This window comes from Anianabacter salinae (assembly GCF_019061145.1).
GTDB lineage: Bacteria > Pseudomonadota > Alphaproteobacteria > Rhodobacterales > Rhodobacteraceae > Anianibacter > Anianibacter salinarum.
On sequence record NZ_JAHQZS010000004.1, the window covers coordinates 218728 to 271491 of the forward strand.

The 52764-nt window shown below is 66.7% G+C and carries 63 protein-coding genes (2 of these 63 cut by a window edge); 26 read left to right on the top strand and 37 right to left on the bottom strand.

The window, feature by feature from the left end:
* Positions 1–159: the final stretch of a CIA30 family protein gene (locus KTJ87_RS12615; RefSeq protein ID WP_267139478.1), read on the top strand. Its footprint begins 396 nt before the window's first position; only the last 159 of its 555 coding nucleotides appear in the window; its start codon lies off the left edge, out of view; it ends in the stop codon at positions 157–159.
* A gap of 49 nt (positions 160–208) precedes the next feature.
* Here KTJ87_RS12615 and KTJ87_RS12620 read toward each other — a convergent pair whose 3' ends face one another.
* From KTJ87_RS12620 to KTJ87_RS12630, 3 genes are read right to left on the bottom strand one after another with little or no spacing between them, the layout of a single operon-like run.
* The gene (locus KTJ87_RS12620; RefSeq protein ID WP_267139479.1) at positions 209–949 is read right to left on the bottom strand and encodes a lysophospholipid acyltransferase family protein; all 741 of its coding nucleotides are present in this window, start codon (positions 947–949) and stop codon (positions 209–211) included.
* Positions 949–1824, bottom strand: coding sequence for a cell division protein FtsX (locus KTJ87_RS12625; RefSeq protein ID WP_267139657.1), 876 nt, complete (start codon positions 1822–1824; stop codon positions 949–951). Before KTJ87_RS12625 ends, KTJ87_RS12620 begins: the two co-directional genes overlap by 1 nt.
* A 23-nt stretch (positions 1825–1847) precedes the next feature.
* On the bottom strand, positions 1848–2525 hold the full coding sequence (locus KTJ87_RS12630) for a cell division ATP-binding protein FtsE (protein WP_267139480.1): 678 nt from the start codon (positions 2523–2525) through the stop codon (positions 1848–1850).
* Between the two features lie 183 nt (positions 2526–2708).
* Between KTJ87_RS12630 and KTJ87_RS12635 the strand changes: the two genes are divergently transcribed.
* On the top strand, positions 2709–3668 hold the full coding sequence (locus KTJ87_RS12635; RefSeq protein ID WP_267139481.1) for a zinc-ribbon domain-containing protein: 960 nt from the start codon (positions 2709–2711) through the stop codon (positions 3666–3668).
* On the opposite strand, the gene KTJ87_RS12640 is transcribed toward KTJ87_RS12635, so the two are convergent.
* The 5 genes from KTJ87_RS12640 to argH all read right to left on the bottom strand — a co-directional run bounded on the left by KTJ87_RS12640 (position 3651) and on the right by argH (position 9498).
* A complete protein-coding gene (locus KTJ87_RS12640; protein ID WP_267139482.1) occupies positions 3651–6212 on the bottom strand; it encodes a TIGR02302 family protein in 2562 nt (853 codons plus the stop codon). The two genes, KTJ87_RS12635 and KTJ87_RS12640, sit on opposite strands and share 18 nt — an antisense overlap.
* 37 nt (positions 6213–6249) lie before the next feature.
* On the bottom strand, positions 6250–7515 hold the full coding sequence (gene lysA, locus KTJ87_RS12645) for a diaminopimelate decarboxylase (RefSeq protein WP_267139483.1): 1266 nt from the start codon (positions 7513–7515) through the stop codon (positions 6250–6252).
* Positions 7516–7638: 123 nt separating this feature from the next.
* Complete coding sequence (locus tag KTJ87_RS12650; RefSeq protein WP_267139484.1) at positions 7639–7950, bottom strand: DUF2834 domain-containing protein; 312 nt, start codon at positions 7948–7950, stop codon at positions 7639–7641.
* Between the two features lie 4 nt (positions 7951–7954).
* Positions 7955–8110: an argininosuccinate lyase gene (locus tag KTJ87_RS12655; RefSeq protein WP_267139485.1), complete on the bottom strand. Its 156-nt coding sequence runs from the start codon at positions 8108–8110 to the stop codon at positions 7955–7957.
* Complete coding sequence (gene argH, locus KTJ87_RS12660) at positions 8107–9498, bottom strand: argininosuccinate lyase (RefSeq protein WP_267139486.1); 1392 nt, start codon at positions 9496–9498, stop codon at positions 8107–8109. Before argH ends, KTJ87_RS12655 begins: the two co-directional genes overlap by 4 nt.
* 23 nt (positions 9499–9521) lie before the next feature.
* Between argH and KTJ87_RS12665 the strand changes: the two genes are divergently transcribed.
* The 3 genes from KTJ87_RS12665 (at position 9522) to KTJ87_RS12675 (ending at position 11534) form a co-directional block, all read left to right on the top strand.
* Positions 9522–10094, top strand: a complete 573-nt coding sequence (locus KTJ87_RS12665; protein ID WP_267139487.1) for a TlpA disulfide reductase family protein — start codon at positions 9522–9524, stop codon at positions 10092–10094.
* Between the two features lie 76 nt (positions 10095–10170).
* Positions 10171–10566 carry a hypothetical protein gene (locus KTJ87_RS12670; RefSeq protein WP_267139488.1) on the top strand — a complete coding sequence of 132 codons (396 nt, stop codon included), beginning with the start codon at positions 10171–10173 and terminating at the stop codon, positions 10564–10566.
* Positions 10563–11534, top strand: coding sequence for a sterol desaturase family protein (locus tag KTJ87_RS12675; RefSeq protein ID WP_267139489.1), 972 nt, complete (start codon positions 10563–10565; stop codon positions 11532–11534). Before KTJ87_RS12670 ends, KTJ87_RS12675 begins: the two co-directional genes overlap by 4 nt.
* Here the strand turns inward: KTJ87_RS12675 and KTJ87_RS12680 are convergent.
* On the bottom strand, positions 11501–12076 hold the full coding sequence (locus KTJ87_RS12680; RefSeq protein WP_267139490.1) for a DNA-3-methyladenine glycosylase I: 576 nt from the start codon (positions 12074–12076) through the stop codon (positions 11501–11503). The two genes, KTJ87_RS12675 and KTJ87_RS12680, sit on opposite strands and share 34 nt — an antisense overlap.
* An 80-nt stretch (positions 12077–12156) precedes the next feature.
* Here KTJ87_RS12680 and KTJ87_RS12685 point away from each other — a divergent pair, with 80 nt between their 5' ends.
* From KTJ87_RS12685 to phbB, 3 genes are all read left to right on the top strand, one after another.
* Positions 12157–12996: an EAL domain-containing protein gene (locus tag KTJ87_RS12685; protein ID WP_267139491.1), complete on the top strand. Its 840-nt coding sequence runs from the start codon at positions 12157–12159 to the stop codon at positions 12994–12996.
* A gap of 118 nt (positions 12997–13114) precedes the next feature.
* The gene (locus KTJ87_RS12690) at positions 13115–14290 is read left to right on the top strand and encodes an acetyl-CoA C-acetyltransferase (RefSeq protein ID WP_267139492.1); all 1176 of its coding nucleotides are present in this window, start codon (positions 13115–13117) and stop codon (positions 14288–14290) included.
* Between the two features lie 93 nt (positions 14291–14383).
* Positions 14384–15106 carry an acetoacetyl-CoA reductase gene (gene phbB, locus KTJ87_RS12695; RefSeq protein WP_267139493.1) on the top strand — a complete coding sequence of 241 codons (723 nt, stop codon included), beginning with the start codon at positions 14384–14386 and terminating at the stop codon, positions 15104–15106.
* A gap of 75 nt (positions 15107–15181) precedes the next feature.
* Here phbB and KTJ87_RS12700 read toward each other — a convergent pair whose 3' ends face one another.
* The 3 genes from KTJ87_RS12700 to KTJ87_RS12710 form a co-directional block, all read right to left on the bottom strand.
* Entirely contained in the window at positions 15182–15352 is a 171-nt protein-coding gene (locus tag KTJ87_RS12700; RefSeq protein WP_267139494.1) for a YdcH family protein, read from the bottom strand.
* A 98-nt stretch (positions 15353–15450) separates the two neighbouring features.
* Complete coding sequence (locus tag KTJ87_RS12705) at positions 15451–16203, bottom strand: tRNA1(Val) (adenine(37)-N6)-methyltransferase (protein WP_267139495.1); 753 nt, start codon at positions 16201–16203, stop codon at positions 15451–15453.
* Entirely contained in the window at positions 16200–16415 is a 216-nt protein-coding gene (locus KTJ87_RS12710) for a putative signal transducing protein (protein WP_267139496.1), read from the bottom strand. The genes KTJ87_RS12705 and KTJ87_RS12710 overlap by 4 nt, the downstream gene beginning before the upstream one ends.
* A 55-nt stretch (positions 16416–16470) precedes the next feature.
* Between KTJ87_RS12710 and KTJ87_RS12715 the strand changes: the two genes are divergently transcribed.
* Positions 16471–17472, top strand: a complete 1002-nt coding sequence (locus KTJ87_RS12715; RefSeq protein WP_267139497.1) for a polyprenyl synthetase family protein — start codon at positions 16471–16473, stop codon at positions 17470–17472.
* A 33-nt stretch (positions 17473–17505) separates the two neighbouring features.
* On the opposite strand, the gene KTJ87_RS12720 is transcribed toward KTJ87_RS12715, so the two are convergent.
* The 3 genes from KTJ87_RS12720 to KTJ87_RS12730 form a co-directional block, all read right to left on the bottom strand.
* A complete protein-coding gene (locus tag KTJ87_RS12720) occupies positions 17506–18357 on the bottom strand; it encodes a 4-(cytidine 5'-diphospho)-2-C-methyl-D-erythritol kinase (protein ID WP_267139498.1) in 852 nt (283 codons plus the stop codon).
* Positions 18347–20041, bottom strand: coding sequence for a tetratricopeptide repeat protein (locus tag KTJ87_RS12725; RefSeq protein WP_267139499.1), 1695 nt, complete (start codon positions 20039–20041; stop codon positions 18347–18349). Before KTJ87_RS12725 ends, KTJ87_RS12720 begins: the two co-directional genes overlap by 11 nt.
* A 101-nt stretch (positions 20042–20142) precedes the next feature.
* Positions 20143–21798: an electron transfer flavoprotein-ubiquinone oxidoreductase gene (locus tag KTJ87_RS12730; RefSeq protein ID WP_267139500.1), complete on the bottom strand. Its 1656-nt coding sequence runs from the start codon at positions 21796–21798 to the stop codon at positions 20143–20145.
* A gap of 244 nt (positions 21799–22042) precedes the next feature.
* Between KTJ87_RS12730 and greA the strand changes: the two genes are divergently transcribed.
* On the top strand, positions 22043–22513 hold the full coding sequence (greA, locus tag KTJ87_RS12735) for a transcription elongation factor GreA (RefSeq protein ID WP_267139501.1): 471 nt from the start codon (positions 22043–22045) through the stop codon (positions 22511–22513).
* Positions 22514–22546: 33 nt separating this feature from the next.
* Complete coding sequence (locus KTJ87_RS12740; protein ID WP_267139502.1) at positions 22547–23575, top strand: hypothetical protein; 1029 nt, start codon at positions 22547–22549, stop codon at positions 23573–23575.
* Between the two features lie 91 nt (positions 23576–23666).
* Here KTJ87_RS12740 and KTJ87_RS12745 read toward each other — a convergent pair whose 3' ends face one another.
* Positions 23667–24590: a molybdopterin guanine dinucleotide synthesis gene (locus KTJ87_RS12745; RefSeq protein ID WP_267139503.1), complete on the bottom strand. Its 924-nt coding sequence runs from the start codon at positions 24588–24590 to the stop codon at positions 23667–23669.
* A gap of 101 nt (positions 24591–24691) precedes the next feature.
* Here KTJ87_RS12745 and KTJ87_RS12750 point away from each other — a divergent pair, with 101 nt between their 5' ends.
* Both KTJ87_RS12750 and KTJ87_RS12755 read left to right on the top strand, forming a co-directional pair.
* Positions 24692–25399, top strand: coding sequence for an AzlC family ABC transporter permease (locus tag KTJ87_RS12750; protein ID WP_267139504.1), 708 nt, complete (start codon positions 24692–24694; stop codon positions 25397–25399).
* Positions 25396–25722: an AzlD domain-containing protein gene (locus KTJ87_RS12755; RefSeq protein ID WP_267139505.1), complete on the top strand. Its 327-nt coding sequence runs from the start codon at positions 25396–25398 to the stop codon at positions 25720–25722. Before KTJ87_RS12750 ends, KTJ87_RS12755 begins: the two co-directional genes overlap by 4 nt.
* Here KTJ87_RS12755 and KTJ87_RS12760 read toward each other — a convergent pair.
* The 5 genes from KTJ87_RS12760 to KTJ87_RS12780 all read right to left on the bottom strand — a co-directional run bounded on the left by KTJ87_RS12760 (position 25712) and on the right by KTJ87_RS12780 (position 29843).
* Entirely contained in the window at positions 25712–26344 is a 633-nt protein-coding gene (locus tag KTJ87_RS12760; RefSeq protein WP_267139506.1) for a hypothetical protein, read from the bottom strand. The genes KTJ87_RS12755 and KTJ87_RS12760 overlap by 11 nt on opposite strands.
* A gap of 56 nt (positions 26345–26400) precedes the next feature.
* Positions 26401–26541 carry an aa3-type cytochrome c oxidase subunit IV gene (locus KTJ87_RS12765; protein WP_267139507.1) on the bottom strand — a complete coding sequence of 47 codons (141 nt, stop codon included), beginning with the start codon at positions 26539–26541 and terminating at the stop codon, positions 26401–26403.
* A 97-nt stretch (positions 26542–26638) separates the two neighbouring features.
* Positions 26639–27115 (bottom strand): DUF6173 family protein, encoded by a 477-nt coding sequence (locus KTJ87_RS12770; RefSeq protein ID WP_267139508.1) that lies wholly within the window; start codon positions 27113–27115, stop codon positions 26639–26641.
* A complete protein-coding gene (locus KTJ87_RS12775) occupies positions 27091–28131 on the bottom strand; it encodes an MBL fold metallo-hydrolase (RefSeq protein ID WP_267139509.1) in 1041 nt (346 codons plus the stop codon). Before KTJ87_RS12775 ends, KTJ87_RS12770 begins: the two co-directional genes overlap by 25 nt.
* On the bottom strand, positions 28131–29843 hold the full coding sequence (locus KTJ87_RS12780; protein ID WP_267139510.1) for an acyl-CoA dehydrogenase: 1713 nt from the start codon (positions 29841–29843) through the stop codon (positions 28131–28133). The genes KTJ87_RS12775 and KTJ87_RS12780 overlap by 1 nt, the downstream gene beginning before the upstream one ends.
* Positions 29844–29980: 137 nt before the next feature.
* On the opposite strand from KTJ87_RS12780, the gene KTJ87_RS12785 reads away from it, so the two are divergent.
* Positions 29981–30904: an L-threonylcarbamoyladenylate synthase gene (locus KTJ87_RS12785; protein ID WP_267139658.1), complete on the top strand. Its 924-nt coding sequence runs from the start codon at positions 29981–29983 to the stop codon at positions 30902–30904.
* 80 nt (positions 30905–30984) lie between these two features.
* Here KTJ87_RS12785 and KTJ87_RS12790 read toward each other — a convergent pair whose 3' ends face one another.
* From KTJ87_RS12790 to acpS, 5 genes are all read right to left on the bottom strand, one after another.
* Entirely contained in the window at positions 30985–31320 is a 336-nt protein-coding gene (locus tag KTJ87_RS12790) for a DUF1491 family protein (protein ID WP_267139511.1), read from the bottom strand.
* Positions 31320–32228 (bottom strand): GTPase Era, encoded by a 909-nt coding sequence (gene era / locus KTJ87_RS12795; protein WP_267139512.1) that lies wholly within the window; start codon positions 32226–32228, stop codon positions 31320–31322. Before era ends, KTJ87_RS12790 begins: the two co-directional genes overlap by 1 nt.
* A 164-nt stretch (positions 32229–32392) precedes the next feature.
* Complete coding sequence (gene rnc / locus KTJ87_RS12800; protein ID WP_267139513.1) at positions 32393–33076, bottom strand: ribonuclease III; 684 nt, start codon at positions 33074–33076, stop codon at positions 32393–32395.
* On the bottom strand, positions 33073–33858 hold the full coding sequence (lepB, locus tag KTJ87_RS12805) for a signal peptidase I (RefSeq protein ID WP_267139514.1): 786 nt from the start codon (positions 33856–33858) through the stop codon (positions 33073–33075). Before lepB ends, rnc begins: the two co-directional genes overlap by 4 nt.
* A 135-nt stretch (positions 33859–33993) precedes the next feature.
* Positions 33994–34395: a holo-ACP synthase gene (gene acpS / locus KTJ87_RS12810; RefSeq protein ID WP_267139515.1), complete on the bottom strand. Its 402-nt coding sequence runs from the start codon at positions 34393–34395 to the stop codon at positions 33994–33996.
* A 301-nt stretch (positions 34396–34696) separates the two neighbouring features.
* Between acpS and KTJ87_RS12815 the strand changes: the two genes are divergently transcribed.
* A complete protein-coding gene (locus KTJ87_RS12815; protein WP_267139516.1) occupies positions 34697–35017 on the top strand; it encodes a hypothetical protein in 321 nt (106 codons plus the stop codon).
* A 49-nt stretch (positions 35018–35066) separates the two neighbouring features.
* On the opposite strand, the gene KTJ87_RS12820 is transcribed toward KTJ87_RS12815, so the two are convergent.
* From KTJ87_RS12820 to folK, 5 genes are all read right to left on the bottom strand, one after another.
* Positions 35067–35813: a pyridoxine 5'-phosphate synthase gene (locus KTJ87_RS12820; RefSeq protein WP_267139517.1), complete on the bottom strand. Its 747-nt coding sequence runs from the start codon at positions 35811–35813 to the stop codon at positions 35067–35069.
* Positions 35814–35847: 34 nt separating this feature from the next.
* Complete coding sequence (locus KTJ87_RS12825; protein ID WP_267139518.1) at positions 35848–36504, bottom strand: DUF2062 domain-containing protein; 657 nt, start codon at positions 36502–36504, stop codon at positions 35848–35850.
* A 21-nt stretch (positions 36505–36525) separates the two neighbouring features.
* The gene (locus KTJ87_RS12830) at positions 36526–38649 is read right to left on the bottom strand and encodes a RelA/SpoT family protein (protein ID WP_267139519.1); all 2124 of its coding nucleotides are present in this window, start codon (positions 38647–38649) and stop codon (positions 36526–36528) included.
* A 31-nt stretch (positions 38650–38680) separates the two neighbouring features.
* Complete coding sequence (gene rpoZ / locus KTJ87_RS12835; RefSeq protein ID WP_267139520.1) at positions 38681–39052, bottom strand: DNA-directed RNA polymerase subunit omega; 372 nt, start codon at positions 39050–39052, stop codon at positions 38681–38683.
* A gap of 93 nt (positions 39053–39145) precedes the next feature.
* Positions 39146–39691, bottom strand: a complete 546-nt coding sequence (gene folK, locus KTJ87_RS12840) for a 2-amino-4-hydroxy-6-hydroxymethyldihydropteridine diphosphokinase (protein WP_267139521.1) — start codon at positions 39689–39691, stop codon at positions 39146–39148.
* A gap of 173 nt (positions 39692–39864) precedes the next feature.
* On the opposite strand from folK, the gene KTJ87_RS12845 reads away from it, so the two are divergent.
* From KTJ87_RS12845 to rnhA, 8 genes are all read left to right on the top strand, one after another.
* Complete coding sequence (locus KTJ87_RS12845; protein ID WP_267139522.1) at positions 39865–40443, top strand: LabA-like NYN domain-containing protein; 579 nt, start codon at positions 39865–39867, stop codon at positions 40441–40443.
* 30 nt (positions 40444–40473) lie between these two features.
* Positions 40474–40914: a YqaA family protein gene (locus KTJ87_RS12850; RefSeq protein ID WP_267139523.1), complete on the top strand. Its 441-nt coding sequence runs from the start codon at positions 40474–40476 to the stop codon at positions 40912–40914.
* Positions 40915–40993: 79 nt separating this feature from the next.
* Positions 40994–41950 carry a 4-hydroxy-3-methylbut-2-enyl diphosphate reductase gene (gene ispH / locus KTJ87_RS12855; protein ID WP_267139659.1) on the top strand — a complete coding sequence of 319 codons (957 nt, stop codon included), beginning with the start codon at positions 40994–40996 and terminating at the stop codon, positions 41948–41950.
* A 382-nt stretch (positions 41951–42332) separates the two neighbouring features.
* Positions 42333–43304 carry a DNA cytosine methyltransferase gene (locus tag KTJ87_RS12860; protein WP_267139524.1) on the top strand — a complete coding sequence of 324 codons (972 nt, stop codon included), beginning with the start codon at positions 42333–42335 and terminating at the stop codon, positions 43302–43304.
* Positions 43304–44143 (top strand): NgoMIV family type II restriction endonuclease, encoded by an 840-nt coding sequence (locus tag KTJ87_RS12865; protein WP_267139525.1) that lies wholly within the window; start codon positions 43304–43306, stop codon positions 44141–44143. The genes KTJ87_RS12860 and KTJ87_RS12865 overlap by 1 nt, the downstream gene beginning before the upstream one ends.
* Before the next feature lie 40 nt (positions 44144–44183).
* Positions 44184–44642, top strand: coding sequence for a DUF3429 domain-containing protein (locus KTJ87_RS12870; RefSeq protein ID WP_267139526.1), 459 nt, complete (start codon positions 44184–44186; stop codon positions 44640–44642).
* On the top strand, positions 44639–45235 hold the full coding sequence (locus KTJ87_RS12875; RefSeq protein WP_267139527.1) for a class I SAM-dependent DNA methyltransferase: 597 nt from the start codon (positions 44639–44641) through the stop codon (positions 45233–45235). Before KTJ87_RS12870 ends, KTJ87_RS12875 begins: the two co-directional genes overlap by 4 nt.
* Positions 45228–45686: a ribonuclease HI gene (rnhA, locus tag KTJ87_RS12880; protein WP_267139528.1), complete on the top strand. Its 459-nt coding sequence runs from the start codon at positions 45228–45230 to the stop codon at positions 45684–45686. Before KTJ87_RS12875 ends, rnhA begins: the two co-directional genes overlap by 8 nt.
* 205 nt (positions 45687–45891) lie before the next feature.
* Here the strand turns inward: rnhA and KTJ87_RS12885 are convergent, their stop codons facing one another.
* Positions 45892–46926 carry an NAD(P)/FAD-dependent oxidoreductase gene (locus KTJ87_RS12885; RefSeq protein WP_267139529.1) on the bottom strand — a complete coding sequence of 345 codons (1035 nt, stop codon included), beginning with the start codon at positions 46924–46926 and terminating at the stop codon, positions 45892–45894.
* A gap of 47 nt (positions 46927–46973) precedes the next feature.
* On the opposite strand from KTJ87_RS12885, the gene mnmD reads away from it, so the two are divergent.
* Positions 46974–47648 carry a tRNA (5-methylaminomethyl-2-thiouridine)(34)-methyltransferase MnmD gene (mnmD, locus tag KTJ87_RS12890; protein ID WP_267139530.1) on the top strand — a complete coding sequence of 225 codons (675 nt, stop codon included), beginning with the start codon at positions 46974–46976 and terminating at the stop codon, positions 47646–47648.
* Positions 47645–48514 carry a DMT family transporter gene (locus KTJ87_RS12895; protein ID WP_267139531.1) on the top strand — a complete coding sequence of 290 codons (870 nt, stop codon included), beginning with the start codon at positions 47645–47647 and terminating at the stop codon, positions 48512–48514. The genes mnmD and KTJ87_RS12895 overlap by 4 nt, the downstream gene beginning before the upstream one ends.
* 78 nt (positions 48515–48592) lie before the next feature.
* On the opposite strand, the gene KTJ87_RS12900 is transcribed toward KTJ87_RS12895, so the two are convergent.
* From KTJ87_RS12900 to KTJ87_RS12910, 3 genes are read right to left on the bottom strand one after another with little or no spacing between them, the layout of a single operon-like run.
* Positions 48593–48778, bottom strand: a complete 186-nt coding sequence (locus KTJ87_RS12900; RefSeq protein ID WP_267139532.1) for a hypothetical protein — start codon at positions 48776–48778, stop codon at positions 48593–48595.
* Between the two features lie 47 nt (positions 48779–48825).
* A complete protein-coding gene (rsmD, locus tag KTJ87_RS12905) occupies positions 48826–49383 on the bottom strand; it encodes a 16S rRNA (guanine(966)-N(2))-methyltransferase RsmD (RefSeq protein WP_267139533.1) in 558 nt (185 codons plus the stop codon).
* Positions 49383–50591 (bottom strand): NAD(P)/FAD-dependent oxidoreductase, encoded by a 1209-nt coding sequence (locus KTJ87_RS12910; protein WP_267139534.1) that lies wholly within the window; start codon positions 50589–50591, stop codon positions 49383–49385. The genes rsmD and KTJ87_RS12910 overlap by 1 nt, the downstream gene beginning before the upstream one ends.
* Before the next feature lie 84 nt (positions 50592–50675).
* Here KTJ87_RS12910 and KTJ87_RS12915 point away from each other — a divergent pair, with 84 nt between their 5' ends.
* Complete coding sequence (locus tag KTJ87_RS12915) at positions 50676–51167, top strand: peroxiredoxin (RefSeq protein WP_267139535.1); 492 nt, start codon at positions 50676–50678, stop codon at positions 51165–51167.
* A 136-nt stretch (positions 51168–51303) separates the two neighbouring features.
* Here the strand turns inward: KTJ87_RS12915 and KTJ87_RS12920 are convergent, their stop codons facing one another.
* A complete protein-coding gene (locus KTJ87_RS12920) occupies positions 51304–51600 on the bottom strand; it encodes a 4a-hydroxytetrahydrobiopterin dehydratase (protein ID WP_267139536.1) in 297 nt (98 codons plus the stop codon).
* Positions 51597–52764, bottom strand: the 3' portion of a protein-coding gene (locus KTJ87_RS12925; protein WP_267139537.1) for a GNAT family N-acetyltransferase. It continues 17 nt past the right edge of the window; 1168 of the gene's 1185 nt are visible here — the last part of the coding sequence; its start codon lies beyond the right edge, outside the window — the gene reads right to left on this strand; its stop codon occupies positions 51597–51599. The genes KTJ87_RS12920 and KTJ87_RS12925 overlap by 4 nt, the downstream gene beginning before the upstream one ends.

Sequence of the window (52764 nt, forward strand, 5' to 3'; positions counted from 1 at the left end):
GACTGGGCCGAGATCGACTTGCCGCTGTCCTCGTTCGAGCCGTCGGGCCGCCTGCTGCGCAGCAGCCCGCAAGCCGAAAGCCTGCGCTCCATCGGGCTTGTCGCCTTTGGCCGCGACCACCGCGCCGATGTGTCCCTCGCGGCGCTTGGGGCGGTCTGACCCAAATCCTCGCCGAGGATTTGGCCACAGGCTTTCATGGAAAGCCTGCCTACCCCCCGAACCCAGCGTCTGCCATCAGGCGGTCCGATGCGGTCTCGATCACCTGTTCCAGCCGCACCATGAACTCGGACTGGTCCTGCCCCGGCGGGATCGGATCAAGGAACTCGACAACCGCCAGCCCCGGCTTGCGGAAGATCCCGGTGCGCGGCCAGAACACGCCGACATTGGTGGCGGCAGGCACGCAAGGATTGCCCAGATTGGCATACAGGATGCCCGTCCCCATCTTGTAGGGCCGCGCCGCACCGGGGGCGACGCGGGTGCCTTGCGGATAGATAATCAGCTGTCCTGCCTCGCCGCGTCCTTCGGCCACCTGCTCGACCATAGCGGCCACGGCGGCGCCGCGCTTGCCCCGGTCCACGGGCACGCAGCCGATCCGCTTGGCATACCAGCCGAGGATCGGCGCCCATTGCAATTCACGCTTCATGATGAATTTCGGGCGCGGCAAGGCGTGGACCAGCAGGATGATGTCGAAAAAGCTCTGGTGCTTGGAGGCGACGATCACCTCGCCCGACGGCACCGTGCCGCGCACTTCGGATCGCAGACCGACCATCCAGGCCGCCGTCCAGCGCACCCAGCCGCAATAGGTGTGCACCGCGCGGAACGCCCAATCGCGCGAGAAGATGGCGAAGGGCGTGAAGAACACCGCCAGCACGGCCATCATCGCGTACATCTGCACCACGAAGATCAGCGAGCGCAGCCAGCGCCAAGCCAGACTCACGGCAGGGGCCATCACATCAACTCCCTCAAGGCCCGGAAGGCCGCGGTGCGCGTCGCCCAGAACGCGGTCAGCGCCGCCAGCGGCGGAATGACCAGTGGCCAGAGCCAGCCCGCGCCCTGAAAGCCAAGCCCGGTCAGGAATCCGCCGCCCGTCTCCGCCCCCGGCAGAAGGGCAATGGCGATCATCGCAAGAACCGTCCCCGCCGCGGCACCGCTCAGCGCGCGCAAGGTGAACCGCCGGACAAAGGCGCGAGCGATATAAACGTCGCGCGCGCCCACCAGCCGCAGCACCCGGATTACCTGCGCATTGGCGTTCAGCGCGGCATTGGCGGCCAAGGTTATCATCGCGCCCGTCGCTGCCGCGATCAACGCCATCGACAGGATGCCCAGCAGACGCAGCCGCTCGGCCGCCCGCACCAGCGGCGCGCGCCACCTTGTGTGATCGTCCAGCACCGCGCCCGGCGCCTCGGCCTGCAATCGCAGCCGCAAGCCCTGCGCATCGTATCCGTCGCCAGTTTCGACCACCTCGATCAGTTGCGGGATCGGCAGCGTATCGACCGGCAGATCAGGGCCGAACCACGGCTCCAGCAGCGCGCGCTGCTCGGCGTCGCCCAGCGGCCGGGCCGAGGCGATGCCCGGCGTCGTCTCCAGCACCCGAAGGGCCGCCTGCGTCTGCGCCTCGACCTGTCCCATCGGCGCCGAGATGCGGACCGTCGCGGTGCGTGCCAGGGCATCGCTCCAGCGGTCGGCGAGCCGTCCGGTGGCCAGCGACAGCGCCAGCGCGAACACCGCAAGAAACGCCATCGCGGCAGCGGTGAACAGCGTCAGCCGCGCGGTGAACCCGGTGGGCGGCACCACGCGGTCGGCCTGCCGGTCGCCCGTCGCCATCGCCAGAAGATCGGCACCAAGGCTCACAGGTCGGCCCCCGCAAGCTGCACCTGCCGATTGCGGATGCGCAGGACGCGCGCCTGCGTCTGCTGCTTGGCCGCGCGGATCAGGTTGATGTCATGGGTGGCGATCAGGATCGTCTTGCCCATGCGGTGCAGCTCGACAAGCAGTTGCAGCAGGCGCAGCGACATCTCCCAATCGACGTTGCCGGTCGGCTCGTCCGCGACGATCACCTCGGGCGCCATGATGATCGCCCGGGCCAGCGCGGCGCGCTGGCGCTCGCCGCCCGACAGCTCGGGTGGCAGCGATCCGCGCTGTTTCGACAGACCGACCCAGGCCAGAAGCTCCTTGAGGTCCGCCGCCTCGGCCCCCGCGTCGCGCCCCGCCACGGTCAGCGGCAGCGCCACGTTCTCTTCCAGCGGCAGATGATCGAGGAACTGACAGTCCTGATGCACGACGCCGACCCGGCGCCGCAGCCACGCGATGTCGTCGCGGCTCATCCCGCGAACGTCGCGCCCGAACAGCTCGATCCGCCCGGACGAGGGGACCAATTCGCCGTAGCACAGCTTGAGGAACGTGGTCTTGCCCGCGCCGGACGGTCCGGTGAGGAAATGGAACGACCCCTGCGGCAGCGACAGGTCGATGCCCGTCAGCAACTCGCCCCCGCCATAGCTGTAGGCCACATCCTGAAATTCGATCACGCCGCCCCCTTGGCGGTGCCCTGCCCCGCACCGCCCGCCTGTTCTAGCCCCTAGCGGCAGAGCGGTGCAATCGGCAGTGCCGCCTCGTGGACCCAAGGGCTTTGAAAAGGCTCAAGCGACTGCTAGACCTACGTGTCAAGGGTTGGCACGTTCGCGGGATGCGGATCTGAGGCGGGGCGAGGGATGCGACTGATCTGTCCGAACTGCGGTGCGCAGTACGAAATCGACGAAAGCGTCATCCCCGATGGCGGCCGGGACGTGCAATGCGCGAACTGCGGCCACACCTGGTTCCAGCGCCCGCCGCATTTCGACAGGGCCCTGGCCGAAGAGCTGGGCCATGCCTTCCCCGAGAATGTCGACATCGGCGACACCCCTCCTGAACCGCAGCGCCCGCCCGCGCGCGAACGCCCCGCAACGCCGCGCCCCGCGCCCGGACCCGAAGCCGCCGCCATGTCCGCCGCTGCCACCGCCGCCCTGGGGGCCGCCGCGTCTGAACGACGCCGCCGCGAATTGAACCCCGAGGTCGCGGACATGCTGCGCGAGGAAGCCGCACGCGAGAAGGCCGCCCGCGAGGCGGAACGCGAAGGGCAGGACGGGCTGGAATCGCAACCCGATCTTGGCCTAGACAGCGGGCCTCGACAGACCGAAGCCCGCGTCGCCCCGACCCGCGCCCATGTGCGCACCGTCACCTCTGAACGGCCAGAGGCGCAGGACGCGGGCGCCGAGCAGCCAATGACCCCCGGCGCCCGGCGCGATGCAGCGCGCCGCGCCGAACAGCTTCCCGATATCGAGGAAATCAATTCCACGCTGCGCCCCTCTGCCCACGCGCGCGGCGGTCCAGCGGACAGCGCGGACACCGACGCTGGCACCGGCAAGACCTCGAACGGTGGCTTCCGCACCGGATTTCTGCTGGTGATCGTCGCTGCCGTCGCCGCGACGGCTGCCTACATCTTCGCGCCGCAGATCGCGGGCGAGGTGCCCGGCCTTGCCGAGCCGCTCGAGACCTACGTTGCCTGGGTGAACGACACACGGCCCAAGGTCGATGCCGGTTTGCAGGACGCGCTGGTACGGGCGCAGGACTTCACCGCCGACATGGTCGAACGCGTGCAGGCCATTCGCGGCGGATCAGAAGCGGTCGAGTAGCCTGCGCAGGTAATCCAGTTCGTCCTCGGGCCGCGTCTGGTCGCCCGACCGGCGCCGAATCTCGTCCAGCAACTCGCGCGCGCGGCGATAGACGTCCTCGCCCTGCAACAGCGATTCGTCCGTGCCGATCTGGCCGTTCGCGCCCAGATCGCGCCCCAGCGGATCGCGGCGCTGGTTCTGGTCGGCCTGCCCAAGCTGTTCGCCCTTCTGCCCCTGACCTTGCTGCTGTTGCTGCGCCATCGCCTCGCCAAGCTCTCGCATGCCTTCACGCAGCGCTTCCAGAGCCTGACTTTGCTGGTCCAGTGCCTCGGCGAAATCCTCGTTGCGCAGCGCCTCCTCGGCGCCGTCCATCGCGCGGCCTGCGCGGCCCAGCGCATCACGCGCCGCGTCGCCTTCGGGTGTGCCCGCGCCGGGCAGACCCTGCGACTGGCGGTTCAGTTCTTGCCGCAAGGCGCGCTGACGTTCCGCAAGGCTTTGCTCTCCGCCTTGCCCACCGGGGGTCTGGCCGCCCTGCTGGCCCTGTCCCTGCTGTTGGCCCTGCTGTCCTTGTTGCCCCTGCTGGCCCTCTTGTCCTTGCTGGCCCTGTTGCCCCTGCTGACCCGGCTGGTCGAACTGTTCCTGCAAATCGCCAAAGGTCTCGTCCGACAGGCCCTGCTGGTTGCGCAGCGTCTCGGCCAGTCCTTCCATCGCCTGCTGGCCCTCGCCCTGCTGGCCCTGCTGGCCTTGGGTGACCTGCATGTTCTCCATCATCTGCTGAAGCTGCTGCAACAGTTGCTCGGCCTCGGCCATGCGCCCCTGTTCCATCAGCTCCTGCAAGCGTTCCAGCATCTCGTTCAGCTGGTCGCCGGTGATCTCCTGCATGTTCTGCTGGTTCTGCGCCTGCTGCTCGCCGTCCTGCCCCTGCTGTTCGGCCAGCTGGCGCATGTAGTCGTTCATCGCCTCGCGCAATTCCTGCATCAACTCGGCGATCTCGTCCTCGTTCGCACCGTTGCGCATCGCCTCGGACAAACGGTCCTGCGCGCGCCGAAGCCGTTCAAGAGCGTCCGACAGGTCGCCCTCCTCGATCTCGACCGCGACATCCCACAGCGCCTGCGAGATCTCGTCGACCTTGTCATCCGAAAGGCCATAGTCGTTGCCGATCTCCAGCCGCCGGATCGCCACGCGCAGCCGCAGATAGACCGTCTGGCTGGTGAACACCTCCTCGGGCCGGAATGAAACCGCCCGCAGAACCTGCGCCACGCGCGGCCCGTTCTCGCGGTTCCACAGAAGCGCGCGGCGCTGGTCGATGATCGCCATCGCCAGCGTGTCGAAGAACCGCCGTCCCGGCAGCGTGATCGTCTCGGGCACAGACTGGCCCGACTGGCCCAGCGCATCGGCCACGTCCAGCGTCACTGTCACCGGCAGGCCCGCCCAGGGATGCTCTGCCATGTCCTCGATCAGCGTTTCGGTGAACTCAGTCCGGTCGCCCGAAATCGGCATCGGCAGATCGACCTCGATGGGATCGCGCGCCTCTGGTTCCAGCGCGAGGCCATAGCGGCGGTCGACAGCGGCAAGGTCCAGATCGAACCGCGCCTTGCCGCCGACCACGCCGTAATCGTCCGAAGCGGTAAAGGGCATCTGCATCTCGCCGGTCGGGCTGCGCTCGGCCTCGCCGTCAAGGCGCACCTGCGGCGCGGCATCAGGCGACACCGACACCGTCCAGTCGCGTCCGCCCGGCCCCTCGATGGCCAGGGTGCCGGGACCGGAGACCTCGAAACTCTGGCTCGGCTCGCTCGCCACCGCCAGATCGTTGCCCTGCCGTCCCGATACGGTTTCCGTCACCGTCAGATCGCCCACCTCGCCATAAAGGCGGATCGTCACGCGGCTCGCCTCTGGCACCTCGAAGGCGCCTGCCGGGATGTCGTTGAGATAGAAGGTCGGCTTGCCGGTGTAGGCGGGCGGCTCCACCCAGCCCTCCCAGCTTGGCCCCGACGCGATGGCGGCGCCGCCGCCGGGCGCCATGTCCGCCACGCTGCCGACCCGCAGGATCGACCCGAACAGAAGCGCCACCGCCAGCGCCAGCAGCGCGACATAGCGCAGGGCAAAGGGATCGCGCGCGGCGATCTTCAGGTCAGGCTCGACGGCGCGCGCCGCCCGCACCCGTTCGGACATCCGCGCCACATGCGCCTGCCAGACGGCGGCCGAAGCCGCATCGCCCGATCCGATCGCCTGCCGGTCCGACAGCGCCGCGATGGGCCGCCCCGGCAATGTCCGGTCCAGCCGGTCCAGCGCCTCGGCCCGGCGCGGCATCCGAAACCGCCGCACCCCCACCACAAGCGCCCAGACAGAGCCCAGCGCCGCCAGCACCGTGACCGCCCAAAGCGCCTCCAGCGGCATGATTTCGTGCAGACCCAGCATCAGCCCCGCCAGCGCGGCGATCAGGATCGACCACAGCGGCCAGAACGCGCGCGCCACACGTTCCGCGGCCATCCCCCAAAGGGTCAGGCGCACGGGCCATTTCAGGTGACGCTCGGCCTCGGCCGGAAACACGCGCTGATCGGTCATGGGCTCCCGTCAGTCTCGGCTCACGCGGGATAGCGGGTCAGAGCCATTCGGGAATGGTATCTCGTTCGATCATCTCGTCAAAGGTCGGCCGCTTTCGAATGACGGCGAAGTGATCGCCGTGAACCAGCACCTCGGGGATCAGCGGCCGGGTATTGTACTCGGACGCCATCACCGCGCCGTAGGCCCCCGCCGACCGGAACGCCACCAGATCGCCCGCCTTCACCGGCGGCATCGGGCGTTGGCGCGCAAAGGTATCACCGCTCTCGCAGACCGGTCCGACCACGTCGAACGGGTGCATCGCCGCCCCCGCCGCAGGCTCGATCACCGGCACGATATCGTGCCAGGCGTCGTACATCGCGGGCCGGATCAGATCGTTCATCGCACTGTCGAGGATAAGAAAATCCCGCCCCTCGCCGGATTTCACATAGGTCACCGCGCTGACCAGAAGCCCGGCGTTCCCCACGATCAGCCGCCCCGGCTCGATCTCGATCTCGACGTCCAGATCGCCCAGCACCCGCTTGACCATCTCGCAGTAATCCGTCGGAAGCGGCGGCGCGCTGTTGGACCGCTCGTAGGGGATGCCAAGCCCGCCCCCAAGGTCCAGCCGGTCGATGGAATGGCCATCGGCACGAAGTTGCCGGGTCAGCTCGGCGACCAGAATATAGGCATCCTCGAACGGCTGAAGATCGGTCAGCTGGCTGCCGATATGCACGTCGAGTCCCACCGCATGCACCCCGGGCAGCGCGGCGATCTCGGCATAGACCTCGCGGGCGCGCGCGATCGGGATGCCGAACTTGTTCTCTTTCTTGCCAGTGGCGATCTTGGCATGAGTCTTTGCGTCAACATCGGGGTTCACCCGCACCGTCACCGGCGCCACCGCGCCCATCGACACCGCCACCTCGGACAGCGCCCGCAGCTCCGGCTCGCTCTCGACGTTGAACTGCCGGATGCCGCCTTCCAGCGCCATCCGCATCTCGTCCTTCGTCTTGCCGACGCCCGAGAACACGATCCGCTCCCCCGGCACCCCCGCCGCCTTCGCGCGCTGGTATTCGCCGCCCGACACCACGTCCATCCCCGCGCCAAGCGCCGCCAGCGTCTTCAGGATCGCCTGGTTGGAATTGGCCTTCATCGCGTAGCACACCAGGTGCGGCAATGGCGCCAGCCCCTCGTCGAACAGCCGGAAATGCCGCGTCAGCGTCGCCGTCGAGTAGACATAGAACGGCGTGCCCACCGCCGCCGCAATCTCGGCGACGGCGACATCCTCGGCATACAGCGCGCCGTCCCGATACAGAAAATGATCCATCGCACCCTTCCACCGGCCTGCCGCCCCGCGACCGCCTTACTCATCTTTGGTCTTCAAATACCTCCGGGGGGTCTGGGGGGCAGAGCCCCCCAGACCCCCCGGCGCAGCCGGGGCGAAACCGGATCAGTCGATCCCGCGCGTCCGCAGGTACAGGTACAGCGGCAACCCGCAGCTTACCCCGATGCAGAACGTCGCGGGGATCGCCAGCAGCGCGAGCCAGTTCTTGCGCGCCCAGGTCTCGGCAATCACCCATACCGTCAGCGCGATGGCGGCAATCGTCAGGTCCCAGGTCAGCCCGGTGGTCGAGGCGTTGACATACCAGGCGTCGATCAGCCCCGACAACCCGGTGCCGGTCTCGTTCATGTAGGTCACGAACCAGTACATCGGATGCACCGCCCCCCAGACCGCAAGCGCCAGGTAGATCAACCGCAGCATCGGCTCAGAACGTCCCCACGATGCCGGTCTTCGCGGTGCCGGTCACGGTGACGCCGGGTTCGGCCTTGACCGGTTCCCTGGCAGGCGGCGGCACCGGCGCGCCGTCGACGCCGCAAGCGGCGAGGCCCAGCAGCGCAAGGGTCAGCAAGATCCGTTTCATCCCATCACCTCTTTCCAGCGGGCGACCTGCGCGCGCACCTGGTCGGGCGCCGTCCCGCCATAGCTGGTGCGGCTGGCGACCGAGTTCTGCACCCCAAGAACGCCGAACACGTCTTCGGTCACAGCATCATGCACCGACTGCATCTCGGCAAGGGTCAACTCGGGCAGATCGCAGCCCTTGGCCTCGGCCATGGCCACCAGCGTCCCGGTCACATGGTGTGCCTCGCGGAACGGCAGCCCGGCCTCGCGCACCAGCCAGTCGGCAAGGTCGGTCGCGGTGGAAAACCCGGATGCGGCGGCGGCCTCGAGCGCGGGGCGGTTGGCGGTCATATCCGACACCATCCCTGTCATCGCCGCCAGCGACAGCAGAAGCGTATCGGCGGCGTCGAACACCTGCTCCTTGTCCTCCTGCATGTCCTTGGAATAGGCGAGCGGCAGGCCCTTCATCACCGTGAACAGCGCCACCTGCGCGCCAAGGATGCGCCCGATCTTGGCACGGATCAGTTCCGCCGCGTCGGGGTTCTTTTTCTGCGGCATGATCGACGATCCAGTCGAGAACCGGTCCGACAGCACGACAAACCGGAACTGCGCCGAGGCCCAGATCACCAGCTCTTCGGCAAAGCGCGACAGGTGCACCGCGCAGATCGACGCCGCCGACAGAAACTCCAGCGCAAAGTCGCGGTCGCTGACGGCATCCAGCGAATTGGCGGCGGGCCGGTCAAAGCCCAGCGCCTCCGCCGTCATGTGCCGGTCGATGGGAAACGACGTGCCCGCCAGCGCCGCAGCCCCCAGCGGGCTTTCGTTCATCCGCGCCCGCGCATCGCGGAACCGTGACAGGTCGCGCCCGAACATCTCGACATAGGCCATCATGTGGTGGCCCCAGGTCACCGGCTGCGCGGTCTGCAGATGGGTGAAGCCCGGCATCACCCAGCCCGCCCCCGCCTCGGCCTGGTCCAGCAGCGCGCCGATCAGCGCGCGCAGCCCCTCCATCGCCGCGTCGATCTGGCCCCGCGTCCACAGCTTGAAATCCGTCGCCACCTGATCGTTGCGCGACCGCGCGGTGTGCAGCCGCCCCGCCGGTTCGCCGATGATCTCTTTCAGCCGCGATTCAACGTTCATGTGGATGTCTTCCAGCGCCGCCGAGAACGGGAAGTCTCCTGTTTCGATCTCTGACAACACCGTGAGCAATCCTTCCCGGATCGCCTCGGCATCGCTATCACTCAGGATGCCAGTGGCCGCCAACATCGCCGCATGGGCCCGCGAGCCTTCGATGTCTTCGGCAAAGAGGCGCTTGTCGAACGAGATCGAGGCGTTGATCGCCTCCATGATCGCGTCGGGACCTGCGGCGAAACGGCCGCCCCACATGGCGTTGGAACCGGACTTTGTCATTGTCGAAAACCCTCGGAGGGAAGATGCGCTGGATCACGATTGCCGCCCTTTACACGGCCCTCGCCATGGGCGCAAACGCCGCCCTTGCCGCAGACACCGCCGCGCTTGAGGCGATGCGCGAAGGGACGATCAAGAAGCTGCAGTTCCATTCCGCCCCCGCCGAGGCCTCAAGCGCCACCTTCACCGCCGAGAACGGCGGCACCGGCAGCCTTGCCGATTACGAAGGCAAGGTGATCCTGCTGAACTTCTGGGCCACCTGGTGCGCGCCCTGCCGCAAGGAGATGCCGTCGCTCGCCAACCTTCAGGCCGAGCTTGGCGGCGACGATTTCGAGGTTGTGACCATCGCCACCGGGCGCAATTCGCCCACCGGCATCCGCCGCTTCTTTGAAGAAGAGGGCGTGACCGGCCTGCCGCAGCACCGCGACGAGAAACAGGCGCTGGCCCGAGACATGGGCGTTCTGGGCCTGCCGGTGACGGTGATCCTCAACGCCGAGGGGCAGGAAATCGCCCGCCTGATCGGCGACGCCGAGTGGGACAGCGACAGCGCCAAGGCGATCCTGCGCGCGATGATCGACGACGGCGCGCCGCAAGGCTGACGCCCCCTCATGACGCAACGCAACGCTTGACCCGCGCGCCTTTGCGCCGCCCATCATGGGCGCCGGGAGGAATGCAATGCCGCTTGCCGTCATGTTGCCGCTTGTGGTCGTGGGGATCGCCGGGATCGTCGGCCTTCTTCACCTGCTCGGCTATACCGGCGGCTTTCGCATGGCGACCGGCGACGACGCCCGCGCCGCGTGGCTGCGGCAATTCCCCGAAGATACCGTGACCGGCGCGGTTCCCTGTTCCACCGGCAGCGCCGCGCTGGTGGACACGGGCCGCGGCCCCGGACTTGTCTGGGCCTTCGGCGCCGACAGCGTCTGCCGGATGCTGGACGGCGGCCGCGCCAGGATCACCCGCCACGGCCTGCGCATCCGGTTCCCCGACTTCAACGCCCCCAGCGTCACCCTTGCCATGCCGCCGGACGAGGCCGCCGCCTGGGCCGCCCGCATCAACGAGAAGAGACCATGACCGACCAGATCACCTTTCCAGACGTCGTCTCGCTTGCCGTGCCGCTGTTCATCGCCGCGATCCTGGCCGAGCTGTTCTGGATCCACTTCAAGGGCCGGGGCGGCCGCTACGAGACGCGCGACGCGATGACCTCGCTTATCATGGGCGCGGGCAATGTCGCCTCCGGCATCCTTCTGGGCTTTATCGCCTACGGCTTCTTCATGGTGCTGTGGCAGGTCACGCCGCTGGACCTCGGCACGGCGTGGTGGGTCATCGCGCTGTGCTTCGTGCTGGACGATCTGCGCTATTACTGGGTGCACCTTTTCGGCCACCGCATCCGCTGGGTCTGGGCGAGCCACGTCAACCACCACTCGTCCCAGCACTACAACCTGACCACCGCGCTGCGGCAGACCTGGACCGGCACCTTCACCTTCATGATGGTGGTCCGCGCGCCGCTGATCCTGCTGGGGTTCCATCCGGCGATGGTGCTATTCGTTGGCGGGCTGAACCTGATCTACCAGTTCTGGATCCACACCGAGGCGATCGGCAAGCTGCCGCGCTGGGTCGAGGCGGTGATGAACACACCCTCGCACCACCGCGTCCACCACGGGCGCAATCCGCGCTACCTCGATTCCAATTACGCGGGTGTCTTCATCGTCTGGGACAGGCTGTTCGGCACCTTCGTCCCCGAGCAGGAGGACGAGAAGGTCGATTACGGCCTTGTCCACAACATCGGCACCTTCAACCCGCTGCGGGTGGCGTTCCACGAATGGGCCGCGATCTGGCGCGACGTGACACGGCCCGGCCTGACCGTTGGCCAGCGCATCCGCTATGCCGTGATGCCGCCGGGGTGGAGCCATGATGGCAGCCGCTCGATGTCGGACGGGATCAAGGCGCGGCACCTCGCCCGCCACCCCGAGGCAGCAGGCACGCCGGGCTTCGAGACCGCCGCGCCTCAGCCCTCGCCGAGCGCGCGCACTTCGGCGTGACGCGGACAGGTCACGACATGGTCGTTGACGATACCGCAGGCCTGCATCCAGGCATAGACGATGGTTGGCCCGACAAAGCGAAACCCGCGCGCTTTCAGATCCTTTGAAATCTGTTTCGACAAGTCCGTCTCGCCGGGGATGTCGGACATCGCCGCGCGCATCGGTTGCAGCGGGCGCCCGCCCGTCCTGTCCCACAGGTAAGGCGCAAAGCCCGGCCCTGCCTCGATCTCAAGGTAGGCGCGGGCGTTGCCGATGGTCGCCTCGATCTTGCCCCTGTGCCGCACGATGCCCGGATCAGCCAGGCAGCGCAGGATCTCGGGCTCGCCCCAGCTTGCGATCCGTTCGGGATCGAACCCCTCGAACGCGGCGCGGAAATTGTCGCGCTTGCGCAGGATGGTGATCCAGGACAGGCCCGCCTGAAAGCCGTCCAGCACCAGCTTTTCCCACAGCGCCCGGCTGTCATACTCCGGCACGCCCCATTCGGTGTCGTGATAGGCGACATACAAGGGATCGTCCCCGCACCATGTGCACCGCTCGTTCATGTCGTTCCCTCATGCCGCTCTTAACCCGACCTTAAACGCCCGCGCGCAGGATGGCGACGGTGCGTGACGGGAGACAGGCGATGAAGCGGCCACGGCGCTGGAACGACACGGAGGTGCCCGACGGGCTGGCCAGCCCGCTCGACGCGGCGATCCGGTCACGCGACGCGGCGACGATGCAGATGGTGCGCCGCGCCATCGACAGCCGCGATGTGCTGCTGGCCTTCCAGCCGGTGATGCAGGCGGCCCGCCCCGATCGCCCTGCCTTCTACGAGGGGCTTCTGCGCGTGCTCGATCCCACCGGCCGCGTGATCCCGGCGCGCGACTTCATCGGCGCGGTCGAGGAAACGGAAACCGGGCGGCAGCTTGATTGCCTCGCGCTCGACATCGGCCTGCGCACCCTGGCCGAACAGCCGTGGCTGCGGCTGGCGGTCAACATGTCGGCACGGTCCATCGGCTATCCGCCCTGGATGCGCACGCTGAACCACGGTCTGTCCGCCGATCCCACCGTAGGTGAACGCCTGATTCTCGAGATCACCGAAAGCTCGGCCATGCTGATGCCCGACATCGTTCAGGTGTTCATGGCGGACCTGCAAACGCGCGGCATCGCCTTTGCGCTGGATGACTTCGGCGCGGGCTACACCTCGTTCCGCTACCTGCGCGATTTCTACTTCGACATCATCAAGATCGACGGACAGTTCATCGGCGGGATCGCCACCACGCCCGACAACCAGGTCCTGACCCGCGCGCTGATCTCGATCGCGCAGCATTTCGACATGTTCACCGTGGCCGAGGCGGTGGAACGCCCCGAGGATGCCGATTTCCTGATCGCCGCCGGGATCGACTGCCTTCAGGGCTATCTCTATGCCGCGCCGACGGTGCATCCGCACTGGGCGAAGACGCGGGCGCTTGGCACCGGGTAACCGCTGTTTGCCAGTCCCCGCCACCCCCGGTATACCCCGGAACACCGGGCAGCGGGGGCTTGCCATGTTGGGCCATCCCGTGAACGTTGCCCCGGCAGGATTCTTACGGGAGAGACCCATGACCAATGTCGTCATCGCCTCCGCCGCGCGTACGCCGGTCGGCAGCTTCAACGGCGCTTTCGCCAACACCCCCGCCCATGATCTGGGCGCCACGGTTCTGCAGGAACTCGTCGCGCGCGCGGGCATCGACGCGTCAGAGGTAAGCGAGACGATCCTCGGGCAGGTGCTGACCGCCGGTCAGGGCCAGAACCCCGCGCGCCAGGCGCACATCAACGCTGGTCTGCCGATCGAATCGGCGGCATGGTCGATCAACCAGGTCTGCGGCTCGGGCCTGCGTGCCGTGGCGCTTGCCGCCCAGCACATCCAGCTTGGCGATGCCGACATCGTCGCGGCGGGCGGGCAGGAAAACATGTCGCTTTCGCCCCACGTCGCGCACCTGCGCGCCGGTCACAAGATGGGCGACATGAAGTTCATCGATTCGATGATCCGCGACGGGCTTTGGGATGCCTTCAACGGCTACCACATGGGCCAGACCGCCGAGAACGTCGCCGAAAAGTGGCAGATCAGCCGCGACCAGCAGGACGAATTCGCCGTCGCCAGCCAGAACAAGGCCGAGGCGGCGCAGAAGGCAGGCAAGTTCAAGGACGAGATCGTTCCCTTCACCGTCAAGACCCGCAAGGGCGACATCGTGGTCGGCGATGACGAATACATCCGCCACGGCGCCACGATGGAAGCGATGCAGAAACTGCGCCCCGCCTTCACCAAGGACGGCAGCGTCACCGCCGCCAATGCCAGCGGCCTGAACGACGGCGCGGCGGGCGTCCTGCTGATGTCCGCCGAGAACGCGGAAAAGCGCGGGATCAATCCGTTGGCGCGGATCGTGTCCTACGCCACCACCGGCCTCGATCCGTCGATCATGGGCGCGGGCCCGATCTATGCCAGCCGCAAGGCGCTGGAAAAGGCGGGCTGGAAGCCCGAGGACCTGGACCTTGTTGAGGCGAACGAAGCCTTTGCCGCGCAGGCCTGCGCCGTGAACAAGGACATGGGCTGGAACCCGTCCATCGTGAACGTCAACGGCGGCGCCATCGCCATCGGTCACCCCATCGGTGCATCCGGCGCGCGCATCCTCAACACCCTGCTGTTCGAGATGCAGCGCCGCGACGCCAAGCGCGGTCTCGCCACGCTGTGCATCGGTGGCGGCATGGGCGTTGCCATGTGCGTTGAGCGCCCCTGATCCGAAAGAAGATTGCAAGGGCGCGCAATATTATTGCGCGCCCTTGCCTTCTGGGATAACACAATTGCCGAAAGCCATACTAAGGAGGAGAGCATGGCCCGAGTTGCACTTGTTACGGGGGGAACGCGCGGCATAGGCGCGGCGATCTCGAAGGCGCTGAAAGAAGCAGGTTTCGAGGTTGCGGCGAACTACGCCGGAAACGACGACGCCGCCCGCAAATTCACCGACGAGACCGGCATCAAGACCTACAAGTGGTCGGTCGCCGATTACGACGCCTGCAAGGCGGGCGCCGCGCAGGTCGAGGCCGATCTTGGCCCCATCGACATCGTGGTCGCCAACGCGGGCATCACCCGCGACGCGCCGTTCCACAAGATGACGCCGCAGCAGTGGCACGAGGTTGTCGACACCAACCTTACCGGCGTGTTCAACACAGTTCACCCGCTCTGGCCCGGCATGCGCGAACGCAAGTTCGGCCGCGTCGTGGTGATCTCGTCGATCAACGGCCAGAAGGGCCAGTTCGCGCAAGTGAACTATGCCGCGACCAAGGCGGGCGATCTGGGCATCGTGAAATCGCTGGCGCAGGAAGGCGCGCGCGCAGGCATCACCGCCAACGCGATCTGCCCCGGCTACATCGCGACCGAGATGGTGATGGCTGTGCCGGAAAAGGTGCGCGAGTCGATCATCGCGCAGATCCCGGCGGGACGGCTGGGCGAGCCAGAGGAAATCGCGCGCTGCGTGGTGTTCCTGGCGTCGGACGACTCGGGCTTCATCAACGGCTCGACGATCTCGGCCAACGGGGCGCAGTTCTTCGTCTGACCCTGCCCGGCGCGAAACGAAAAAGGGCCGCCCCTGTCGGGCGGCCCGAATTCTGTCAGGATGATGCGGCGCGGATCACGCGTTGGCGCTCAGGCGCTCGATCTCTTCCTTGAGGCGAAGTTTCTGCTTTTTCAACTGGCTGATATGAAGTGCGTCGGTGGCCGGACTGCGTTGCGCAGATTCCACCTCAACCGACAAGGCGTCGTGCTTGCGGCGAAGCTGCTGCAGGTGCGCGGTCAAACTCATGGTCCGTCCTCCTTCATGGCTATGAATGACCACAGTGCAGCACGAATTCGCTCGTCTGTCACCTGCGGGTTACAAAGGATTCGCGCAATCGGCTGGTTTCAGCACCAATCCACCGGCAACGCCGCGCCGTCGCGCTGGACCGCCTCGATTTCGGGCCGGAATGGATCGTTCGCGCTGTCCCCACCCCGATCGTGCAGGATCAACGGCGGGAGCATGCGGAACGCAGCGCGCGATCCCTTGCGGGCGTGCAGGATCACCCGCTCGGGCGCGCGGTCCGGATGCGCCTGAAGCGGCAACAGACGCACCGCGCCCAGCCTCGTGTCGAAGGCCGCCAGCAGTTCAGGAAGCCGCTCGACCCGCTGGATGACCGTCAGGGTTCCGCCAGCCACAAGGCGGCGCACGGCGGCATCCACCCAGACCGCCAGCGGCATCTCGCCCCCAAAGGCCACGGCGCGGCCCGCGTCGCGCGCCTCAGTCCCGCGGGAGGGCTGGAAATAGGGCGGGTTCATCAGGACGTGGTCAAAGCCCTGTTGCCGCAGGCCGGGGGGCAGCGCGGCGATGTCGGCCAGGGCCACCTCGGCGGGAATGTCGTTGCGCACCGCGTTGGCCCGGGCCAGCGCGGCATACTCCGGCTGCACCTCGACCCCGGTCAGCGCCAGCCCCGAAACCCGCGCGCCAAGGCAGAACATCGCCGCCCCCACGCCGCAGCCAAGGTCCAGCACCCGCGCGCCCGTGCCCGCAGGCACAGCCGCCGCCAGCATCACCGCATCGCTGCCCGCCCGGTATCCGCTGCGCGGCTGCTCCAGCACAACCTTGCCGCCGAGAAACCGGTCGAGCGTGGTTACCGTCACTGGCCGGTCGGGATCTCGTTGTCCCGCAGCACGGCGCTCGCGCGGAAATGGTCGCTGTCGCGCACCATCATCCGGCGCGGCAATATGCCAATGGAGCCTTCAAGGACGCTCATGTGGACGTCCATCTGGAAGCACTCTATACCCTCGCCCTCAAGGAGCGCCGTGGCGTAGGCGATCAGCGTCGGATCGTTGGTGCGCATAAGCTCTTTCATGGGGCTGATCTAGGATCAGTTCTGCCGCAATGTCGAGACGTTGACTGGAAAACGCATGAGCCTCGATCACGCCGAGACCAAACCGCATGAACGCCTAGCCTCTGCCCTGTCGGGCGACATGGTGGCGGTCAACGCGCTGATCCAGAAGCGTATGGCATCGCGCCACGCGCCGCGCATCCCCGAGGTGTCGGCGCACCTGATCGACGCGGGCGGCAAACGGCTGCGGCCTTTGCTGACGCTCGCTGCCGCGCGGCTCTGCGGCTACGCGGGCGATCACCACATCCGGCTGGCCGCGACGGTCGAGTTCATCCACACCGCGACGCTGCTGCACGACGATGTGGTCGATGAAAGCGGCAAGCGGCGCGGACGGCCCACGGCGAACCTTCTGTGGGACAACAAATCAAGCGTGCTGGTGGGCGACTACCTGTTCGCGCGGTCGTTCCAACTGATGGTGGAAACCGGCTCGCTGCGGGTGCTCGACATCCTGGCCAACGCCGCCGCCACCATCGCCGAGGGCGAAGTGCTGCAACTGACCGCCGCGCAGGATCTTGCGACCACCGAAGACATCTATCTGCAGATCGTGCGCGGCAAGACGGCGGCGCTGTTCTCGGCGGCAACGCAGGTCGGCGGCGTGATCGCGGACGCGGGGGCAGAGGCGGAACAGGCGCTGTTCGACTACGGCGACGCGCTTGGGATCAGCTTTCAGATCGTCGACGATCTTCTGGACTACGACGGAGACAGCGGCGCGACCGGCAAGAACGTCGGCGACGATTTCCGCGAGCGCAAGCTGACGCTGCCGGTCATAAAGGCGGTGGCCGCCGCCGATGACGAGGAACGCGCGTTCTGGCGCCGCGTGATCGCCAAGGGCGATCAGCAGGACGGCGATCTGGAGCATGCGATGGCGCTCATGGCGCGGCACGGAACGCTGGCAGCCACGCGCGACGACGCCATCGCATGGTCGGACACCGCCAAGGCCGCGATCCTGCGCCTGCCGGAGGGCGATCTGCGGGGCATGCTGCATGATCTGGCCGATTACGTCGTGGCGCGGATCAGCTAGGCGGGCGGCGCGCTGCGTCAGGACTGCGTATTTTTACAAAGAAGAAGCCGGGGCGCGGGCAATGGGGCTGGCGGCGGTGGTCCACCAGTCGGGGCACCCGCGCTGCAACGTGGCGGCGGCAGCCTCGGCCTCGGCGCGCGCGGCATAGAGGCCGAAGCACGTCGCGCCAGAGCCAGACATGCGCGACAGAAGGCACCCCTCGGTTGCCGCGATCCGCGCAAGCGCGGTGCCGACTTCGGGGGCGATGTGCTTGGCCGGAGGTTCGAGATCGTTGCGCTGCGCGGCAAGCCAGGCCGCCAGCGCCGCCGCATCCGGCCAGGCAGGCAGCGCGCGCGGCATCGGCGCGTTGTCCTTGCGGCCCAGCGCGGCAAAGACGGCAGGGGTCGGCACCTCGACGCCCGGATTGACCAGCACAAGGTGAAACGGCGGCAAGTGAGGAACAGCGGTCAGCGTCTCGCCGATGCCTTCCATCCGCACCGGACGCGCGGTCAGGCAGACCGGCACGTCGGCGCCAAGCGACAGGATGTCCTTCGGCTCTGGCAGGGCACGTCCGGTAGCGCGGGCCACCGCCAACAGCGTTGCAGCGGCATCCGATGATCCTCCGCCGATGCCGGAAGCGGCAGGCAGATGCTTGTCGAGCGTGATCGCAAGGCCGGACGCCCCCATCAGGGCGGCGGCGCGCATTACGAGGTTGCCACCGTCCACCGGCACACCCGCCGCGCGCGGGCCGGTCACGGTGAACCCCTCGCCGGGTGTCACGCGCACGGTATCGCCGACATCGGCAAAGACCACGAGGCTGTCGAGCAGGTGATACCCGTCGGCGCGCTGGCCGGTCACATGAAGCGTCAGGTTGATCTTGGCGGGCGCGAAGACCTCAGCCGTCATTCGCCACCGCGATCGGCGCCTCGCCCTCGGCCGCGCGCACCTGGTCAAGGCCGACCTCGAGCTTGCGGCGGATGCGCTCGGCGTCTGTTTCCTCGGGGTCGAAGGAAAGGGCGCGGCGCCACTGGAACCGGGCTTCCAGCTTGCGGCCGACCGCCCAGTAGGCGTCGCCGAGGTGGTCGTTGATGACAGGGTCCACCGCCACCAGTTCGACCGCGCGCTCCAGCTGCGTCACCGCGCCCGGGTAATCGCCTGTCTTGAACAGGGCCCAGCCAAGGCTGTCGACGATGTACCCGGAATTGGGCTGCGCGGCGACCGCGCGCTCGATCAGGTCAAGCGCCTCGTCCATGTTCTCGTTCATCTCGACGTAGGAATAGCCGAGGTAGTTCAGCACCTGCGGCTGTTCGGGGTTCAGCGACAGCGCCTTGCGGAAATCGGATTCGGCGCCGGGCCAGTCCTCGGTCTGTTCGCGAGACACGCCGCGCGCGAAGTAGGTCAGCCATTGCTCTGGACGCTCGCTGTCGAAGGTGGCGATGGCCTTGTCGTAGGCGGACGCGGCAGGCGCATACCGTTCCAGCCGCCGCAGCGCGTCGCCCAGCGCGACGTGGGCGACCGTCGACGACGCGAAATCGCGCGACAGCTGTTCCAGCACCTCGACCGCCGCGTCGGTGTTGCCGGAGGCATACAGCGCCTCGGCGCGGCCGATCTCGGCATCGAGATAGGACGGATGGTCGCGCGGCACCTCGGCATAGGCCGCAGCCGCAAGGTCATGAAGCTGGAGGCGGTCCAGCAAGGATGCCGTCAGCAAGAGCGCATCGATATGGCCGGGGCGCAGCGCCTGCGCGATGCGCGCATACATCAGCACATAGTTGGCGTCCGCGTCCGCAGCCAGCGCGCCGCCGACCATGAAGAACACCTCGGCGGCGCCGTCGCGCGCGCTTTCGATCATGTCGAAGTCCAGCCGCTCGCCCGCCGCAAGCTGCATCCGAAGGGCGGCGATCTGGTCGTCGCCGCCGTCCGGGAAGGCCGCGTCGATCATCGCGATGGCATCGTCGTTGCGTTCAAGCTGCGAGAGCACCTGCGCATGGGTGACGATGCCGCGCCGCGACAGGCCGATGTTGCCCGAAATCTCGCCGGACAGGATCGCGTCGGCGGACTCGTAGTCGCCGACCAGCGCATAGGCGAGCGCCTTGTGGTAGAAGCCGAACGCCTCGACGCCTTCGGTGGCGGCGGCGGCATCGAACTGCTCCAGCGCGGTGCTGAACTCGCCAAGACCGACCGTCGCCCAGGCCGTCAGCAGCCCGTCGACAAGCGGGCCGACCCGGTCGCCGGTGTCCAGATCGTCAAGCGCGGTCGCGTAATCCTCGCGCCGGAAGTCATCGCCCAGAAGCGCCATCCAGGCGATCTGGCTGTCGACGCCCATCTCGGCCATGCGCAGCGAAATCTCGACCGCACGCCCCAGATCGCCCGCGCCCAGGAATGAACGCACCGCGTTCTCCATCAGGGCGGGGTTGGCGGGATCGGCCCGCAGCGCCTGCGAGAAATACTCCGCAGAGGCGGTGAAATCGTTGGCGATGATCGCCTGCCGTCCCGCCAGATAGGACCCGGCAAGGCCCTGCGCGGACAAAGGCGCGGCCAGCGTCGCGGCGGCAAGGACAAGGGCGGTCAGGACAGACGGGCGTTTCACGGTGGCGGTGCCTCGCAGAAGAAGATTTGACGAAGACTAGCACTTGCCCCGCGATCCGCAACGAAAGGGCCGCCAAACGGCGGCCCGATCACGGCGGTTTGTTACATGTTGGGGTAATTCGGCCCGTCGCCGCCCTGCGGGACTGTCCAGACGATGTTCTGGGAGGGGTCCTTGATGTCGCAGGTCTTGCAGTGCACGCAGTTCTGGAAGTTGATGACAAAGCGCGGCTCCTTGCCGTCTTCTTCGACGAACTCGTAAACGCCTGCCGGGCAATAGCGCTGCGACAGCCCCGCATATTTCGGCAAGTTCACCGCGACCGGCACCTTGGCATCCTTCAGCTTGAGGTGCGCGGGCTGGTGTTCCTCGTGGTTGGTCATGGAGAAACTGACGTTGGTCAGCCGGTCGAAACTGATCTTGCCGTCCGGCTTGGGATAGTCGATCGGCTTGTGTTTCGACGCCGGTTCCGTCGCCTCGGCATCGGACTTGCCGTGCCTCAGCGTGCCGAAGGGCGACAGCCCGCCGGTGATCGTCTGGATCCACATGTCCAGCCCGCCAAGCCCGAGCGCGCCGTAAAGGCCGTAGCGTCCCGACAACGGCGCGACGTTGCGCACCTTCTTGAGGTCCTTGCCCACGGGGCCATTGCGCAACTCGGTGTCGTAGTCGTCCAGCGTGTCGCCCGCACGGCCAGCCTGCAACGCGGCATGGGCCGCCTCGGCTGCCGCGATGCCGGAATGCATGGCGTTGTGGTTGCCCTTGATGCGCGGCAGGTTCACGAGGCCGACCGAACAGCCCAGGATTGCGCCGCCCGGAAACGCCGCCTTGGGCATCGACTGCGGCCCGCCCTTGGTCACAGCCCGTGCGCCATAGGCAACGCGCTTGCCACCTTCCAGCAGGTCGCGGATCATCGGGTGATGCTTGAGCCGCTGGAATTCCATGTAGGGGAAAAGGTAGGGGTTCTTGTAGTTCAGATCGACGATCATACCGACATAGACCTGGTTGTTGTCGAGGTGATAGATGAACGATCCGCCGGTGTTCTTGGACCCAAGCGGCCAGCCCATCGTGTGCACGACCTTGCCGGGCTTGTGCTTTTCGGGATCGACCTCCCAGATTTCCTTCATGCCGAGGCCGAATTTCTGCGGATCGGAGTCCTTGGCCAGATCGAACTTGGCGATGACCTCTTTCGACAGCGACCCGCGCACGCCTTCGGACAGGAAGACATACTTGCCGTGCAGCTCCATCCCCGGCTCATAGCCGTCGCCGGGGGTGCCGTCGGGGGTCTTGCCGAACTCGCCCGCGACCACGCCCTTTACCGCGCCGTCCTCGCCATAGACGATTTCCGAACAGGACATGCCCGGGAAGATCTCGACGCCCATCTCCTCGGCCTGTTCGGCCATCCAGCGGCAGACGTTGCCCATCGAGACGATATAGTTGCCGTGGTTGTTCATCAAAGGCGGCATCGGCCAGTTGGGGATGCGCACCTGCCCGGATTCGCCCAGCATGTAGAAATGATCCTCGGTCACCTTGACGGTGACGGGCGCGCCCTTGTCCTTCCAGTCGGGGATCAGCCGGTTCAGGCCGGACGGGTCGAGAACCGCGCCCGACAGGATGTGCGCGCCGACCTCGGAGCCCTTTTCAAGGACCACCACGTTCAGGTCGGCGTCAAGCTGCTTGAGCCGGATCGCGGCGCTCAGGCCCGCAGGCCCCGCCCCAACGATCACCACATCGTATTCCATCGACTCGCGCGTCATCTCGGCCATTCCATTCCCTTTCCGCCGCGCCCGCGCCGGGGCTGCGTATCTCTTGCGAATTCTGTCGCTGAACGACTACTTAGGGCGTCACCGGGCGTCAATCACGACAGAACGTAACAACAGGGCCTCAACTCCTGCGCTGCGGCGGACGTTCCCCTTGCAATCGCTTGGCCCAGCAGGTCATCTGAGCGGATTGAACCCTACCCGAGACTGGCGGCCCTGCGCCGCCCGTGTCATTTGTGCGAGAACGGTCATGGACAAGATCCTCCTGACGAAAGACGGCCACGACGCCCTGAACAAGGAACTCAAGCGCCTGAAATCCATCGAGCGGCCCGAGATCATTCGCGCCATCGCCGAGGCGCGCGAGCATGGCGATCTGTCCGAGAACGCCGAGTATCATTCCGCGCGCGAGAAGCAGAGCTTCATCGAGGGCCGCATCAAGGAGCTTGAGGGCATCCTGTCGCTCGCCGAGGTGGTCAACACCGCCAAGCTATCCGGCACGATCAAGTTCGGCGCCACGGTTCGGATCGTCGACGAGGACACCGACGAGGAACGCACCTACCAGATCGTCGGAGAGCCCGAGGCGGACATCGAGGGCGGCAAGCTGAACATCAAGTCACCGCTCGCCCGCGCGCTGATCGGCAAGGACGAGGGCGACAGTGTCGAGGTCCGCACCCCCGGCGGCGAGAAAAGTTATGAGATCCTGAGCGTCGCGTATAACTAGGCGCTGATGGACACGGCGGAGGCCACCCCCGGAATGGCCCGGCAAGACACCGACACACCGACCCGCTTCGCGATCTACAGCCGCGAAAAGCCCCCCGCCGATTTCGAGCGGGTGGAACGGATGTCGCTGATCGTGTCGATCCTGTGGATCATTGCCGTGGGCGCGGCGCTGCTGTTCGTGGGCGGGCGCGCGGGGTCGGACGCGGGCTTTCGCTTTGTGCTGACGATCCTGATCGTGTTCATGCCGGTGGCGATGCTGTGGGTCGGCGTGATGGCCGCCCGGTCCAGCCTTGCCATCCGCGAGGAATCGCGGCGGCTTGAGGTGGCGATCGACGCGCTGCGTGCGCTTGTCATCGACAGCCAGCGCGCGGCACAGGGGGCGGCGAAATCCTCGGTCGAGAAGAAGCTCGAGGAAATCGCGCAGTCGCAGCGCCAGACCGAAAGCGCGATCGCGACCTTCACCTCGATTCGCAGCCCCGGCACGACCGACGAGGACAGCACCAAGCCCGCGATCCCCAAGACCGAGACGACGCCCGAAGGCGAACAGCAGGGCCTTCTGGCGCTGACCGACCCGATCGAGCCCAGCGGCCCGCCGGTGAACGTGTCCGACTTCATCCTTGCGCTGAACTTCCCCGAGAACGCGGACGACAAGGAAGGCTTCCAGGCGCTGCGCCGCGCCTTGCGCGACCGGTCCACCGCACAGCTTGTGCAGGCCGCGCAGGACCTTCTGACGCTGCTGAGCCAGGAAGGCATCTACATGGACGACCTGTCGCCCGACCGCGCCCGCCCCGAGGTATGGCGCCGTTTCGCCCGGGGCGAACGGGGCCGCGCCGTCGCGGCGCTCGGCGGCGTGCGCGACCGGTCCTGCCTGGCGCTGACCGCCGGACGGATGCGGGGCGATCTGGTGTTCCGCGACAGCGCGCACCACTTCCTGCGCAAGTTCGACGCGGTGTTCTCGGAATTCGAGAAGACCGCCAGCGACGAGGACATCTCGCGCCTCGCGGGCACCCGCACCGCGCGGGCGTTCATGCTGATGGGCCGGGTTACGGGGACGTTCGACTAGCGAGTTGCGGCGGGGCCGGCTGGACGTCTGGCGGGACAAGTCCCGCCCTACAGCTCTTGGGTGTCATGCGGACGGCGGGACAAGTCCCGCCCTACGGTGTCCGTCCCTGTAGGGCGGGATTTATCCCGCCGCCACCGAACACCACCTGCCCCGCTGCCACCTGCAGCGCCTCCTCGATCCCGACGCCAAGGATCCACCCCTCTTCCGCCAGATGCGGCCCCGTCGCCGCCTCAAGTCCGCACGCCAGCACCTCCGGCCCGATGCCGTGCAGCGCCCCGGCAAGGCACTCTACCTGCACCGCGTCCTTGATCGGCGGGTCATGGTCCGCCACCCGCGCCCGAACGGCTGCGTCCAGCAGCGACGGATAGACCTCGGCCAGCACGATGGGCGCATTGTCCCACGGCTCGAAAGGCCAGACAGCGACCTGCGGGCCAAGTCGTTGCCGCAAAGCTTGCAGCCGCGCAATGCCGAGGATCGCCTGCGATCCGACAGAACCGGTGGTGAACAGTTTCCAGCACGGCTGCGCGCTGCGCACGCGGTCCTCGACCAACCGCCGCTCGGGGAACATGACGTCGCTGCGCGGTTTAGTCATCGTCAGTCCGGGCTGCACCGCGCGCGGTGGGCAGCCCCAGAACGGACCCTGCCCCGGCGTGTCCCGGTTCAGCCGTGCGGCCACGTCGAAACGGGTGTTGGCGTTGTCGGGCGCATCCCGCACCATCTCTGCCAGCCGCGCCCAAAGCGCGAGCGCCCCCGCCTCTCCGCAGGCCGCTTCCGCAAAGCCTGCCGGATAGCCCATCGGGAAATCCCAGCCGATCAGCAGCCGCTGCCCGGCGACAAGCGCCGCGTCGCAGCGCGCAAGGACCAGCGCCATCGCATCGTGCCGCGTCCGGCAATAGCGCGGCGGCATCGTGTCGGCCCCCGCCTCGGCCATCCAGATCGCGTCTTTCGACGGGCGGCGCGGCGAGGGCTTGGCGCTGGCGGACCAGTCGACGATCAGGATGCGGTCAAAGCCCATGCCGCCAGTCTAGTTGCACCGCGTGACGCCGCCCATCACCAAAAGCCATTTGAACGCCCCCGCGCGGCGCGATACTGGCAGAAGGGAAGAAAGGCTGACCCATGTCCGAAACACCCGCTCGCTCCAGCTATGTTCGCGGCCTGCTCGACAGTGCGCCCTTCATCCTTGTCGTCGCGCCCTTCGCGATGCTGTTCGGCGTGGTGGCGACCGGCGCAGGGCTGGACCTGATCGCGGCGATGTCGATGAGCGTCATCGTCATCGCGGGCGCCGCGCAGTTCACCGCGCTGCAGCTTCTTGCCGACAATTCGGGTGCCTTGGCGGCGCTGGCGGCATCGCTGGCGGTCAACTTGCGCTCTGCAATGTATTCGGCTTCGCTCGTGCCTTATATCGGTCGCGCGCCGTTATGGCAGCGGGCGCTGATCTCTTACGCGCTGTTCGACCAGAACTACGCCCTTGCGCTGCAGAAATACGAGACCGACGCGACCATGACCGTCGCACAGCGCGTCGCCTACTATGCCGGGGTGACGACGCCCGTCATTTCCTGCTGGTATGCCTTTACCCTGGTCGGCATCCTTGCCGGAAACCAGATCCCCGAGGGCTTGCCGCTCGATTTCGCGGTGCCGATCACGTTTCTCGCGCTGGTGGCACCGATGGTAAAGACCTGGGCCCATGCGGCAGCGGCGGGCACGTCCGTGGTGCTGGCGCTGGCGCTGCACGGGATGCCGTCGGGCACCGGTATCCTGGTCGGCGGCGTGGTGGCGATGGCGGCGGGCGCGGCGGTGGAAACCTGGCGGGAGGGACGGAAATGATCGACACCGGCGACTTGTGGATCGTGATTCTTGGCCTTGGCCTTGGCACCTACCTGATCCGGTTCTCGTTCCTGGGGATCATCGGCGACCGAGAGCTTCCGCCGCTGGTGCTGCGCCTGCTGCGCTATACCCCGGTCGCGGTGATCCCCGGCCTGATCGCGCCGATGCTGATCTGGCCCGAGACGACGGGCGGCACCGTCGACACCCCGCGCCTTGCGGCGGCGGCGGTCACCGTGATCGTCGGCTTTGCCACGCGCAACTTCGTCGCCGCGATGGTTGCTGGCGCGGCGACGCTGTTCGCGCTGCTGGCGCTTATCGGGTAGCCAGTTCCACCGACATCTGCGGCGCGCGGGTAATCATCTCGACCTGAAGGTCGGTGCGGTCGTCCGGCGAATCGTCCCGGTAGATCCTGGTCACGACACCGGGGCGCGCGGCGAATGCGGCGGCGACAGTGCGCGGAAAGAAGGTGCTTGGCACCCAGTCGAAACCGGGCGTGCCCGACAGGATCGACGTGATCGAGTTCGCGCAATACGCCTTGGGCACGGCGCCGTAGTTCTTGGCCGCAACCAGGATGCGCTCGGCCGTTTCGGGCGAAACGGTCAGGGTCTGGGTCTGCACGCGGTAGGTCTCGCGGGCGTGGTAGTCGATGTAGATCTCTTCCATCCGCGGGGTCAGCCCGTAGTGAAGATCGTTCACCTCGGGCGTCCAGGGATGCTTGAAGGTGCCCGCCGGATCGAACACGGCCCGTTCCGAGGCGTTGATGAACAAGCCCGAGTGCGCGCCGGAATTGTCTCGGTTCGAGATCACCGTGACCAGCGTGATCGAAGATGGCGCGGTGCCGGGCGTGCGATACTTCTGCACCTCTTCCGCCGGGGCTGCGACCGGTTCCGCCCCGCAGGCTGCCAGTGCGGCGAGCAATCCAAAGGCAATCATGAAACGCCGCATGGCCATTCTCCTATCGTAGAAGCGAAAAGGACGACCGCGCGGGCCGTCCTTTCGGGTCAGGTGTTGAAGATGGCCAGGAAGACCAGAATCGCGATGGACGCGATCGCCACCCGCATCGACCAGGTGACAAAACCTTCGAAGGTCTTTTCCTGAACCGAGATGTCCATCTCGCCATGCTTGTGCTTGTTCTCAGCCATGTCGTGCATTCCTTGTCGTCAAACCGCCGTTTGGCCGTTCGATTAGCCTATTCGGCGCGACCTGTCACGCCAGAGGATTGGCACAATTCATCGCAGGTCAGTCCTGTTCCAGATCGGCCACGAGCCGGAAGCCGATCCTGCGGGGTTCCTGCTGCGGGGACGGGCGCGGCAGGGCCCGCAGGCGCACGTTCAACTGGCTGACATGCTGGATCAGCTGGGTGCGGATGCCTGTCTCGTCCGATCCATAGAAGGTCACGATGTCGGGATCGAAGTAACCGATGCCCTCGATCCGCAGCGCGCCGGTGGAATCGGCGGCGAACCCCATCGCCACCTCATGCTCGGCGTCCAGCTGATCCTCGAAGTTCTTGATGTAGAGGATCAGGCGTTCATAGGCCCATTCGGCGGGGCTCTTGTCCTTCAGCGGCTTGCGCGTCACCGCGCGCGGCAAGGGCTGCGTCTCGGGCGACGTCACGCCGGGGTCGGTGTGGATCGCCCAGGCGGCGGGGATGGCGTCGCGCTCGTGCGCTTCGGCGGTGGTCGAGATCTCGGTCAGGGCCGCGCCTCGTAGAGCCATGCGCCATCGTCCCGGCGGGTCCGGGTGACGCGGCCCGCAAGGAACAGGTGGTTCACATGCGCCACCGCCTCGACCAGCGCGAGACCGAACTCGCCGGTCCCGATCTTGCGCTTGAACAACTCGGGAAAGCAGTCGACTGCCGTGCGCGGAGTTGTCAGGAACCGTTCCAACCGGGCAAGCGCGCCGTGGTGGTTGTCGATCAATTGCCGCATCCGGATCGGCAGCCCGGTATAGGGCAGCTTGTGGCCGGGCAGGACAAGCTGGCGGTCGGTGGCAAAGGCGGACAGGCGTTCGCAGGCCTCGAGCCACTCGCCCACCGGGTCAGCCCCCGGTTCGGTCGCGTAAACACCAAGGTTGGGCGAAATCGTCGCCAGAAGCTGATCGCCGCCCAGGACGATCTCTCCATCGGTCGACCACAGCGTCGCATGTTCCGGCGCATGGCCGTTGCCGATCCGCACGTCCCAGTCACGCGCGCCGACGCGCAGGCGGTCGCCTTCCGCGATCCGCGTGAACCCCAGCGGCAGCGGCGCGACAGCATCGGCGAAGTTGAACGGCTTTTCCGCCAAGCGTTCTTGCAGCATCGCGGGCGGCATCCCCGCGCCGCGCCAGAACGCCTCGGTCTCGGGCTTCACCTCGGTGTGGACATCCAGCGTCAGCATCCGCGCGAACAGCCACGCGGTGCGGGTCGTCATCAGGTCCGCGCCTTGTTCGGTCTGAAACCATCCGGCCAGACCGATATGGTCGGGATGGTGGTGCGTCACCAGCACCCGGCGCACGGGCTTGCCCGACAGCGGGCCGTCCAGCAACGCCTGCCAGATCTCGCGGCTTTTCGCGCTGGCAAAGCCGGTGTCCACCAGTGTCCAGCCATCGCCGTCATCCAGCGCATAGCAGTTGACGTGATCGAGCTTCATCGGCAGCGGCATCCTGATCCACAGGATGCCGTCCGCCACTTCGCGGGCCTCGCCGGGGGCCGGGGGCGTGTCCCACGGCGTGCGTATGGCCGCGCTGCCGTCCATCAGGCGGCCAGATCCTCGACCGACAGGGCATAGAGCCCCTGCGCCCCGGCCCGCGCATGGGCGCAGGCGGCGCCATGTTCGGGCAGCAGCCGTTCGATGAAGAACCGCGCCAGCGCGCTGCGTTTGCCGGTGCCGCCCTCGGCCAGCGCCGATTGCAGGTGGAAATGCCCGCCCAGCACCCGCGCAAAGGCCCGCAGATAGGGCACCGCCCCCGCGAAACGCTCGTTCATGTCGGGCTGCGACACCAGCCATTCGGTGGTCTCGCGCAGGGTCTCGGTCGCACCCCACACCGCTTGCGCCATCTCGGGCAGGGTGTCGCGCCCGGCCTCGGCGGCCTTCTGGATTTCGTCGATCAGGCGATACGCCGCGTCGCCGCCGTCCATCATCTTGCGCGCCACAAGGTCCATCGACTGGATTCCGTTGGTGCCCTCGTAGATCGTCGTGACCCGCACGTCGCGCAGGAATTGCGCAGCGCCGGTTTCCTCGACAAAGCCCATGCCGCCGTGCACCTGCACCCCCATCGACGCCATCTCGACGCCCACATCGGTGCCGTAAGCCTTGGAGATCGGGGTGAGCAGCGCCGCGCGCGCCTTCCATTCGGCGTCGCCCGTTGCGGTGCCCATGTCGATGGCGACCGCGTTGGCCAGAGCGATGGCGCGCGCCGCCGCCACTTCGGCCTTCATCGTCATCAGCATTCGGCGCACATCGGCATGATCGGCGATGCTGCCGTTGCCTTCGACCGGGGTCTTGCCCTGCTTGCGGTCCAGCGCATAGGCCAGCGCGTGCTGATAGGCGCCATCAGCCACGCCGATGCCCTGCACGCCGACGCCCAGCCGCGCGTTGTTCATCATCGTGAACATCGCCGCCATGCCGCCGTTCTCCTTGCCGACCAGCCAGCCGGTCGCGCCGGAGTATTCCATCACCGCCGTCGGAGAGCCGTGCAGGCCCAGCTTGTGCTCAAGGCTGACCACGCGCAACTCGTTCGCCACGCCCGGCTTGCCGTCCTCGGGGATGAACTTCGGCACCATGAACAGCGAGATACCCTTGGTCCCCGGCGCCGCATCCGGCAGCCGCGCCAGCACAAGATGGCATACGTTGTCCGCCATGTCGTGATCGCCCCAGGAGATGTAGATCTTCTGCCCGGTGATCGCGTACGATCCGTCGCCGTTCGGCTCGGCGCGCGTGCGCAGGGCGCCGACGTCCGACCCGGCCTGCGGTTCGGTCAGGTTCATCGTGCCGGTCCATTCGCCGGAAATCAGCTTGGGCAGGTAGATGTCCTTGAGGGTGTCCGAGGCATGGTGTTCCAGCGCCTCGATCTGCCCCTGGGTCAGCAGCGGGTTCAGTTGCAGCGACAGGCAGGCCGCCGACATCATCTCGTTCACCGCCGTGGTGATTGTCATCGGCAGGCCCATTCCGCCATACTCGGGCGAGGCGGAGGTGGACACCCAGCCGCCATCCGCGATCTGCTTGTAGGCCTCGGCGAACCCCTTGGACGAGCGCACAACGCCGTTCTCAAGCCGCGCCGGATCGGTGTCGCCGTTGCGGTTCAGCGGCGCCATGACTTCCTCGCACAAGCGTCCCGCCTCGGTCAGGATGGCGTCGGTGACATCCTGGCTGGCGTCGGCGAACCGGTCGGTTTCCCGGACCTGCGACAGCCCGACGACATGCTCGAACAGGAACTGGAACTCGGAAACGGGGGCGCGGTAGGGCATGGGGTCCTCCTCAGATGCGGCTTGAGAGCCTGCCGCAAGAGGGATAGACACCCCCCTTGCATCTGTCGAGGGTATGAACTGTGAGCGACGAGGCAACCGGGACGCAGCGTCACGGGGGCGACACGACCGAGCGGCTGATGGCCGCAGACGGCGTGGGCCGCGCCGCCGCCCTGCTGCGCGACGGTGCGCTGGTCGCGTTTCCGACGGAAACCGTCTACGGGCTGGGCGCGGATGCCACCGACGATGTCGCCGTCGCGCGCATCTTCGAGGCCAAGGGACGGCCGAGGTTCAACCCGCTGATTGTGCATGTGCCGTCGCTGGATGCCGCGCAGAGGATCGGGGATTTTGACGCGGATGCCCTGCGGCTGGCGCTGGCGTTCTGGCCCGGGCCGCTGACGCTGGTGGTGCCGCTGCGACCCGATGCCGGGATCTCCCCGCTGGTGACGGCGGGGCTGGACACCATTGCGCTGCGAGTGCCCGATGCGGCGCTTGCCCGCCGCCTGCTGGAGGCCACAGGCCGCCCAGTCGCCGCGCCTTCGGCCAATCCATCCGGCAAGGTCAGCCCGACACGGGCCGAGCATGTGCTGGCCGGGCTCGGCGGGCGGATCGAGGCGGTGCTGGATGGCGGGCCGTGCGGCGTCGGCGTCGAGTCGACGATCATTGGAACGGTGGGCGGCGTCACGCTGCTGCGTCCCGGCGGCCTGACGGTCGAGGCGGTGGAGGGCTGCCTTGGCCATGCCCTGAAGACGCGAGCCGAAAGCGACGCGATCACCGCGCCCGGGCAACTTTCCTCGCACTACGCGCCCGACGCCGCGCTGCGGCTCAACGCCGATACGCCCGAGCCGGGGGAGCGATACGTCGGGTTCGGCCCGGACCATCCATCTGACATCACCCTGTCGGCCTCGGGCGACCTGGTGGAAGCCGCCGCGCGCCTGTTCCATCTGTTGCGCGGTCTGGATGCGGGGGACAGCGCGCCGATTGCCATCGCGCCGATCCCGGAAACCGGGCTGGGCCGCGCGATCAACGACCGCCTGCGCCGCGCCGCCGCGCCGCGGGGATAGACCAAGGTCTGTCCCAAACCTTGCAGGAAATTCCTCATCGAGGAATTTGGACACTCTCTCGGACGAGAGAGTGCGCCCGCTCAGCCGCCGTCCAGCCCCGGCTGATCCAGCAGCGTGCGCCCCGCGCGGTCCTCAACCTCGATCACCCACAGGTCCGGGTCGAACCCGCGCTGGCGGGCAAGGGCAGCATCCACCTCGGCCTCTGGCCCCTCGGCCAGCACCACCCAGCGGCGTTCGTCCGTCATCATGTCGTAGGTCCGCTGATGCGCCACCGCGCGCCCGTCGAGCGTGTTCAGCTTGACGATCACCGCGCCCGCCGTCGCATCGCCCCGCGCCACAACGAAGGCCGGAATGTCGGCCAGCCGCAGCCGCGCGAGATAGGCCTGCACCCAGAAGTCCGCCGTAAGGCGGACCATCACTCCGATCCGTCAGAGAAATCGAGGCCGATCTCGGAATAGCGTTCCGCCTCGTCCTGCCAGCCGGGCCGCACCTTGACCTGCAGGAACAGGTGCACCTTGCGGCCAAGGAACTCCTCGATCTCGGTGCGGGCGGCGACGCTGACGCCCTTGATCGTCTCGCCCTTGTTGCCCAGCACGATGCCCTTGTGGCCGTCGCGCATGACATAGATCACCTGGTCGATCCGCGCAGAGCCGTCCTTGCGATCCTCCCAGGCCTCGGTCTCGACGGTCATCTGGTAGGGCAGTTCCTCGTGCAGGCGCAGGGTCAGCTTTTCGCGCGTCATCTCGGCGGCGATCATTCGCATCGGCAGGTCGGCGATCTGGTCCTCGGGGTACAGCCACGGCCCCTCGGGCACAGCAGAGGCCAGCCATTTGCGCAGATCATCCACGCCGTAGCCCTTTTCGGCCGAGATCATGAAGGTCTCTTCAAAGGCGAAGCGGTCGTTGAGCCGCTGCGACAGCGCCAGCAGCGCCTCGGCCTTCACGCGGTCGATCTTGTTGATCGCCAGCACGACGCGGGCGCCCTGCGCACGCTCTTCCATCGACGCGAGGATCGCCTCGGTGCCCTCGGTCAGGCCCCGGTGCGCCTCGATCAGCAGAACGACGATGTCGGCATCCGCCGCCCCGCCCCAAGCCGCGGCGACCATCGAGCGGTCGAGCCTGCGGCGCGGGCGGAAAATGCCGGGGGTATCTACGAAAACCAGTTGCGCCTGCCCCTCCATCGCCACGCCCCGAATGCGGGCGCGGGTGGTCTGGACCTTGTGCGTCACGATCGACACCTTCGCCCCGACCATGCGGTTCAGAAGCGTGGACTTGCCCGCATTGGGCTCTCCGATAAGGGCGACAAAGCCCGCGCGTGTGGTCATGGATCGGCCTGCGATTGGTGTGGGTGGTTCGGTGATAGGCAGTTTGCGGGCGCTTGACCATGGGCAAACCGGGGGAGGTCATTCCGGGCGGCGGGATAAATCCCGCCCTACGGCGGTGGTGGCAGGGCGGGATTTATCCCGCCCCCCGGTATCGGCCGCAGGTGTCAGGACGTCTCCATCCGGTCCAGCAGCGCCCGCGCGGCCAGCTGTTCCGCCTGCCGCTTCGACGCAGCGCTGGCGGTCTCGTGCTCGCCCGAGGCAAGCCGCACCTCAATGGTGAAGACCGGCGCGTGGTCGGGGCCGGAGCGGCCCGTTTCGGTGTAGCTGGGCGGCGGCAGCTTGCGAGCCTGCGCCCATTCCTGAAGGCTGGTCTTGGGGTCGCGCGCGTCCTGTTCGACGGCGGCGATCCGGTCGCCCCACAGCCGCTGGATCAGCGCGCGCGCAGGCTCGAACCCGCCATCGAGGTAGACGGCGGCGATCACCGCCTCCATCGCGTCGCCAAGCAGCGCCTCCTTGCGGCGCCCGCCGGTCATCATCTCGGAGCGGCCGAGTTTCAGCACCTCGCCCAGCCCGATCTCGCGGGCAACGGCGGCGCAGGTCTCCTTGCGCACCAGCGCGTTGAACCGGGGCGCAAGCTGGCCCTCGCTGGCGGCGGGGTCCGCCGACAGCAGCGCCTCGCACATCACGAGGCCCAGCACCCGGTCGCCCAGGAATTCAAGCCGCTGGTTGTCGGGGCGCGTGGGCGAGGACATCGAGGCGTGCGTGACCGCCCGCACGAGAACCTCCGGGTCGGCGAAGTCGTGCCCGATGCGGTCCGAAAACCGTTTCAGCTCGATCGACAGCTTCAATCGATCGCCTTGAACAGCCGGTCCGGGCGCCATGTCCAGACGAAGAACATCGACCGGCCCGCCGAGGAAAAGATCACCCGGTCGGCGCGGCCGATCAGGTTCTCGAACGGCACGAAACCGACGCCCAGCGCCGATTGCGCCACGCGGCTGTCGGTCGAGTTGTCGCGGTTGTCGCCCATCATGAAATAATGGCCCTCGGGCACGGTGTAGACCGGCGTGTTGTCCAGCCGCGACATCCGCACGTCCAGCACATCGTGGCTAAGCCCGTTGGGCAGCGTCTCGGTTGCGCGGTCCTTGATGCAGTCGGCGCCAAGGCCGACGCCAAGGTTCTTGCACTGCGGCAGCGATCCGGCGGGGCCCTGTTTCTCGTAGGTCTCGATGAATTCGCCGGCGGGCACCTGCGGGGCGGGTTCGCCGTTGATCTGCACGACGCCGTCGATCAGTTGCACCTTGTCGCCCGGCAGCCCGATCACGCGCTTGATGAAATCGGTGCCCTGCACCGGGTGACGGAACACCGCGACATCGCCGCGCTCGGGTTCGTTGCCAAGGATGCGGCCCGAGAACGGGCAGATCGAGAACGGGCAGGAATATTGCGAATAGCCATAGGCCATCTTGTTGACGAACAGGAAGTCGCCGATCAGCAGCGTGTCCTTCATCGACCCCGACGGGATCCAGAACGGCTGAAAGAACAGGGTGCGGAACACGCCCGCGATGAGAAGCGCATAGACGATGGTCTTGACCGTCTCGAGAATGCCCTCGGACTTTTCGCTTTTCGTCGCCATTCGGGAGTGTCCTGCCTGAGGTTCATGGAACGGCGCGTTCATGAGCGCGCCCGGGCGGGGTGTCAAGGCAAGCGTGGGTGAGGGCGGTGCGAACGGCACGGGCAAGGCAACAGGGAAGGCGGGACACGTCCCGCCCTACGGCTTGGGCCGCGCCTCGATCACGACGAAAGCCTGCGCCCAGGGGTGATCGTCGGTCAGGGTGACATGCACGATCGCCTCGTGCCCCTCGGGGGTCATGCTGTCGAGCCGTTCCTTGGCCCAGCCGGTCAGTTCCATCACCGGCTGGCCGGTGCGCAGGTTGCGCACGGCCATGTCCTTCCACGCGATGCCCATGCGCAGGCCGGTGCCGAGCGCCTTGGAACATGCCTCTTTCGCAGCCCAGCGTTTCGCATAGGTCCCGGCGGTGTCGGCGCGGCGTTCGGCCTTGGCCTGTTCCACCTCGGTGAACACGCGGTTACGGAACCGGTCGCCGAACCGGTCGAGCGTGCCCGCGATGCGGTCGATGTTGGCCAGGTCGGTTCCGATCCCGAGGATCATCTTCCCGTGATCCCGGCGGCGGGACGACGGCCGACCCGGTGCGCGGGCAAGGCCGCCGTGGGCGCGAAATGGCGATGAACTTGGCAGACCATGAGGGACTCCGTTGTGGTGCCGCGAAGGTAGACGGCAGCGTCAGCGGTTTCACGCAGAAAAGTATGTGCATTGGCGCACAAAGTAACGCCTCAGTGACGTTTATGTGACTGAGCGATCAGAAACTTTTCCCTCTCCCAAACGATATCTCCCTGAACGCGGCGGCAATGTCCGCCCCGCTCTGAACACAGAACGCTAGAGGATATACATCATGAAAACCGCAATCATCGCACTTGCCGCCCTGACCTTTGCCGCCCCCGCCTTTGCCCAGCAGATCGGTTCGGGCACCGACGCCGCACGCCAGTTCTTCGCCCAGAGCGAGACCGGCAACGAAAGCCGCGTCTTCATCGACGGCATGGAAGGCATCTCGGACACGGCGCTGGCCCAGGCCGAGCGTGAGCTGAAGTCGCAGGACGGCTACAACAAGGGCCTGATGCCGATGTTCAACAACGACCTCGGCCAGTACGCGAGCGAAGATGCACGCCGCATCCTGAACAACATCGCCGCCGAAGACGACGGCGCCGCGTCGTAAGCGCGCCCGTCCCAGACCAACAAGGGGTCCCCTCGCGGGGGCCCTTTTTCTATGCGCGCGCCTCGTCCATCAGGCGGCGCATCTCGTGGATCGCGGGGCCGAGGCCGCGAAAGATCGCCTCGCCGATCAGGAAATGCCCGATGTTCAGCTCGGCCAGTTCCGGGAAGGCGGCGACGGGGCCGACCGTGTCATAGGTCAGGCCGTGGCCCGCGTGAACCTCGAGCCCAAGATCATGGGCAAAGGTCGACATCTCGCGCAGACGCTCAAGCTCGGCATCCCGTTCGTCCAGCCGACCCTCGGCATGGGCATCGCAATAGGCGCCGGTGTGCAGTTCCACGACCGCCGCGCCGATCCGGTGCGCCGCCTCGATCTGGCGCTTGTCGGCGGCGATGAAGATCGACACCCGGCAGCCGGCCTCGGCCAGAGGCGCGATGAAATGCGCCAGCCGGTTCTCTTCGCGCGCAACTTCGAGGCCCCCCTCGGTCGTGCGCTCCTCGCGCCGCTCGGGCACGATGCAGACGGCGTGCGGCTTGTGGCGCAGGGCGATCCTTTGCATCTCGTCGGTGGCGGCCATCTCGAAGTTGAGCGGCAGGGTCAGCGTTTCGACCAGGCGTTCGATATCATCGTCCGAGATATGGCGGCGGTCCTCGCGCAGATGCGCGGTGATCCCGTCCGCGCCCGCCTCTTCGGCCAGCTTTGCCGCGCGCACCGGATCGGGATAGGCGCTGCCGCGCGCGTTCCGCACGGTGGCGACATGGTCGATGTTCACGCCAAGGCGCAGCGGGGTCTGGGACATGTTAGGCTCCTTGCCGGGGGTCGCGCTGCGGAACCTAGTCCGCTTTCGCGGCAAGGTCAGCCTCGGCCTTGAGTTTTGCAAGCCTGCGCTTCTCGACCTTCTCGCGGCGCTTCTTGTCGCGGATCTTCTGGTAGGCGGTGACCATAGGGACGCTGATCCGGAAAAAGATGTAGCCCGTGATGACGCCGGGGAAGAAACCGCCGACAAGGTAGGGCAGGAAGACGTTTCGGTAGAAGATCGCCAGCGATGTCCAGTCCGCGTCCCGGTCGGTGAACAGCGCGATCAGGTTCTGCCACAGATCGAGAGCGGCCCGCGAGAACGCGAAAACCACGTTGTGGATATGTAGCGGGTTCGGGCTGTCCAGCAGGAACGTCCCAATCTCGAGCGAGATCGTCGCGATGATCGGAAAGGTCAGCGGATTGCCGACGAAGGTGGCCATCAACGCGGCCAGCATGTTGCCCTGGATAATCAGGGCGACCAGCGCCGCATAGACGAAGTGAAAGCCGAAGAAGGGGCTGAAGCTGACGAAGACACCCGCAGCGATGCCGCGCGCGATCTTGTGCGGCGGGTCGGGCAGGCGCCGCAAACGGTGCATGATATAGGACGCCGCGCGCCCCCATCCGCCCTTGGGCCAGAACAGGTCGCCCAGCTTTTGCACCCAGGTGCGTTGCTTGCGCCGTTTGAAGACCATTCGGGCGGGCCCCCTTGTGCCCTAGGGTTTGCGGCTCGGGTCGCGGTGCCGCGTGATCGAGGACACGTCGCTTTCCGCTTCGAGTGCCAGCATCACGGTGTGGAAGTGTTCGGCATCGCGCATGTCTACGTCGATAATCAGGCGATAAAAGTCCGGTTTCCTGTCAAGGAAGTGCAGGTCCGAGATATTCGCCTTCTGCTCTCCGATCAACGTGCATATCCGGCCCAGCACGCCCGCGCCGTTGGCGATCGTCATTTCAAGACTTACGGTATAAGCTGGAGGATGCGGGCCGGTGTGCCATTGCAGATCGACCCAGCGGTCCGGCTCGTCCTCGACCTCGGCCAGCGCGGGACAATCGATGGCATGCACGCGCACGCCCTTGCCGCGATAGGTGATGCCGACGATCCGCTCTCCGGGGACCGGCTGGCAGCATTGCGCGCGTTCGAAATCCTGTTCCGGCGACAGGCCGATCACGGCGCGCTTGGGTTCCACCTCGCCGGTGCGGCGCACGGCGGCCAGTTCGGGATAGAGCGTCTGCACGACCTCGCGCGCGGACATCTCGGCCGAGCCGAGGCGGGCCAGCAGGTCGTCGGCGCTGTCCAGCCCCATCTGTTTCGCTGCGGTGCGCAGGGCCTTGTCGGTCGCCTTCTTGCCGACGTGATCGAACGCGACGCGGGCCAGTTCGGCGCCCAGCTTGACGAAGCGCGCCCGATCCTCGGCGCGCAAGCTGCGCCGGATCGCGGCCTTGGCGCGCCCTGTCACGACGATGTCGATCCAGGTGCCCTGCGGCCGCTGCCCCTCGGCGGTGATGATGTCGACGGACTGCCCGTTCTTGAGCCGCGTCCAGAGCGGCACGCGGATGCCGTCGACCTTGGCGCCGACACAGCCGTGCCCGATGCGGGTGTGGATCGCATAGGCGAAATCCAGAGGTGTCGCCCCGCGCGGCAGCTTGACCACGTCGCCCTTGGGCGTGAAGCAGAACACCTGGTCGGAATACATTTCCAGTTTGACGTGTTCGAGGAACTCGTCGTGATCCTCGCCGGTGTCGAACCGCTCGGTCAGCTGGGTGATCCATTTTGCCGGGTCGACGGCAAAGCGGTTCTCGGCGCGCTGGCCGTCGCGGTAGGCCCAATGCGCGGCAACGCCGCTTTCGGCGACCTCGTGCATCTCGCGGGTGCGGATCTGCACCTCGACCCGCTTGCCGTCGCGGCCCGACACGGTGGTGTGGATCGACCGGTAGCCGTTGGATTTCGGCTGGCTGATGTAGTCCTTGAACCGCCCCGGCACCGCGCGCCAGCGCTGGTGGATCGCGCCAAGCGCCGAATAGCAGGACGATTCGCTGTCGGTGATGATGCGGAAGCCGTAGATGTCGGAGAGGCGGGAGAACCCGATCTCCTTCTCCTGCATCTTGCGCCAGATCGAGAACGGCTTCTTGGCGCGGCCGAACACCTCGGCCTCGACATGCACCCTCTCAAGCTCGTGCTCGATGTCGTGGGTGATCTTCTGGACCACGTCGCCCGCCTCGCGCTGGAGCGTGATGAAGCGGCGGATGATCGAGTTTCGCGCGTCGTTGTTGAGCACCCGGAACGCCAGGTCCTCAAGTTCCTCGCGCATCCACTGCATGCCCATCCGGCCCGCAAGCGGCGCGTAGATGTCCATCGTCTCGCGCGCCTTCTGCACCTGCTTTTCGACGCGCATCGCCTTGATCGTGCGCATGTTGTGCAGGCGGTCGGCCAGCTTGACGAGGATCACCCGCAGGTCCTTGGACATCGCCATGAACAGCTTGCGGAAATTCTCGGCCTGCTTGGTCTCGGACGACGACAGTTGCAGGTTGGTCAGCTTGGTGACGCCGTCCACCAGTTCGGCGATCTCGACCGAGAACATCTCGGAGATCTGGCCGTAGGTGGATTTGGTGTCCTCGATGGTGTCGTGCAGCAGCGCGGTGACGATGGTGGCATCGTCAAGCTGCATCTCGGTCAGGATCGCGGCGACCGAGACAGGGTGCGTGAAGTATTCCTCGCCCGAATGGCGATACTGCCCCGCGTGCATCTTCTGGCCATAGGCATAGGCCCGGCGCAGCATGTCTTCGTCGGTGCGGGGGTTGTAGTTGCGGACCAGTTGGATCAGGTCGCTGGCGTCGATCATCCGGTCCGCACCATCATCGCGTCATCGCGCGTTACTTCTGCTCTTGAGCTTCCATCAGGGCGCGCAGCAGCTTTTCCTCGGACATATCGTCGTCCGACGGCCGGTCTGCACGTTCCTGGTGACCACCGCCGCCGCCCATGAGCAGCGCCATGGAATCGTCTTCGGGTTCGTCGACCTCGATCTGGGTCTGGTTCGATTCGATCATCCGCTCGCGCAGTTCTTCGGCCGACTGGGTCTCGTCGGCGATCTCGCGCAGGCTGACGACAGGGTTCTTGTCGTTGTCGCGGTCGATGGTGATCGGGGAACCAGCCGTGATCTCGCGGGCGCGGTGCGCCGCCAAGAGGACGAGGTCGAACCGGTTCGGAACTTTGTCAACGCAATCTTCAACCGTCACGCGGGCCATGAGGGACTCAATCCTTGGTCGGGGAAACAGGAACCCCGTGTTTAGGCCCCTCGAATAAACTTGACAAGCCGAAAGTCTGCGAAACCCCAAGGATCACAGAGGAATGATGCCCGCTTTTTCACTGTCCGGCAGCTGTTTGGCCATCTCGGCGGCCGTCATGCCAAGCAGCGGGTGCCGCCAGTCCGGCGCCACGTCGCACAGCGGAATCAGCACGAAGCCGCGTTCATGCAGACGCGGGTGCGGCAGGATCAGCCCATCCGGCGCCGTCGTCTGCTGCGCGGCAAGGTTCAGATCGCGCCAGCGGGCGTGGGTTGCCGCATCGGGCAGGACCGTTTCGCCAAGCGCCAGAAGGTCGAGATCGAGCGGCCGTTCGGCCCAGCGCCGCCTGCGCACCCGGCCGAACCGGGCCTCGATCCCGTGCAGATGCGCCAGCAGGTCCGGCGCGGTCAGAGCGGTGCGAACCCGAACCGCTGCGTTCACGAAATCCGGACCGGCGCCGGGCGGAAAGCAGGGGGTGCTGAAGAACCGGCTGACCCGCTCGACAAGAATATCATTGTGAGATATTTCGGCGAGTGCGGCGCGCAGCGTGTCAGCGGGCGATCCAGCCTCGGACGGCTGGTTTCCCCCAAGCGCGACCAAACCTATACCATTGGCCTTTTGACGCAACGTAGCCCCTTTCCTAAGGTAACAGAATAATGAACAAGCCCGATTTGGACCGTGGCATATCGCAGGCTACGTCCCCGTCCATAGTCTCGTATCGATTTGCCAGCTGCTCAACCACTTGGCGCTGATCGGTTTGAAAGGACCCCCACATGTTTTACCGCGATGAGCGCCTTGCGCTCTTCATTGACGGATCGAACCTTTACGCTGCCGGAAAGGCTCTTGGATTCGACATCGACTACAAACTTCTGCGCCAGGAATTCATGCGGCGCGGCAAGCTTCTGCGCGCGTTCTATTACACCGCGCTGCTGGAGAACGAGGAATATTCCCCGATCCGCCCGCTGGTCGACTGGCTGCACTACAACGGTTTTTCCATGGTGACGAAACCGGCCAAGGAATACACCGACAGCCAGGGCCGCCGGAAGATCAAGGGCAACATGGACATCGAGCTGACCGTCGACGCGATGGAGCTTGCGCCGCGTGTCGACCACATCGTCCTGTTCTCGGGCGACGGTGATTTCCGCCCGCTGGTCGAATCGCTTCAGCGTCAGGGCGTGCGGGTGTCGGTGGTGTCCACGATCCGCAGCCAGCCGCCGATGATCGCGGACGAATTGCGCCGCCAGGCCGACAACTTCATCGAACTGGACGAGTTGAAGGACGTCATCGGCCGCCCTCCGCGCGAGCCGCGGGTCGAGCGCGAGTCGAACGACTACGAACGCTCGGACCAGTGAAGCTGCGGCCATGCGCCCTAGATCGGGCGCATGGACAGCGTGCTTTCCCTTCTTGGCCTGTTCGCCGCCGCCTTCGGGGCGGCGACGATTCTTCCGTTCCAGTCCGAAATCGTCTTTGTCGGTGTGCAGGCCGCCGCGCTTGCGCCCGTCTGGCTGATCGTTGTGGTCGCCAGCGTCGGCAACGTGCTGGGGTCGGTGGTGAATTACTGGATGGGCATGGGGATCGAACGCTTTCGCGGCAGCCGCTGGTTTCCCGTCACGGACCGACAGCTTGAGCGTGCGCGGGGCTGGTATGCCCGCTGGGGCGTCTGGACGCTGCTTCTGTCCTGGGCGCCGTTCGGCGACGGGTTCACCGTGGTCGCGGGGATCATGCGCACGCGCCTTTGGGTGTTCCTCGCGCTGGTGAGCATCGCCAAGACCGGGCGGTATATCCTGTTGGCGCTGGCGACGGCGGGGGTGATGGGGCTCTGACCCCTTTCACCCAGCGGCGCGGCGTCCTAGGTCATGGACGACACCGCCCTGCACCGGATACGCTGGCCCCATGACCGACATGACAGACCGCAAACCGCCCCTCGCCCTCTACCTCGCCGCCCCCCGTGGGTTCTGCGCAGGCGTGGACCGCGCCATCAAGATCGTCGAGATGGCGCTGCAGAAATGGGGCGCGCCGGTCTATGTGCGCCACGAGATCGTGCACAACAAATACGTCGTCGACGGGCTGCGCGCGCAAGGCGCCGTGTTCGTCGAGGAACTCGACGACTGCCCGCCCGACCGCCCGGTGATCTTTTCCGCGCACGGTGTGCCAAAGGCTGTCCCGGCCGAGGCGGCGCGGCGCGAGATGGTTTATGTCGATGCCACCTGCCCGCTGGTCAGCAAGGTCCATATCGAGGCGGAGCGCCACCACGAGCAGGGCCGCCAGATGGTGATGATCGGCCACGCGGGCCACCCCGAGACGCTGGGCACCATGGGGCAACTGCCGGACGGCGAGGTGATCCTGGTCGAGACGGTGGACGACGTGGCGGGGATAGAGGTGCGCGACCCCGATGCGCTGGCCTTCATCACGCAGACGACGCTGTCGGTGGATGACACGGCGGGGATCGTCGCGGCGCTCAAGGCGCGGGTTCCCAATATCGTCGGGCCGCACAAGGAAGACATCTGTTACGCCACGACGAACCGGCAGGCGGCGGTCAAGGCGATGGCGCCGGGCTGCGACGCTCTGCTGGTGATCGGGGCGCCGAACTCGTCGAACTCGAAACGGCTGGTCGAGGTGGGGGCGCAGGCGGGGTGCCGCTATGCGCAGCTGGTCCAGCGCGCCGCCGACATCGACTGGCGCGCGCTCGAAGGCATCCGGTCCGTGGGGATCACGGCCGGGGCGTCGGCACCTGAAGTGCTGGTCAACGAGGTTATTGACGCCTTCCGCGCCCGGTTCGACGTGACGGTCAAACCGGTGGTGACGGCAGAAGAGAACGTCGAATTCAAGGTCCCGCGCGTGCTGCGCGAACCTGCCTGAGGGATCGCGCCCCCGTGTCCTGATGCTGCGGTCCTGATGCTGCGCCCCGTTCGGCGGGGCGGCGGTGCGGCGGGCGGATGCCCTGCGGATAGAAGAAGATCGGCGCCGTGTCCTTGCGGACAGACCACGACGCGGGGGCTGTCATCCCCCCGCGATGCCCGGCAAGGGAGTGCCCCCCTCTTACCGCTTCAAGCCTGACGGGTGGGGCCAAGTGTCGGGCCCGTTGGGTCATCTTCGATGCTGCAGCGAGCGGGAAGATGACGAGGAAGGGTTAGGAAGTGGTTGGGGGAAAGGGCGGTGAACAGTGCTTTTGGGTGGGCCGCGTTGACTTTTTGTTCACGTTGCGAACCTATGTAGTGCGAATGTGAACCGAAGGCGCGATATGCAGAGCAATCTTACATCTATTGAGCTTTGCGCGGGTGCCGGCGGGCAAGCGCTTGGTATCGAGAATGCGGGTTTCGATCATCAGGCGTGCGTCGAAATCGATAACTGGTGTCGGGCCACTCTGAACCTCAACAGGCCAGATTGGAACGTGCTCGACGGCGACCAGTCTGATCTGACCCAATTCGATCCGCGCCCATTTGCCGGTGTTGACCTGGTGGCAGGTGGCGTCCCTTGCCCGCCCTTTTCGAAGGCAGGAAAACAACTTGGCGCAGCAGATGAACGCGACCTGTTTCCGCACGCGCTTCATGTCGTCGACCAAATACGTCCCAAGGCGGTGATGTTGGAGAATGTCCGGGGATTCCTTGATGCCGTCTTCCACGACTACCGGCAAAAGCTGAAATCCCAACTGAAGGCTATGGGATACACGTTCGCTGAATGGCACCTTTACAACGCATCCGACTTTGGCGTGCCTCAACTACGCCCCCGCGTGGTGATCGTCGCCGTCCATGACAACTACGCCGAGGATTTCGATTGGCCGAAAGGCAATGATCTGCAACCTCCTACGGTGGGAAAGTGCCTCCACGATCTTATGAGTGCAAATGGATGGCGTGGAGCCGACGCTTGGGCTTTGCTCGCCGATGAGATTGCGCCCACAATCGTAGGAGGCTCGAAAAAGCATGGAGGTCCGGACCTTGGCCCGACGCGGGCGCGTCGGGCATGGGAAGCCCTTGGAGTGAACGGCAAGACAATCTCTGATGAAGCCCCCGAAGCGGATTTTGAAGGGATGCCGCGCCTGACCGTGAGAATGGTCGCGCGGCTTCAGGGCTTTCCAGATGATTGGAAATTCGCCGGGCGCAAGACGGCTTCATACCGACAAGTGGGCAACGCCTTTCCGCCGCCAGTGGCCGAGGCTGTCGCCCGCAACCTGCGCGCAGCCATCACGGCGCGCCGCCTCTACGCCGTCGCGTAGTGGCGGCCTGGCTGCTCGAAGCGCGGCGCTTGTTTCACGCCGAGTGTCTGTCGGCGCCAATTTCCGAGACGAACGGCGTGCCGTCCATTGCCGACGTGTCCAACCGCAGGAGCCGTGAAATCGCTTCTGGTATTGTCGCAAGGATCGGGGCCAGCAGCGTCCACGCGACTAAGCCGGCGGGACAGACGGCCGGAAGCATGTTCGAAACCGCGACACAGAACTTTGTCTCGTCCTGCTTCGCACAAGTCCGGCATCTTCGGCCCGGGACGTTCATCACTGCCAAGGCGCAGGCCATCGCTCAGTTCGATCAGTACAGCCACCTTGAAGACCTTCACGCTCTCGCATTGGGGAGCAAAGAATTGCGCACCCTCCTTGGCAGCGACTATCTGATGAAGCCCGATGTCGTGGTTCTGAGGCAGCCAGAGGCGGATGCAACGATCAATCAGGACCGTTTGCTGGTCGATGAAACCGTGGCCCGGCGCACGTCGCTGAGAGAGGCGAATGGTGCAAGGGCCACTTTGCACGCATCTATAAGCTGCAAACTGACCATCCGATCTGACCGGGTCCAGAACACGCGATCCGAGGCCTTGAACCTTGTGCGGAACCGCAAGGGGCGCTTGCCCCACATCGTGGCAGTTACCGCAGAACCCCTTCCATCGCGCATCGCCGCAATTGCCCTTGGCACTGGCGACATGGACTGCGTCTATCACTTCGCTTTGCCTGAACTGATCGAAACGCTGACTGAATTGCAAAGCGACAGCCTGGAACTTGTCGAAACAATGGTTGAAGGACAGCGGTTGCGCGACATCGCCGACCTTCCATTGGATCTGGTGATCTAGCCCCCCTTCCATCCCCCGCCACATACGTTACATACCCCCCATGTTCGGACATGACATCCCGCGTGGCGCGCTGATCCTTGGGTTGGCGGGGCTTCTCCCTTTCGTCTGGGGCGCGCTGACGCTGGTCTCGGTCGAGGCGGCGGAATTCGGGATGCGGATGCTGGGGCCGCGCTTTATCGGCCCCTTCGTGCTGCTGAATTACGGCACGATCATCCTTGCCTTCATGTCCGGTGTGCTCTGGGGTTTCGCCGCCAGGGGACAGGGTGCGACCGCGACTGCGGGATACGCGCTGTCCGTGGTGCCGGCGCTCTGGGCGTTCTTCTTCGTGGGCGGCGGCGCGCAGTCTGCTGCGATCATCCTGATCGCGGGATATATCGGACTGCTGGGGCTCGACTGGACCTTCTGGCGACAGGGCCTTGCCCCGCGCTGGTGGATGCAGCTTCGGATCCCGCTTAGCGCTGTCGTCATCATGTGCCTTGCCACAGGAGTATTGAGATGACTGCAGATACAGAAACCCTTGCCGCCTACGACCGCGAAGCCGCGCGCTATGCCGAGATGATCGGCGATTCCGCCGCGCGCGACGACACGCTGGCCGCCTTTGCCAAGGCGCTGACGCCGGGTGCGCGGGTGCTGGACGTGGGCTGCGGGCCGGGCCACGCGGCGGCGTTCCTTGCCGCGCAGGGCTTTGCCGTGGACGCCATCGACGCCTCGCGCGGGATGGCGCAGATCGCGCGCGAGGCCTACGGGATCGAGGTGACGCGCTCGGACTATTCGATGATGACGGATGAGGCGGTCTATGACGGCATCTGGGCGGCGTTCAGCCTGCACCACGCGCCGCGCGTCGAGATGGCGGGTAACCTCAAGCGGCTGTTCCGCGCGCTGAAACCCGGCGGGCTTTTGGCGGTGACGCTGAAGACCGGCGAGGGCGAGCGGCGCGACCGGCTGGGGCGCTACACGACCTTCTATGCCGAGGACGAGATCGGCCTGATGCTGCGCACCGCGGGCTTCAAGGTGGGCGATGTCGTCACCGGCACCGGCAGCGGGTTGAGCGGCGAGGAGTCCGAGTGGCTGATGGTCTTCGCGCATGCCTGACCTCTACGCCTATACCGACGGCGCCTGCTCTGGAAACCCCGGCCCCGGTGGCTGGGGGGTGCTGCTGATCGCCCGCGAGGGCGACGCGGTGGTCAAGGAGCGGGAGCTGTCGGGGGGCGAGGCGGAGACGACGAACAACCGCATGGAGCTGATGGCGGCGATCAGCGCGCTGGAGTCGCTGTCGCGGCCTTCGGTGCTGACGATCGTCACCGACAGCGCCTATGTGAAGAACGGCGTGACCGAGTGGATTCACGGCTGGAAGCGCAACGGCTGGAAGACCTCGACCCGGAAGCCGGTGAAGAATGCCGAGCTGTGGCAACGGCTGGACGCGGCACGGGGGCGGCATACGGTCGAATGGCGCTGGATCAAGGGCCACGCCGGGCATGCCGAGAACGAGCGCGCGGATGCGCTGGCGCGCGCGGGGATGGCGCCGTTCAAGGCGAAGGTGTGAAGGTGTAGGCGCCCGGTCGAGCGTTGTCTGGCCCGCGCAAGCCGGCCGCGCCCGACCCTCCCCCCGGGAGGGCGCATAGGTGCCGTCCCGCTCCGAACCGCTGGTGTGCGATCTGCGCAGGTTTCGCTTTGAAGTTCCGTTCCCGCGCCCTCCCAGGCTCGGGCGCGGCCCTTCATCAAGGTTTTGGCCTTGGGGCCAGAGCGTGTCAGAGATTCGCCTCGACCCTGAACCCCTCGGGGATCGCACCGTGCCCGTCCAGCACCATGTCCGCCATCACCTCGGCCACCTTGGGCGCCATGCCAAAGCCGATCTTGAAGCCGCCGTTGGCGATTAAATGTCCGGGTCGCCCTGGCCAGGCGCCCAGTATCGGGGCGCGGGTTCTGGCGCGGGGGCGGACCCCGGCCCAGCGGGCGATCACAGGGACATCCGCCAGCGCGGGACAAAGCATGCGGGCCTTTGCGACGACATCGTCAAGTTGCGCATCCGTGCTTGCGGGCGCGGTGAACTCCCGTTCCGAGGTGGATCCGACGGCGGTGGTGCCATCAGCATGGGGCACGATGTGGACGCCGTCCGCGAAAAGCTGCGGCTGACCCCGCCGGTCAAGCGCCAGAAGCGCTGCCTGCCCCTTCACACCTGCGCCGACTGTCTTGCCGAACGCCTCTGACAGCGCGGCAAGGCCCTGCCAACCGGTCGCCCAGACCACGGCGCCCTCGTCCGCGCCGTCCTGCGTGATCTCGCCCCCTTGGGCAACGATGGCAGCGGCAAGGCTGTCGCAGGCCTGCCGGGGATGCAGACGCGCGGTCAGGGTATCACGGATCAGCCAGCCCGTCGGGCTGGCCGGTTCCCAATCGCCGCCCGCCGCGATCACGTCCCATGTGGCATGACCCTGCCAGAGATCGCCCGCTGTAACCGCACGGGCATGGGCCATCTCCAGCGCACGCGCATCCGCGACCGGCTGCACCCGTCCCAACCGCGCATACCCCGAAGACAGCCCCGACAGGGCATCGACACCGCGCCAGAACGCTTCGGCCATCCTGAGGCTGTCGAACTGGAACTGCTTTTTCTCGTTCCAGTTTTCGGGCGTATGCGGGGCGAGCGCGCCGACGATCCCGCCCGACGATCCCGCGCCGATACCGTGGGGGTCGATGACGCGCACCCGCGCGCCGCGCGCCGCGCAGGCATGGGCGATGGACAGCCCGAAGATGCCCGCGCCATGCACCGTCACGTCGATCCTTGCCATTGCCCTGCCCCCGGCCCAGTGTCGCCCCCGTTCTAGGGGGTATGGCGATGACCGGAAAGGCGGGGCTTGAGTGGCGCGACGGCACGCCGGTGTCGCACCGCTTCGACGATCCGTATTTCTCGATGCAGAACGGGCTGGAAGAGACCCGGCACGTCTTTCTGTCCGGCAATGGTCTGCCGGCGCGGTTCCGGGACGGGTTTCACATTGCCGAACTTGGGTTCGGGACCGGGCTGAATTTGGCGGTGGCCTGCATGGCCTGGGCCGAGCATGGCGCGCCGGGGCGCCTGCGCTTTACCAGTTTCGAGGCCTATCCGCTGGCCGTGCCCGAGATGCACCGCTCGCTCGAGGTGTTCCCGGGGACAGCCAAGGCGCTGGCGGGGGTCCTGAACGCGATTGAAGCCGGGGCGACAGAGGCACTGACCGACACGCTGCACTTCACGCTGATCCCGGGCGACGCGCGGCAGACGCTGGCGCACTGGGACGGGGCGGCGGATGCGTGGTTCCTTGACGGCTTTTCCCCCGCGAAGAACCCCGAACTGTGGGGGCCGGACCTGATGCGGGGCGTTGCAGCGCGCACGGCAAAAGGCGGCACCTTTGCCACCTATACGGCGGCTGGGCATGTGCGCCGCGCGCTGGACGCCGCCGGGTTTGACGTTGCCCGCCTGCCGGGATACGGGCGAAAGCGGCATATGAGTGCCGGCACCCTGAGACCGCCCCCATGACCGAACAGAACACCCGCCTCGGCATTTTGCTGATGGTCACCACGACCTTCATCTTCGCGATGCAGGACGGCATCTCGCGCTATCTGGCGGGGGAATACAACGTCTACATGGTGGTGATGATCCGCTACTGGTTCTTCGCGGCCTTCGTGATGACGGTGGCGTCGCGGCAGGCGGGCGGATTGCGCGCCGCGGCGGCGACGAAACAGCCGATCCTGCAGGCGTTCCGCGGGTTCCTGCTGGCCGCCGAGATCTGCGTGATGGTCGCGGGGTTCGTGCTGCTGGGGCTGGTCGAGGCGCACGCGGTCTTCGCGTCCTATCCGCTTCTGATCGCGGCTCTGTCGGGGCCGGTGCTGGGCGAATACGTCGGCCCGCGCCGCTGGGCGGCGATCGGCGTCGGCTTTGTCGGCGTGATCGTGATCCTGCAGCCGGGCTTTGGCGTCTTCACGCCCGCCGCGATCGTGCCCTTGTGCGCGGCACTGATGTTCGCGCTCTATGGCCTGCTCACCCGCTATGCGGCGCGCCTCGACAGCGCAGCCACCTCGTTCTTCTGGACCGGCACGACCGGCGCCGTGGCGATGACCTTCGTCGGAATCTGGTTCTGGGAGCCGATGACAGCGCATGACTGGGCCTGGATGACCGCGCTGTGCATCACCGGCGCGGCGGGTCACTGGACGCTGATCAAGTGCTACGAGGTGGCCGAGGCATCCTCTGTGCAGCCCTTCGCCTACCTGCAGCTGGTCTTCGCCTCGGCGCTGGGGCTGGTGGTGTTCGGCGAGGTGATCGAGACGCATGTGGCGGTCGGCGCGGGCATCGTCGTGGCGGCGGGCCTGTTCACGCTGTGGCGGGCGCGGGTGTCCGGCCGCTGACGCTGGCCGGACCCGGCTGGGGGGCTCTGCCCCCCAGACCCCCCGGAGGTATTTGTGGACCAAAGATGGAGCAGGGGATCAGTCTGCCTTTGGCCCCGCATCCTCGGCCCAGCGGCGCAGGAAGTCCGGATGGTCCAGGCGGGCCGTCAGGATATCGCCCATCAGGAGCGGCTGGGTCTTCCGCGGCGTGCGTTTCGGGCGCGCGGGCTGGTCCTGCGGCGCGAATACGGTGGCCAGCCAGTCGGTGAGGAGCATCGTGGTCATGGGATCGAGGGTAAGGCGCGGAGGCGTGCCGTGTCACCCCCCCGGCGTCACCCCCGGTGGCAGAGGATCGTGATGTGGGTGTCGCCGTAGCGGCGCGTGTCTTCCAGAGCAAAGCTTTCGGGTGCAGGCTGGGCGGTCGCTTCTTCCCAGACGATCAGGGCATGTGCGGCGAGCCAGCCGCCGTCCCTGGCAGCGGCGAGCGCGCGGGCACCAAGATCGGCGCCGTAGGGCGGATCGAGGAACACCAGATCGAAGGGGGGTGCCGAGACAGGGCCAAGGCGGGCGGCGTCGCGGCGGATCAGGCGCGTGCGGTCCTCTGCGCGCATCTTGCCGATGTTCTGCCGGATGATCGCGCCTGCTTTCACGCCGTCATCGACGAGGGTGACATGCGCCGCGCCGCGCGAGAGGGCCTCTAGACCCAGCGCGCCGGTGCCTGCGAACAGGTCAAGCACCCGGGCACCCGTCACCGGATCGTCGTAGTTCTGCAGAAGGTTGAACAGGCTTTCGCGCACGCGGTCGGTGGTGGGGCGCAGGTGCGCGCCCACGTCTCCCTTGCCGACCGAGGCGAGCGTCAGCCCGCGATGCGCGCCGCCGATGATCCGCATCAGGCCTTGAGCAGCGCCTTGAGATCGGTGGCGGGGTCGGCGACGGCGGCGGGATCGGCGGTCTTGCCGCCTTCGATCAGGCGCTTGCCAACCATGTAGGCGCGGGGGTCGTTCATCGCGTCGACGGCGATCAGGCGGTCGCCCGCATAGTACCAGTGGCTGACCGACCCCGTGTCGCCGGGGCGTGTCACGATGCGGTCATGGCCCGCGCCAAGGCCCGCGATCTGCAGCTTGACGTCGAACTGATCCGACCAAAACCACGGCTTCGGGGTATAGTCGGCGTTCGCGCCCAGCATGTTGGCGGCGACGACTTCGGCCTGGTCGATGGCGTTGCCGACGGATTCGAGGCGCATCTGCTTGCCTTGCCACGGGAACGACGCGCAATCGCCCGCCGCCCAGATCGCCGGATCGGACGTGCGGCCTTGAGCATCGGTGCGGATGCCGTTGTCGAGAGCGAGGCCCGCAGCCTCGGCCAGCCCGTCATTGGGCGCGATGCCGACGCCGACGATGACGAAATCCACGTCAATCTCGGTGCCGTCGGTGAGCACGGCTTTCGACACCCGGCCGTCGCCTGCAAGGTGGTCAAGCCCGGTGCCTTCGCGCAGGTCGACGCCGCGGGCGCTGTGCAGGTCGCGGAAATAGCCCGAGGTTTCAGGCGCCGCGACACGTTGCAAGATTCGGTCGGCGGCTTCGACCAGCGTGGTCTTGAGGCCCTTCTTGGCGGCGACGGCTGCCGCCTCCAGCCCGATGTAACCACCGCCGACGATCAGGACACGCGCGCCGTCGCGGAATTCATGCGCCATGCCATCCACGTCGGCGAGGGTGCGCACCACATGGACGCCGTCCAGATCGCCGCCGATGACAGCAGGCAGACGGCGCGGCACAGATCCGGTGCACAGTGCAAGCTGGTCATAGGCGATATGGTCGTCGCCAATGTTGATACGCTTGTGCGCGCGGTCGATGCCGGTGACATGGGCGCCGGTCCGCAGGTCGATGCGTTCGTCGGCATACCACTGCGCGGGCCGCAGGTAGAGCCGATCAAGCGGCATCTCGCCCAAGAGATAGGCCTTGGACAGGGGTGGACGCTGGTAGGGTGGCACGGGTTCCTCGCCGATCAGGGTGATCTCGCCCTCGAACTTCAGCGCGCGCAGTTTCGCGACCAGCGCCTGCCCGGCCTGCCCTGCTCCAACGACGACAATCTTGTCCATCCGCCTGTTCTCCCGTCTGGTGTCTGTCCGTCCACAGGCTATATCCCGTCGGGACGGAAGCGCAAATTGTTATGGGAGTTAACAATGTCGATCACAGTGGGGGCTACATTGCCCGAGGCGACGGTTCTGCAGTTGGGGGCCGGTGGCCGCCCCGAAGAGGTGCAAATCGCCGACAAGTTCAAGGATCGCAAGGTCGTCCTGTTCGGCCTGCCGGGCGCCTATACCGGCACCTGCACCAGCGCCCATGTTCCCAGCTTCATCGCCGCCATGGACGACCTGAAGGCCAAGGGCGTGGACGAGGTGATCTGCGTGTCGGTCAACGACCCCTTCGTGATGAACGCCTGGGCGGAATCAACCGGCGCGGCGGCGGCGGGGATCACCATGCTGGCCGACGCGGGCGCGGAGTTCACCAAAGCGCTGGGGCTGGCCTTTACCGCGCCGCCCGCCGGGTTCTACGACCGCTCGCAGCGCTATGCGCTGGCGGCCGAGGACGGCGTCGTCACGGTATTCCACCCCGAGGAAAGCCCGGGCACCTGCGATCACTCGGGCGGCGCGTCGATGGTGGCCGCGCTCTGAGATACAGGTCCGGGGCCGCCATGCTTCCCCGGACCCCTTTCCATCTTTGGTCCCGAAATACTCGGGAGAGCGCGAGAGGGAACCGTCTCGCACGCCGCGCAGCGGGCTCAATGCCCGCAAGCGGCGTTCCCCCTTCTCAGGACGCCAGCTTGTCCATCGCCTTGGCCAGTTTCACGTCCAGTTCGGTCAAACCGCCCGCGTCATGGGTGGTCAGCGTCACCTCGACGGTCTTGTAGACATTCGACCATTCAGGGTGGTGGTTCATCTTCTCGGCGTGGATCGCGGCGCGGGTCATCCAGCCGAAAGCCTCGACGAAGTTCCTGAAGGTGAAGGTCTTGGCGATGGCGGTGTCGTCCTTCGACAGCGTCCAGCCCGCCGGTTCCAGGTCGTCCAGTGCGCTGCGCAGGTGTTGCTGGTCAAGTTTCTCGGTCATGGGTCTTCGTCTCCTGTTTTGCGGAACGGGCCGTAGCTGGTCAGGACCTCGATTTCCTGGTCCACGGCCACGCGTTCCGCCTTGAGGTATTCCGCGACAGCGTCGCGGAAACCCTCGTCGGCTATCCAGTGCAGCGAATGACAGGCGGTCGGCAGGTAGCCGCGCGCCAGTTTGTGTTCGCCCTGCGCACCCGCTTCGACGGTCGCAAGGCCGTGTTCGATGGCGAAGTCGATGGCGCGGTAATAGCACAATTCGAAATGCAGGCAGTCGTGATGCTCGGTGCAGCCCCAGTAGCGGCCATAGAGCGTGCCCCGCCCGATCATGTTCAGCGCGCCCGCGACCCATTGCCCGTCCCGCTGGGCCAGCACCAGAAGGATGTCGCCCCGCAGGGTTTCCTGCGCCTCGTCGAAGAAGCGGCGGGTCAGGTAGGGCGTGCCCCATTTGCGCGCGCCAGTGTCCTGGTAAAAGCGCCAGAACGCATCCCAGTGCTCGGGCTGGATCGCATCGCTGGTAAAGGCGTGGATGGTGCCGCCGAAGTCGTTGGCGATGCGGCGTTCGCGGCGGATGGTCTTGCGCTTGCGGCTGGACAGATCGCCAAGGAAGGCGTCGAAATCGACGTAGTCCCGGTTCACCCAGTGGAACTGGTCGCTGACGCGGTGCAGCAGGCCCATCGCCGCGCCCGCCTGCGCCTCGTCTTGCGTGCAGAAGGTGACATGAAGCGAGGACAGGCGGTTCTCGGCGGCGATCTGCACCGCGCCCTGCACCAGCGCGGCCTGCCCCACCTCTTCCAGCCCGGGCCGCACGAGAAAGCGGCGCCCGGTCGCAGGGGTGAAGGGCACCGCCATCTGCAGCTTGGGGTAATAGCGCCCGCCCGCCCGCTCGTAGGCGTGGCCCCAGCTGTGGTCGAAGATGTATTCGCCCTGGCTGTGGGTCTTGGCATAGAGCGGCGCGACGGCGATCACCGTGCCGTCCAGCCGGGCCACCAGGTGGCGGGGCGACCAGCCGGTGCCGGTGCCAACAGAGCCAGAGCGTTCCAGCGCCGACAGGAAGCGGTGGGTGGTGAAGGGATCGTTCGGCGGGCCGCCGTCCGCGGCCTCGGGGCAGGCGCAGGCGTCCCACTCCTCGGGCGCAATGTCGGACAGCGATCCCAGAACGGTGATCTCG

Coding starts and splice junctions, on each gene's coding strand:
- KTJ87_RS12620 (WP_267139479.1), bottom strand. CDS start 949: ATGGCCCCTGCCGTGAGTCTGGCTTGGCGCTGGCTGCGCTCGCTGATC.
- KTJ87_RS12625 (WP_267139657.1), bottom strand. CDS start 1,824: ATGGCGACGGGCGACCGGCAGGCCGACCGCGTGGTGCCGCCCACCGGG.
- KTJ87_RS12635 (WP_267139481.1), top strand. CDS start 2,709: ATGCGACTGATCTGTCCGAACTGCGGTGCGCAGTACGAAATCGACGAA.
- KTJ87_RS12640 (WP_267139482.1), bottom strand. CDS start 6,212: ATGACCGATCAGCGCGTGTTTCCGGCCGAGGCCGAGCGTCACCTGAAA.
- lysA (WP_267139483.1), bottom strand. CDS start 7,515: ATGGATCATTTTCTGTATCGGGACGGCGCGCTGTATGCCGAGGATGTC.
- KTJ87_RS12650 (WP_267139484.1), bottom strand. CDS start 7,950: ATGCTGCGGTTGATCTACCTGGCGCTTGCGGTCTGGGGGGCGGTGCAT.
- KTJ87_RS12655 (WP_267139485.1), bottom strand. CDS start 8,110: ATGAAACGGATCTTGCTGACCCTTGCGCTGCTGGGCCTCGCCGCTTGC.
- argH (WP_267139486.1), bottom strand. CDS start 9,498: ATGACAAAGTCCGGTTCCAACGCCATGTGGGGCGGCCGTTTCGCCGCA.
- KTJ87_RS12665 (WP_267139487.1), top strand. CDS start 9,522: ATGCGCTGGATCACGATTGCCGCCCTTTACACGGCCCTCGCCATGGGC.
- KTJ87_RS12670 (WP_267139488.1), top strand. CDS start 10,171: ATGCCGCTTGCCGTCATGTTGCCGCTTGTGGTCGTGGGGATCGCCGGG.
- KTJ87_RS12675 (WP_267139489.1), top strand. CDS start 10,563: ATGACCGACCAGATCACCTTTCCAGACGTCGTCTCGCTTGCCGTGCCG.
- KTJ87_RS12680 (WP_267139490.1), bottom strand. CDS start 12,076: ATGAACGAGCGGTGCACATGGTGCGGGGACGATCCCTTGTATGTCGCC.
- KTJ87_RS12685 (WP_267139491.1), top strand. CDS start 12,157: ATGAAGCGGCCACGGCGCTGGAACGACACGGAGGTGCCCGACGGGCTG.
- KTJ87_RS12690 (WP_267139492.1), top strand. CDS start 13,115: ATGACCAATGTCGTCATCGCCTCCGCCGCGCGTACGCCGGTCGGCAGC.
- phbB (WP_267139493.1), top strand. CDS start 14,384: ATGGCCCGAGTTGCACTTGTTACGGGGGGAACGCGCGGCATAGGCGCG.
- KTJ87_RS12700 (WP_267139494.1), bottom strand. CDS start 15,352: ATGAGTTTGACCGCGCACCTGCAGCAGCTTCGCCGCAAGCACGACGCC.
- KTJ87_RS12710 (WP_267139496.1), bottom strand. CDS start 16,415: ATGAAAGAGCTTATGCGCACCAACGATCCGACGCTGATCGCCTACGCC.
- KTJ87_RS12715 (WP_267139497.1), top strand. CDS start 16,471: ATGAGCCTCGATCACGCCGAGACCAAACCGCATGAACGCCTAGCCTCT.
- KTJ87_RS12720 (WP_267139498.1), bottom strand. CDS start 18,357: ATGACGGCTGAGGTCTTCGCGCCCGCCAAGATCAACCTGACGCTTCAT.
- KTJ87_RS12730 (WP_267139500.1), bottom strand. CDS start 21,798: ATGGCCGAGATGACGCGCGAGTCGATGGAATACGATGTGGTGATCGTT.
- greA (WP_267139501.1), top strand. CDS start 22,043: ATGGACAAGATCCTCCTGACGAAAGACGGCCACGACGCCCTGAACAAG.
- KTJ87_RS12740 (WP_267139502.1), top strand. CDS start 22,547: ATGGCCCGGCAAGACACCGACACACCGACCCGCTTCGCGATCTACAGC.
- KTJ87_RS12745 (WP_267139503.1), bottom strand. CDS start 24,590: ATGGGCTTTGACCGCATCCTGATCGTCGACTGGTCCGCCAGCGCCAAG.
- KTJ87_RS12750 (WP_267139504.1), top strand. CDS start 24,692: ATGTCCGAAACACCCGCTCGCTCCAGCTATGTTCGCGGCCTGCTCGAC.
- KTJ87_RS12755 (WP_267139505.1), top strand. CDS start 25,396: ATGATCGACACCGGCGACTTGTGGATCGTGATTCTTGGCCTTGGCCTT.
- KTJ87_RS12760 (WP_267139506.1), bottom strand. CDS start 26,344: ATGCGGCGTTTCATGATTGCCTTTGGATTGCTCGCCGCACTGGCAGCC.
- KTJ87_RS12765 (WP_267139507.1), bottom strand. CDS start 26,541: ATGGCTGAGAACAAGCACAAGCATGGCGAGATGGACATCTCGGTTCAG.
- KTJ87_RS12770 (WP_267139508.1), bottom strand. CDS start 27,115: ATGGCTCTACGAGGCGCGGCCCTGACCGAGATCTCGACCACCGCCGAA.
- KTJ87_RS12775 (WP_267139509.1), bottom strand. CDS start 28,131: ATGGACGGCAGCGCGGCCATACGCACGCCGTGGGACACGCCCCCGGCC.
- KTJ87_RS12780 (WP_267139510.1), bottom strand. CDS start 29,843: ATGCCCTACCGCGCCCCCGTTTCCGAGTTCCAGTTCCTGTTCGAGCAT.
- KTJ87_RS12785 (WP_267139658.1), top strand. CDS start 29,981: ATGGCCGCAGACGGCGTGGGCCGCGCCGCCGCCCTGCTGCGCGACGGT.
- KTJ87_RS12790 (WP_267139511.1), bottom strand. CDS start 31,320: ATGGTCCGCCTTACGGCGGACTTCTGGGTGCAGGCCTATCTCGCGCGG.
- era (WP_267139512.1), bottom strand. CDS start 32,228: ATGACCACACGCGCGGGCTTTGTCGCCCTTATCGGAGAGCCCAATGCG.
- lepB (WP_267139514.1), bottom strand. CDS start 33,858: ATGGCGACGAAAAGCGAAAAGTCCGAGGGCATTCTCGAGACGGTCAAG.
- acpS (WP_267139515.1), bottom strand. CDS start 34,395: ATGATCCTCGGGATCGGAACCGACCTGGCCAACATCGACCGCATCGCG.
- KTJ87_RS12815 (WP_267139516.1), top strand. CDS start 34,697: ATGAAAACCGCAATCATCGCACTTGCCGCCCTGACCTTTGCCGCCCCC.
- KTJ87_RS12820 (WP_267139517.1), bottom strand. CDS start 35,813: ATGTCCCAGACCCCGCTGCGCCTTGGCGTGAACATCGACCATGTCGCC.
- KTJ87_RS12825 (WP_267139518.1), bottom strand. CDS start 36,504: ATGGTCTTCAAACGGCGCAAGCAACGCACCTGGGTGCAAAAGCTGGGC.
- KTJ87_RS12830 (WP_267139519.1), bottom strand. CDS start 38,649: ATGATCGACGCCAGCGACCTGATCCAACTGGTCCGCAACTACAACCCC.
- rpoZ (WP_267139520.1), bottom strand. CDS start 39,052: ATGGCCCGCGTGACGGTTGAAGATTGCGTTGACAAAGTTCCGAACCGG.
- KTJ87_RS12845 (WP_267139522.1), top strand. CDS start 39,865: ATGTTTTACCGCGATGAGCGCCTTGCGCTCTTCATTGACGGATCGAAC.
- KTJ87_RS12850 (WP_267139523.1), top strand. CDS start 40,474: ATGGACAGCGTGCTTTCCCTTCTTGGCCTGTTCGCCGCCGCCTTCGGG.
- ispH (WP_267139659.1), top strand. CDS start 40,994: ATGACAGACCGCAAACCGCCCCTCGCCCTCTACCTCGCCGCCCCCCGT.
- KTJ87_RS12860 (WP_267139524.1), top strand. CDS start 42,333: ATGCAGAGCAATCTTACATCTATTGAGCTTTGCGCGGGTGCCGGCGGG.
- KTJ87_RS12870 (WP_267139526.1), top strand. CDS start 44,184: ATGTTCGGACATGACATCCCGCGTGGCGCGCTGATCCTTGGGTTGGCG.
- KTJ87_RS12875 (WP_267139527.1), top strand. CDS start 44,639: ATGACTGCAGATACAGAAACCCTTGCCGCCTACGACCGCGAAGCCGCG.
- rnhA (WP_267139528.1), top strand. CDS start 45,228: ATGCCTGACCTCTACGCCTATACCGACGGCGCCTGCTCTGGAAACCCC.
- KTJ87_RS12885 (WP_267139529.1), bottom strand. CDS start 46,926: ATGGCAAGGATCGACGTGACGGTGCATGGCGCGGGCATCTTCGGGCTG.
- mnmD (WP_267139530.1), top strand. CDS start 46,974: ATGACCGGAAAGGCGGGGCTTGAGTGGCGCGACGGCACGCCGGTGTCG.
- KTJ87_RS12895 (WP_267139531.1), top strand. CDS start 47,645: ATGACCGAACAGAACACCCGCCTCGGCATTTTGCTGATGGTCACCACG.
- KTJ87_RS12900 (WP_267139532.1), bottom strand. CDS start 48,778: ATGACCACGATGCTCCTCACCGACTGGCTGGCCACCGTATTCGCGCCG.
- rsmD (WP_267139533.1), bottom strand. CDS start 49,383: ATGCGGATCATCGGCGGCGCGCATCGCGGGCTGACGCTCGCCTCGGTC.
- KTJ87_RS12910 (WP_267139534.1), bottom strand. CDS start 50,591: ATGGACAAGATTGTCGTCGTTGGAGCAGGGCAGGCCGGGCAGGCGCTG.
- KTJ87_RS12915 (WP_267139535.1), top strand. CDS start 50,676: ATGTCGATCACAGTGGGGGCTACATTGCCCGAGGCGACGGTTCTGCAG.
- KTJ87_RS12920 (WP_267139536.1), bottom strand. CDS start 51,600: ATGACCGAGAAACTTGACCAGCAACACCTGCGCAGCGCACTGGACGAC.